This window comes from Myxococcus guangdongensis (genome assembly GCF_024198255.1).
GTDB classification, from domain to species: Bacteria; Myxococcota; Myxococcia; order Myxococcales; family Myxococcaceae; genus Myxococcus; species Myxococcus guangdongensis.
This window is the reverse complement of sequence record NZ_JAJVKW010000026.1, coordinates 1-56,274: the sequence shown is the minus strand read 5'-3', so window position 1 is coordinate 56,274 and position 56,274 is coordinate 1. Positions and strand designations below refer to the sequence as shown.

Annotated in this window: 46 protein-coding genes and 1 CRISPR repeat array (1 of these 47 only partly in view); of the genes, 20 read left to right on the top strand and 26 right to left on the bottom strand. The window is 70.0% G+C overall.

Going from position 1 to position 56,274, the window contains the following annotated elements:
• Together LXT21_RS43520 and LXT21_RS43515 are read right to left on the bottom strand one after the other, a co-directional pair.
• Positions 1 to 459, bottom strand: partial view of a hypothetical protein gene (locus tag LXT21_RS43520; protein WP_254044168.1) — the 5' portion only. The gene continues 237 nt to the left of window position 1, outside the view; only the first 459 of its 696 coding nucleotides appear in the window; the start codon lies at positions 457 to 459; its stop codon lies off the left edge, out of view.
• A 97-nt stretch (positions 460 to 556) separates the two neighbouring features.
• Complete coding sequence (locus tag LXT21_RS43515; RefSeq protein ID WP_254044167.1) at positions 557 to 1,483, bottom strand: NmrA/HSCARG family protein; 927 nt, start codon at positions 1,481 to 1,483, stop codon at positions 557 to 559.
• A 194-nt stretch (positions 1,484 to 1,677) separates the two neighbouring features.
• Between LXT21_RS43515 and LXT21_RS43510 the strand changes: the two genes are divergently transcribed.
• Complete coding sequence (locus tag LXT21_RS43510; protein WP_254044166.1) at positions 1,678 to 2,280, top strand: hypothetical protein; 603 nt, start codon at positions 1,678 to 1,680, stop codon at positions 2,278 to 2,280.
• Between the two features lie 7 nt (positions 2,281 to 2,287).
• Here the strand turns inward: LXT21_RS43510 and LXT21_RS43505 are convergent, their stop codons facing one another.
• From LXT21_RS43505 to LXT21_RS43460, 10 genes are all read right to left on the bottom strand, one after another.
• The gene (locus tag LXT21_RS43505; protein WP_254044165.1) at positions 2,288 to 2,689 is read right to left on the bottom strand and encodes a DUF2203 domain-containing protein; all 402 of its coding nucleotides are present in this window, start codon (positions 2,687 to 2,689) and stop codon (positions 2,288 to 2,290) included.
• Positions 2,690 to 2,771: 82 nt separating this feature from the next.
• Positions 2,772 to 3,620, bottom strand: a complete 849-nt coding sequence (locus LXT21_RS43500) for a hypothetical protein (protein WP_254044164.1) — start codon at positions 3,618 to 3,620, stop codon at positions 2,772 to 2,774.
• A 75-nt stretch (positions 3,621 to 3,695) separates the two neighbouring features.
• Entirely contained in the window at positions 3,696 to 4,898 is a 1,203-nt protein-coding gene (locus tag LXT21_RS43495) for an alkaline phosphatase PhoX (RefSeq protein WP_323395755.1), read from the bottom strand.
• An 82-nt stretch (positions 4,899 to 4,980) separates the two neighbouring features.
• Entirely contained in the window at positions 4,981 to 6,858 is a 1,878-nt protein-coding gene (locus LXT21_RS43490) for a beta-propeller domain-containing protein (protein WP_254044163.1), read from the bottom strand.
• A gap of 153 nt (positions 6,859 to 7,011) precedes the next feature.
• A complete protein-coding gene (locus tag LXT21_RS43485) occupies positions 7,012 to 7,512 on the bottom strand; it encodes an endonuclease V (protein WP_323395753.1) in 501 nt (166 codons plus the stop codon).
• Positions 7,513 to 7,578: 66 nt separating this feature from the next.
• Positions 7,579 to 8,865, bottom strand: a complete 1,287-nt coding sequence (locus LXT21_RS43480; protein ID WP_254044161.1) for a DUF1444 family protein — start codon at positions 8,863 to 8,865, stop codon at positions 7,579 to 7,581.
• A gap of 12 nt (positions 8,866 to 8,877) precedes the next feature.
• A complete protein-coding gene (locus LXT21_RS43475; RefSeq protein WP_254044160.1) occupies positions 8,878 to 9,603 on the bottom strand; it encodes a c-type cytochrome in 726 nt (241 codons plus the stop codon).
• The gene (locus tag LXT21_RS43470; protein WP_254044159.1) at positions 9,600 to 10,853 is read right to left on the bottom strand and encodes a YncE family protein; all 1,254 of its coding nucleotides are present in this window, start codon (positions 10,851 to 10,853) and stop codon (positions 9,600 to 9,602) included. The genes LXT21_RS43475 and LXT21_RS43470 overlap by 4 nt, the downstream gene beginning before the upstream one ends.
• Complete coding sequence (locus LXT21_RS43465) at positions 10,850 to 11,476, bottom strand: hypothetical protein (RefSeq protein WP_254044158.1); 627 nt, start codon at positions 11,474 to 11,476, stop codon at positions 10,850 to 10,852. The genes LXT21_RS43470 and LXT21_RS43465 overlap by 4 nt, the downstream gene beginning before the upstream one ends.
• Positions 11,473 to 12,837, bottom strand: a complete 1,365-nt coding sequence (locus LXT21_RS43460) for a WD40/YVTN/BNR-like repeat-containing protein (protein WP_254044157.1) — start codon at positions 12,835 to 12,837, stop codon at positions 11,473 to 11,475. The genes LXT21_RS43465 and LXT21_RS43460 overlap by 4 nt, the downstream gene beginning before the upstream one ends.
• A 241-nt stretch (positions 12,838 to 13,078) precedes the next feature.
• On the opposite strand from LXT21_RS43460, the gene LXT21_RS43455 reads away from it, so the two are divergent.
• Both LXT21_RS43455 and LXT21_RS43450 read left to right on the top strand, forming a co-directional pair.
• Positions 13,079 to 14,296, top strand: coding sequence for a cyclic nucleotide-binding domain-containing protein (locus tag LXT21_RS43455; protein WP_407667108.1), 1,218 nt, complete (start codon positions 13,079 to 13,081; stop codon positions 14,294 to 14,296).
• A 27-nt stretch (positions 14,297 to 14,323) separates the two neighbouring features.
• Positions 14,324 to 15,502, top strand: a complete 1,179-nt coding sequence (locus LXT21_RS43450) for a cyclic nucleotide-binding domain-containing protein (RefSeq protein WP_254044155.1) — start codon at positions 14,324 to 14,326, stop codon at positions 15,500 to 15,502.
• Positions 15,503 to 15,607: 105 nt separating this feature from the next.
• On the opposite strand, the gene LXT21_RS43445 is transcribed toward LXT21_RS43450, so the two are convergent.
• Together LXT21_RS43445 and LXT21_RS43440 are read right to left on the bottom strand one after the other, a co-directional pair.
• The gene (locus LXT21_RS43445; RefSeq protein ID WP_254044154.1) at positions 15,608 to 16,801 is read right to left on the bottom strand and encodes an OmpP1/FadL family transporter; all 1,194 of its coding nucleotides are present in this window, start codon (positions 16,799 to 16,801) and stop codon (positions 15,608 to 15,610) included.
• 33 nt (positions 16,802 to 16,834) lie between these two features.
• On the bottom strand, positions 16,835 to 19,723 hold the full coding sequence (locus tag LXT21_RS43440) for a hypothetical protein (RefSeq protein WP_254044153.1): 2,889 nt from the start codon (positions 19,721 to 19,723) through the stop codon (positions 16,835 to 16,837).
• A gap of 192 nt (positions 19,724 to 19,915) precedes the next feature.
• Here LXT21_RS43440 and LXT21_RS43435 point away from each other — a divergent pair, with 192 nt between their 5' ends.
• On the top strand, positions 19,916 to 20,440 hold the full coding sequence (locus tag LXT21_RS43435) for a hypothetical protein (RefSeq protein WP_223751166.1): 525 nt from the start codon (positions 19,916 to 19,918) through the stop codon (positions 20,438 to 20,440).
• Positions 20,441 to 20,508: 68 nt separating this feature from the next.
• On the opposite strand, the gene LXT21_RS43430 is transcribed toward LXT21_RS43435, so the two are convergent.
• Positions 20,509 to 21,324, bottom strand: coding sequence for an OmpA/MotB family protein (locus tag LXT21_RS43430; protein ID WP_254044152.1), 816 nt, complete (start codon positions 21,322 to 21,324; stop codon positions 20,509 to 20,511).
• Between the two features lie 131 nt (positions 21,325 to 21,455).
• A complete protein-coding gene (locus LXT21_RS43425) occupies positions 21,456 to 23,450 on the bottom strand; it encodes a patatin-like phospholipase family protein (RefSeq protein WP_254044151.1) in 1,995 nt (664 codons plus the stop codon).
• A gap of 171 nt (positions 23,451 to 23,621) precedes the next feature.
• On the opposite strand from LXT21_RS43425, the gene LXT21_RS43420 reads away from it, so the two are divergent.
• A complete protein-coding gene (locus LXT21_RS43420) occupies positions 23,622 to 23,939 on the top strand; it encodes a CBS domain-containing protein (RefSeq protein WP_254044150.1) in 318 nt (105 codons plus the stop codon).
• Positions 23,940 to 24,196: 257 nt separating this feature from the next.
• A complete protein-coding gene (locus LXT21_RS43415; protein ID WP_254044149.1) occupies positions 24,197 to 24,895 on the top strand; it encodes a nucleotidyltransferase family protein in 699 nt (232 codons plus the stop codon).
• A 96-nt stretch (positions 24,896 to 24,991) separates the two neighbouring features.
• Here the strand turns inward: LXT21_RS43415 and LXT21_RS43410 are convergent, their stop codons facing one another.
• Complete coding sequence (locus LXT21_RS43410; RefSeq protein ID WP_254044148.1) at positions 24,992 to 25,888, bottom strand: hypothetical protein; 897 nt, start codon at positions 25,886 to 25,888, stop codon at positions 24,992 to 24,994.
• A 337-nt stretch (positions 25,889 to 26,225) separates the two neighbouring features.
• On the opposite strand from LXT21_RS43410, the gene LXT21_RS43405 reads away from it, so the two are divergent.
• A complete protein-coding gene (locus LXT21_RS43405) occupies positions 26,226 to 26,636 on the top strand; it encodes a response regulator transcription factor (RefSeq protein ID WP_254044147.1) in 411 nt (136 codons plus the stop codon).
• Here LXT21_RS43405 and LXT21_RS43400 read toward each other — a convergent pair.
• From LXT21_RS43400 to LXT21_RS43390, 3 genes are all read right to left on the bottom strand, one after another.
• Positions 26,626 to 27,501, bottom strand: a complete 876-nt coding sequence (locus tag LXT21_RS43400) for a hypothetical protein (RefSeq protein ID WP_254044146.1) — start codon at positions 27,499 to 27,501, stop codon at positions 26,626 to 26,628. The two genes, LXT21_RS43405 and LXT21_RS43400, sit on opposite strands and share 11 nt — an antisense overlap.
• Positions 27,502 to 27,660: 159 nt before the next feature.
• Positions 27,661 to 29,157, bottom strand: coding sequence for a hypothetical protein (locus LXT21_RS43395; RefSeq protein WP_254044145.1), 1,497 nt, complete (start codon positions 29,155 to 29,157; stop codon positions 27,661 to 27,663).
• A gap of 173 nt (positions 29,158 to 29,330) precedes the next feature.
• On the bottom strand, positions 29,331 to 29,705 hold the full coding sequence (locus LXT21_RS43390; protein WP_254044144.1) for a hypothetical protein: 375 nt from the start codon (positions 29,703 to 29,705) through the stop codon (positions 29,331 to 29,333).
• A 176-nt stretch (positions 29,706 to 29,881) separates the two neighbouring features.
• Here LXT21_RS43390 and LXT21_RS43385 point away from each other — a divergent pair, with 176 nt between their 5' ends.
• Both LXT21_RS43385 and LXT21_RS43380 read left to right on the top strand, forming a co-directional pair.
• Positions 29,882 to 30,730 carry an HAD family hydrolase gene (locus LXT21_RS43385; RefSeq protein WP_254044143.1) on the top strand — a complete coding sequence of 283 codons (849 nt, stop codon included), beginning with the start codon at positions 29,882 to 29,884 and terminating at the stop codon, positions 30,728 to 30,730.
• A 95-nt stretch (positions 30,731 to 30,825) separates the two neighbouring features.
• Positions 30,826 to 31,350 (top strand): hypothetical protein, encoded by a 525-nt coding sequence (locus LXT21_RS43380; protein WP_254044142.1) that lies wholly within the window; start codon positions 30,826 to 30,828, stop codon positions 31,348 to 31,350.
• Between the two features lie 101 nt (positions 31,351 to 31,451).
• On the opposite strand, the gene atpA is transcribed toward LXT21_RS43380, so the two are convergent.
• The 3 genes from atpA to atpH form a co-directional block, all read right to left on the bottom strand.
• Positions 31,452 to 32,999: a F0F1 ATP synthase subunit alpha gene (gene atpA, locus LXT21_RS43375; protein WP_254044141.1), complete on the bottom strand. Its 1,548-nt coding sequence runs from the start codon at positions 32,997 to 32,999 to the stop codon at positions 31,452 to 31,454.
• Between the two features lie 200 nt (positions 33,000 to 33,199).
• Positions 33,200 to 34,675: a sensor histidine kinase gene (locus tag LXT21_RS43370; protein WP_254044140.1), complete on the bottom strand. Its 1,476-nt coding sequence runs from the start codon at positions 34,673 to 34,675 to the stop codon at positions 33,200 to 33,202.
• Between the two features lie 160 nt (positions 34,676 to 34,835).
• Positions 34,836 to 35,375 (bottom strand): ATP synthase F1 subunit delta, encoded by a 540-nt coding sequence (atpH, locus tag LXT21_RS43365; RefSeq protein ID WP_254044139.1) that lies wholly within the window; start codon positions 35,373 to 35,375, stop codon positions 34,836 to 34,838.
• Between the two features lie 158 nt (positions 35,376 to 35,533).
• Here atpH and LXT21_RS43360 point away from each other — a divergent pair, with 158 nt between their 5' ends.
• From LXT21_RS43360 to LXT21_RS43345, 4 genes are all read left to right on the top strand, one after another.
• On the top strand, positions 35,534 to 37,363 hold the full coding sequence (locus tag LXT21_RS43360; RefSeq protein WP_254044138.1) for an Hsp70 family protein: 1,830 nt from the start codon (positions 35,534 to 35,536) through the stop codon (positions 37,361 to 37,363).
• Positions 37,363 to 38,532, top strand: a complete 1,170-nt coding sequence (locus tag LXT21_RS43355) for a TIGR02266 family protein (RefSeq protein WP_254044137.1) — start codon at positions 37,363 to 37,365, stop codon at positions 38,530 to 38,532. The genes LXT21_RS43360 and LXT21_RS43355 overlap by 1 nt, the downstream gene beginning before the upstream one ends.
• Positions 38,533 to 38,704: 172 nt before the next feature.
• Complete coding sequence (locus LXT21_RS43350; protein ID WP_254044136.1) at positions 38,705 to 40,831, top strand: beta-propeller domain-containing protein; 2,127 nt, start codon at positions 38,705 to 38,707, stop codon at positions 40,829 to 40,831.
• A 164-nt stretch (positions 40,832 to 40,995) separates the two neighbouring features.
• Positions 40,996 to 42,414 (top strand): MATE family efflux transporter, encoded by a 1,419-nt coding sequence (locus LXT21_RS43345; RefSeq protein WP_254044135.1) that lies wholly within the window; start codon positions 40,996 to 40,998, stop codon positions 42,412 to 42,414.
• A gap of 21 nt (positions 42,415 to 42,435) precedes the next feature.
• Here LXT21_RS43345 and LXT21_RS43340 read toward each other — a convergent pair whose 3' ends face one another.
• The 3 genes from LXT21_RS43340 to LXT21_RS43330 all read right to left on the bottom strand — a co-directional run bounded on the left by LXT21_RS43340 (position 42,436) and on the right by LXT21_RS43330 (position 46,440).
• Positions 42,436 to 43,149 carry an esterase family protein gene (locus tag LXT21_RS43340; RefSeq protein ID WP_254044134.1) on the bottom strand — a complete coding sequence of 238 codons (714 nt, stop codon included), beginning with the start codon at positions 43,147 to 43,149 and terminating at the stop codon, positions 42,436 to 42,438.
• A gap of 118 nt (positions 43,150 to 43,267) precedes the next feature.
• Entirely contained in the window at positions 43,268 to 44,776 is a 1,509-nt protein-coding gene (locus tag LXT21_RS43335) for an aldehyde dehydrogenase family protein (protein WP_254044133.1), read from the bottom strand.
• 167 nt (positions 44,777 to 44,943) lie between these two features.
• Complete coding sequence (locus tag LXT21_RS43330; protein WP_254044132.1) at positions 44,944 to 46,440, bottom strand: ArnT family glycosyltransferase; 1,497 nt, start codon at positions 46,438 to 46,440, stop codon at positions 44,944 to 44,946.
• 285 nt (positions 46,441 to 46,725) lie between these two features.
• On the opposite strand from LXT21_RS43330, the gene LXT21_RS43325 reads away from it, so the two are divergent.
• Genes LXT21_RS43325 through cas2 form a run of 7 tightly spaced genes read left to right on the top strand, consistent with a single transcriptional unit; the run spans position 46,726 to position 54,301 of the window.
• Entirely contained in the window at positions 46,726 to 48,933 is a 2,208-nt protein-coding gene (locus LXT21_RS43325; RefSeq protein WP_254044131.1) for a CRISPR-associated endonuclease Cas3'', read from the top strand.
• 21 nt (positions 48,934 to 48,954) lie between these two features.
• The gene (gene cas5c / locus LXT21_RS43320; protein WP_254044130.1) at positions 48,955 to 49,605 is read left to right on the top strand and encodes a type I-C CRISPR-associated protein Cas5c; all 651 of its coding nucleotides are present in this window, start codon (positions 48,955 to 48,957) and stop codon (positions 49,603 to 49,605) included.
• Positions 49,602 to 51,365, top strand: a complete 1,764-nt coding sequence (gene cas8c / locus LXT21_RS43315) for a type I-C CRISPR-associated protein Cas8c/Csd1 (RefSeq protein ID WP_254044129.1) — start codon at positions 49,602 to 49,604, stop codon at positions 51,363 to 51,365. Before cas5c ends, cas8c begins: the two co-directional genes overlap by 4 nt.
• A gap of 41 nt (positions 51,366 to 51,406) precedes the next feature.
• Positions 51,407 to 52,321: a type I-C CRISPR-associated protein Cas7/Csd2 gene (gene cas7c / locus LXT21_RS43310; protein WP_254044128.1), complete on the top strand. Its 915-nt coding sequence runs from the start codon at positions 51,407 to 51,409 to the stop codon at positions 52,319 to 52,321.
• Complete coding sequence (gene cas4 / locus LXT21_RS43305; RefSeq protein WP_254044127.1) at positions 52,318 to 52,977, top strand: CRISPR-associated protein Cas4; 660 nt, start codon at positions 52,318 to 52,320, stop codon at positions 52,975 to 52,977. Before cas7c ends, cas4 begins: the two co-directional genes overlap by 4 nt.
• The gene (gene cas1c / locus LXT21_RS43300) at positions 52,974 to 54,002 is read left to right on the top strand and encodes a type I-C CRISPR-associated endonuclease Cas1c (protein WP_254044126.1); all 1,029 of its coding nucleotides are present in this window, start codon (positions 52,974 to 52,976) and stop codon (positions 54,000 to 54,002) included. Before cas4 ends, cas1c begins: the two co-directional genes overlap by 4 nt.
• Complete coding sequence (gene cas2, locus LXT21_RS43295) at positions 54,002 to 54,301, top strand: CRISPR-associated endonuclease Cas2 (protein ID WP_046716802.1); 300 nt, start codon at positions 54,002 to 54,004, stop codon at positions 54,299 to 54,301. The genes cas1c and cas2 overlap by 1 nt, the downstream gene beginning before the upstream one ends.
• 203 nt (positions 54,302 to 54,504) lie before the next feature.
• Positions 54,505 to 56,230: a CRISPR direct-repeat array (repeat unit 37 nt; unit sequence GTCGCTCCTCGTGACCGCGAGGAGCGTGGGTTGAAAC).
• Positions 56,231 to 56,274 lie beyond the last annotated feature (44 nt).

The window sequence follows — 56,274 nt, the reverse complement described above, 5'->3', positions numbered from 1 at the left end:
CGGCCCATAGAACGGGTAGTACGGGCTGCCCCAGCGTGGGCCGAAGCGCGAGCTCCAACGGGGCCCCCCGCCCATGTACACCCACGCGCGCCCCGAGCCGCCCGTCCCGTCGTCCCTCGAGGAGATGGCGGACTGCCGGAGCGAGAAGGGCGCCAGCGCGGAGTAGCGGAAGCGCGACTCGGTGCCGACGAGCGAGAAGTCCTCGTAGCGGATGCGCAGCGTCCTGCCGCTCTGGTTCTCCAGCCGGACGTAGACGGGCGTGAGGGTGCGCTCCAGGTTCGCCGGTGAGCCCTTCCACGCGGAGGCATCCGCCACCAACCTCACCCCCGCGCCCTCCGCGACGGCCGTGTTCTGGTCCGCGGGGAGCACCTGGGCCTGCATCGTGGGTTTCAACGTGTTGGTGTTCGAGGCACAGCTCGCCACCACCAACAGGGCGACGAGCGGCACGAGCGCGCGCATGAGGTGTCTCTCCTTTGGTGGAAAGGTAACCCTCGCGTGCTGGATGCCGCCCCACGGCGCGGCGCCACCCCGGAACGCCGCCGAGCGGAGAGGGGCCTCACTGACTGGCGGGCGGCGTGGGCTCCGCGGCCGCGTGGGGCCACGCGGGAGACGTCAGGGTGCTCCAGTCCTGCTGCCGCGCCCAGTCCTCGAACGTGTGCCAGCGCACGTCCGGATAGTCGTGCCGCAGCGTGAGGATGTCCGCGTGGTAGCCCACCCGGTCCAACCACTCGTACATCGCCGCCAGGTCCTCGCTGCGCTCGCGGAGGTAGTCCAGCGAGAGCTGCTCGAAGTGGATGCGGTGTCCGCTCACCATGGAGAGCAGCCCGGACGCCTGCTGTCCCGTCACCTCGTCCGAGGCGACGTCGATGCGCTGCTCCAGGTGGCGCTCGGCGTTCTCCAGCACCTTCACGGCGAAGGCGGCCAGGTCCTCGGTCGTCACCATCTGCAGGCCGCGCGTGGGGGGCAGGCCGAAGGCGAGCATGCCGGCGCGCAGGCCCTCCTCGAACATGGGGCTGGTGAAGTTCTCCATGAAGAACGTGGGCCCGAGGATGGTGAAGGGCAGGCCGCTTCGGCGCAGGTGCAGCTCCACGCGGTGCTTGCTGTCGAAGTGGGGGATGCCCGTGAGCCGGTCGGCCCCGGCGACGGAGGTGTAGACGAAGTGCTTCACCTCGGCGAGCCGCGCGGCGTCCACCAGGTTCATGCCGTGGCGTCTCTCCGTCTCCACGCCGGCCTCGAACGGCGTGGCCATGGCGTAGAAGGAGTCCACGCCCTCGGCGACGCGGGCGAGCGTGTCCACGTCGTCGAAGGTGCCCACGGCCAGCTCGGCGCCCAGCGTCTCCAGCGCGCGCGCGCCGGGAGCCTCGGGGTTCCTGACATAGGCGACGACGCGGTGGCCGCGGTGGAGCAGGTGGCGCGCCACGGCGCCGCCCTGCCGGCCAGTGGCGCCGGTGACGAGCACGGAGAAGGAGTGGGCCCTGGTCATGTGTGAACCTCGCGACAGACAGGACTGCGGGATGTCGGGAAGGTGGGGACGATGAGGGCCTGTGGCGAGCGTGGAGGAGGTGGCGCTTGTGCCCTCGCCCGAGCCCGCCGGGCAGCAAGGCGTGCAGGCCCATGCGTTTTGCCTCCCAAGTCGTCCACCGGGCGGGCCGCGTGCGTGCCATGGTGCCGCCGCTCATGAGCAAGCGAGACAAACCGCAGGAATCCACGCTGGTCACGGCCGCCCGCTCCCTCGACGAGGGACTGGAGCGCTTCGAGGCCCTGGCCCAGCAGCTCCAGGACGCGCCCCTCCAGGCGGAGAAGCACCTGGAGAAGGCCTCCGCCACCCTCAAGGCGCTGGCCGACATGGACGAGGAGCTGCGTGGCCGCGTCGCCGGACTGGTGGGCGCCATCTCCCAGGTGCGTGACAGGCAGCAGACCCAGGCGGAGGCCGTGCAGGCGCGCGCGCTGGAGCTGCAGCAGCGCACCGAAATCTTCAAGGACCTGCTCGTGCGCTACGGCTCGCTGGGGCAGAGCGCCGGCGAGCTCAACGTGCGGATGCAGGAGTTCGCGGCCCAGCGTCAGCAGGCGAAGACGCCCGAGGAGAACGCGGCGTTGGCCACGTCGTTCCAGTCGCTCCAGGACCGCATGGGTGAGGTGGCGGACGAGGCGCAGTCGCTGAGCCAGGCCGCGGCGGAGCGCGACTTCAACGACATCTCGAGGCAGGCGGAGTCGCTGCGTCAGCAGCTGTTGTCCGCGCGCAACAAGCTGGCGCTCTTGCAGAAGAGCTTCGGCGGGTGAGGGGCGCTCAGCTCAAGTAGGTGGGGGCGAACTCGTCCGGGCTGTCGATGGGGCGACGTCCGGAGAAGCCGTCGTACATGCCGTGCCAGTGCGAGACGGCGGGCTCTCCGATGCGCCAGCACAGGTAGACGGGCTCTTCACCGCGGTGGGCTCGGAAGTCGACGAGCCCCTGCGCGCCTTTGATTTCCAGGCCCATCTCGTGGAACTGGCGCAGCTCGACGCGGACCTTCTCGAGCAGCGCGTCGCGCTCCTCGCGCAGGGCCTCGTGGTTCGCCAGCGCCTTGCCCTCGGGCGTGCCGAGCGTCTCCACGAGCTGTTGCACCCGCTCCACCCAGGGGCGGATGTGCTCGAAGGTGCGGCTCAAGAGCGGCACCAGTCGATTGGCCTCGTCGACGCTGAAGTAGCGCATGGGCGGGGAGCATGCAGGGCGCTCGGGCGCATGGCCATCCGGGGGGTGGCCGGAGCGCGCGCGTTTGCGCACGGCCTGACGCTCAGCCGCGCAGCAGGGAGGTGTGGTTGTCCTGAAGCCAGCGTTGCGCGGCGTCCTTCAGGGGGAAGGTGTCCTCCCGTCGAAGGAACGCGGGCGAGTGTCCCGGCGAGCAGCGGCCCTGCGCGTCCAGGCCGTCGCCGTCCTCCTCGTGGAGGTCGGCGTGGAGCATGGAGTGGAAGACGAGGTAGTCCACGACGTATGCGGGGATATGGGGCCGGTCCAGCGCGGGGTGGATGCGGATTTCCCTGAGGCGCGCGTCGTAGCCGCCCAGGTGGATGGAGCGCCTGCGGCCCTTCGAGGGGCGGCGCGCCCAGCCGATGTCCACCTGGACCCTGTCGTCGAACCAGTCCGTGTTGAGGCGTGATTGGACGGCGCGCAGGTCGAAGCAGCGGCCGCGTGAGCGCAGCGCCTTGCCGGGGCGGCGCTCGCGGCGCACGAGGTCCTGGTGCTCGCGTGCGTAGGCTTCGAGGAGCGCGCCCGCGCTGGCGTCGGAGCGCGCGGCGTAGAGCGCGATGGCGCGCACCACGTCGTCGGGTGCTTCGAGGAAGAGGTGGTGCACGCGCAGCCGCAGGCCCTGGGCGACGCGGCGGAAGCTCACCAGCGTGGCGCGGTTGTCGGTGAGGCGCAGGTGCACGGGCGCGCCGAGGCGCTGCGACAGCCGCCGCGCGAGGCTCGCGGCCTGGAGGAGCGCGTCCTCGCGTTCCGGGAGGCGGCGCCCGTCATGCGGCTGCGTATGGGGAGGCGACGCCGGCTCGCGGACGGGGCGGGAGCTGGCGCGCGGGATGGACTCCTCGCGCGCGGACCCCGCCGAGTCGAACAGCCCGAGCTGTGAGGGGGGCGGGGCTCCCATCGCCCCGAAAAGGTATGCCCGAGAGGGGGGAGGTTTCCAGCGGGATGCTCGTCCGGCGGGTCGCCAGGCGACAGGCTATGCCGGACGCGTCCTGAACGGGCCCGACACCTCGTACGTCAACCCGCGCCCATCCGGGCCGCGCTGCGAGCTGAGGTACATCCGTCTGCCATCGGGGCTGAACGCCGCGCCCGCCAGCTCCGAGCCCGGCTGTCCCATCACCTGGAGGAACGGCGTCACCTTCCGGTCCGGCGTGAGCAGGCACAGCTGCATGTCATCGCCGTCCTCGCAGACGAACACCTCGCGGGCCTTGGACAGGGTGAGGTTGTCCACGCCTCGCAGCGGCGCGTCCGGGTACGTCGCCGCGTCGTAGAGCACCTCGAGCCGGCTGGTCAGCGGCGTGTACGCCCAGACGCGGTTGTCGTGCTTCGTCGTGAAGTACACGATGCCGCTCTCGCTCCAGCAGCCCTCGCCGCCGGCGAACACGGTCGTCTCCTTCGCGTTGGCCTGCATCGCGGCGGACGTCAGCGGCGAGACCGGCACCCAGCGCACCCGCGCGCCCGAGCGCGCGTCGCTGATGACCTGCGCGGCCTCCAGCGTGCCTTCCTCGAGCGACGGCCACTTCGCCGACGTGAAGCGATAGAAGCGCCCCGTGGGCGTGTCCTCCGTGAGGTACAGGCGCCGGCCCAGCTCATCCACCGCCGCGGCCTCGTGGACGAAGGCACCCAGCATGGGCCGCGCCACACCCTGTCCCGGCTTCGTCGGGTCACACTCCCAGACGAGCCCCTGGCGGTGCTCCTCGCACGACAGCCACGTCCCCCAGGGCGTGGGACCTCCCGCGCAGTTGACGTGGGTGCCGGAGAGGATGCGCCACGCCCCCGTGACCTGTCCCTTCGCGTCGAAGCGCACCGAGGACACGCCGCCGTCGGGGGAGACCTCGCTGTTGCTCGTGTAGATCCACCCGCCATCCGGCTGGGCGAAGCAGGCCCCGCCGTCCGGCGCCATGTGCCACACGTGGTTCGTTCCCGGCACCACGTCGCCGCTGCGGGCGATGACGCGCGAGGTGAAGCCACGCGGCAGTCGAAGCCCGTTCGCGTCCGCGACGTCCGCCATGGCGCCATACGGGCCGATGCCCGGCGTGGGCGGCGCGGCGTACACGTTGCGCCAGAAGCCCAGGCTGCCGAGGGCCAACGAGCCGCCCCCCAGGGCGCTGAATCGCAGGAAGTGACGACGGTGCATGCCCCCGTTGTCGCCCATGTCCTCCGCGAGGGGAAGCGCCACGCAGTGGCGGACGTCGGTGAAGCGACCGTGACGCTCCCGCCATACAGGCGAGCCAGGGGGCTTCCCTGCTCGCCGGGCGACCTCAACGCACCGGCTGCAAGTAGCTCACGCGAGCCGCCTCCTCCACGGCGCTCTGGGTGACGCGGGCCTCGACGAACTCATAGCCCATCAACGCGAAGACGCGGTCCCGGTAGAAGATGGGGCGCGCGTTGCCGTACCAGTCCGTGCACGACTTGCTGCACCGGTCATCGCGAGCCTCCGTGGACGCCACGAGCGTACCCAGGCTCGACAGTCGCAAGTCCGCATCCACCCGCAGGAAGGACACCTCCGCGGAGCCGTATCTCAAGTGACTCCATGAGCCCCCCTGCATCCGCACGGGCAGGCCCATGACCCCGCCCCCGGTCCCATCCGGCTTGAAGAAGAACCCGTGACTGCGCGTCTCGCCCTGACTTGCCCCGGGGCGCGAGAGTGAGTCACTGCGCACGGGCCCACCTTCCGTGAGCGACAGCGTGCTCAACCTCAACCCCAACAGGTCCTGCCCCGCCACGAGCGCGCCCGTGCTCCCCAGGGGCTCCAGCCGCGTCACGGAGTGCTCCAGCGCCAACCGATGCACGTCCGAGGGCACACGCACGTCCGTCACCCACACCGCGCGCTCGCCCCGACTCGAGTCCTGGGTCGTCGCATCACCCGAACCCCACAGCACGTGGTTCCCCACGAAGCGGTTGTGCAGCGAGCCCGTCACGGGCCCCGGCAGCACCGTGAAGTGCTCCGCGCGCAAGCCGCGCAGCTCCGTATCGAACGCCGCCACCGGCGCACGCAGGAGCGCGAAGCGCCCATCGCCGCGTGTCAGCTCCGGCCCCCACATCGAATCACCCTGGCCCGTCGCCACGAGCAACGCATCCAGGTGTCCGTCCTCGTTCTGCCGGAACGAGAAAGGGTCGATGGGCGCGCCGCGCGCACGAAGCGCCCCGGGCTCGCCCCCCTCCAACGGCAACCGATACACCACCGAGTCACGAGGCGTGCGCCGCGTCTCCCCCTCCACCGTCCACCACTCGAAGCCCGGAGACACCCACAGGTACACGGCGTCCCGCGACACGTAGAAGGTCCGCGAGGCGGGCGCCATCAACGCGCGGGCCGTGCACGTGAACTCCGCCGCGTCCAAATCGCAGCGCACCACCGTGTGCAGCATGGGCGTCAGCGTGGTCTGCACCGGCTTGAACACCTCCAGCCGCGAGAGGATGGGGCGCCACGCCGTCGTCTCGTTGCCACGCACCCACGCGCGCGTGGACGGCAGCGAAACCATGCCTGTCGTGAGCGGATAGGGCAGGTAGAACACCAACGTGCCGCCCACCAGTCGGCTCGCGTAGTTGCGGCTGGAGTAGTAGTCGCTCGAGCTGATGAAGTGCGTGGCCTCGTGCGTCAGCCCGCCCGCGTCGTCCAGGCGGAACAGGCCCAGCTCGGTCGCGCCCACCAGGTCGCTGTAGCCCACGACGACGATGCGCCGTCCGTACACCAGCATCTCGTCGTACCAGGAGCCGCGGGTGAAGCCCGGTGCGTGCGCGTCCACCTGCGCCACCGGCTCCAGCGCGCCCGCTCCCTGGCGCACCGTGAAGAGCCGCCCCCGGCGCAGCACCACGAACCAGTCCCCCACCGCCTTGACGATGTCGCCCTCGTCGACGCCGGCCTCCTGGTTGTGGGTGATGGAGGGCTCCGACTCTCCCGGGGTCTGCGGTGACGGCTCTCCGTTCGCGGGCTCACCCCCGCAGCCGATGACGGGGCCGCCGCCCGTGGCCAGGCTCGAGCGAATCGCCTCCACCTGAGCCAGGTGCGCGTCGAGCTCCGCCTCCGAGCCGAAGCGCTCCAGCCGCGTGAAGGTGATGGACTCCACCTCCGCGCGCGTGAGGGCGCGACGCTCCTGGGGACACGCCGAGATGACGAGGACGAGGAGCAACCCCGTCACCAGATGCTGACTCCGAGGACGACGCGATGGGCGCATGGGGCCGCCCATTCAGCAAGGGCCATACCAGGGGTGTACGGCCCCGGCCCCAGAGCGCCCCTCACCCGCGGGAGACACGACGCGGACGCACGAGCGCGACGCGCGTGTCAGGGGCGCTCACGACTCGCGGCACAGCCGGTCCACGCGGCCCAGCAGGGTGGGCAGGCGCGAGGGGCCGTGCATGCGCTGGATGGACTCGGCGGTGGCGGTGGTGCTCAGGCCCACCGCGCTGACGAACAGCGGGCGCTGGCTCTGGCCCCGCAGCACCGGCAGGGCGACGTCGCTGGAGTGGAAGGACGTCTTGGCCACGCCGATGACGGGGACGGCGCGCCCCAGCGCCTCGTACAGGTGGGCTCCCAGGCCCGGCTTGTCCTGGCCGAGCCAGACGTAGCCGTCGACGACGATGGCCTCCAGCGGCTCCGTCACCAGGGCGAGCACGCGCAAGAGGTGGGGCAGCTCACGGCGGTAGAACTGGCCGGGCTCGTACTCCGCCGCGCGAGGTCCCCGGTCCACGTGGTGCCCGGCCTCCACGCCGTCCACCCAATCGCGAAACAGGACGCACGCGGCCACGGTGAGCGCTTCGCGGTAGTCCACATCCACGCAGGCGAGCATCGTCATCTCCTCGGGTCGGCGACGGCCCGGCGCTGACGCACGGGCCGTCGGTCGGCTGACCTCACTGTCTCGTCAAGGCCCGGCGTAGTCGTCGGGCTCCACCCGGGCGGCGCGCAGCTTCTCGAGCACGGCGTCGTCCGGCCAGGACAGCGTCCGGTGTCGCGGAGGCCACGCCCCGGGCACCGGCGTCAGGCAGTGGCCCGCCACCCGGAGCACCTCGGCGAAGGGCACCATGCACAGCTCGTCGTCCGTGCCCTCCTCGGCGACCTGGACGACGACCAGGTCCGTCTCCGGCAGCATCGAGTCCACCTCGCGGCCCCAACTGCACCAGGAGATGGGCCGGTCGTCCCGCTCGCGCACGATGGCGCTGAAGCCGGCGACGAACACATCCAGGCCGCTCTCCTCATGCTGGGCCTCGAACAGCGCCTTCTGCTCGTTGTACTCCAGCATGGCGAAGCGCAGGTGGTTGCCACGGATGCGCTGCGCGAGCGCGTCGTCGCCCGCGCGCCGGTACGGCACCACGCGGCCCTGGTCATCCACCGTGTAGAGCGCGAAGGAGATGCCGCGCGAGCTCGCCGCGTGCTCCCGCTCGGCCACGTCGCACAGCCGCTCCAGCATGACCGGGTCCTGGTCCCCGGTGATGAGCATCATGGAGCGCGTGGGGATGGCCGCCACGGGACGCCCCTTCACCTTGCCCGCGAAGGACGCGAGGAAGCCGGGCAAGAGCAGCCGCGACGCCTCGTAGGTGTCGTTCGAGTCCACCGACCACAGCGCGCTGGGGCGCTCCTCCTGCAGCTCCACGCCCACGTCGCGCAGGGTGTCCAGGTGGGCGTACGCGGCCTGGAAGGCCTCGTCCACGCTGACGCCCCACTGCTCGAGCAGGTCGGGCTGCACGTACATGCTCGTCTCCGGCAGGTCGACCACCAGGAGCTCGCGCAGGAAGGGGAGGGTGCGCTTCTCCACCATGAAGCTGGAGGCGTGCGCGCCCGTCGGCATCTGTCCGCCGAACGAGGCCGCGCGCGGCACGGGCAACAGCCGCTCGCGCGCCTCCTCCCACGTGAGCGAGCTGCCGCCCGGGTTGGAGATGGCGCCGATGAAGCGCTCGATGATGCGCGTGCGCTCCTCGGGAGAGACCTCACGCGTCTCCGCGAAGAGGTTCTCCAGATACGTGCGCATCTCCTTGCCGTGGTACAGGAAGCTCAACCCGTACTCGTCCGGCAGTCGCGTCACCTGCGACACGGCGGGGTCGGCGTTCAACACCGACTCCGTCTCGCGCAGCAGGTACTCCCGAGGGTCCACCGACGCCTGCGTGTCCTCGTCCTTCTTCCCGAGCCCGAACAGCTTCTTGAAGAAACCCATGCGGGTTTCCTACTACAGCCCCAGGTACGTCAGCAGCGCTCCCATGTCCGCATCGGAGAGTGACTCCAGGCTGTAGGCGGGCATGTTGCCGCCGATGTGGAAGAACTGGCCGTGTCTCACTTTCTCGATGACGACGAGCGAGTGGGGGATTCCCGGGAAGAGTTCGTCATAATCCTGTGTCACCTCCGGGAGGATGGAGGCCAGCTCCGTCAGGCGTCCCGCGCCTGTATGGAGTTCCCCGTGGCATTCCTGGCAGGCCGCGCGATACACGGTTTGCCCGCGCTCCAGGCTGCCGCGAGGAACTTCCTGGATGTCCTTCACCACGGTGTAGGGCAGGGCGGGCGCCTGGGCATCCGGGCTGATGCTCACCAGGTACTCGTACAGCGCGCGGCTCTGGGGCGAGTCCACCGGCAGCGGCTGCACGCCGCGCATGAAGCTGACGTAGCAGAAGTTCACCGCGTCCAGCAGGTTCGTCTCGTAGCCGCCCCACCAATCGGGACGCGACACGACGTTGTGCAGCGTGTAGCCGGAGTCCATCCGACCGTCGAGCGGCGTGGGGGTCGTCGCGTGGCAGGTGGCGCAGGAGAAGGCGTTGAACTGGCTCTCCGACAGGCGCGCGTCGCGGAACAACAGCTCGCCGTACTCCGCTGCGGTGGGGGGCTCGGCGTCATCACCACACGCGGAGGCGACGAGCGCGAGCACCACGCAGGGCCCCAGCTTCCAGGTCGCGCCGCTCATCGTCGCCCTCCGAGGATGCTCACCGAGTCCGGGAAGATGCCCACGCGCACGGTATTCACCACCGCGCCGTCGGCCAGGTTCACCGCGTGCAGCGTGCCGGGGCCCACGTGGTCGCCTTCGCAGACGACGAGCGCGTGGCTGCCATCCGGCGTCAGCGTCGCTTGATGCGCGTTGAGACAGCCCTCGGGCGCCAGGTCGATTTCACGTTGGGTGGTGCCCGTCGCCGCGTCGATGACGAGCAGCGCCTCCACGCCCTGGTACGGCACGTAGAGCGTCTTCCCGTCCTTGCTGAAGTCCCCGAACATGGGCGCGCCGTCGAGGCGTTTAGTGCGCGCGGCGTTCATCGTGTTGGTCGCGGACTCCAACACATGCAGCTCGCGGCTCGCCATGGAGCTGACCCAGACATCCCCCGTGGTGGGCGACATCGTCAGCGCGTAGGGCTGGTGTCGAGGAGAGATGGCGGTGCCCGAGCCGGGGGCCACCTTCACGCGCCGGGGCTGCTCGGTGAGCGCGGTGAGGTCGACGATGGCCACCTCGTCGGACCAGCAGGCGATGTACGCGGTGCGCTCGTCCGGAGACAGGCGGATGGCGTGCGGCGCCGGGCACACGGAGACCATGGCCTTCCGGGTCATCGTCTCGGCGTCGATGATGGCCAGCCGCGCGTGCATCTCGTCCTCGGTGCCGCCGCGCTGCGCCACCTCGAGAATCTTCAGCGTGTCGAAGTGCGACTGGTACAGCGTCTTGCCGTCCTTGCTGACGATGACGTCGCCGGGGTTGGGGTCCACGCGCACCGCGCCCACCCGCCGGTTGTCGCGCGCGTCCATCTTCAAGCAGTAGCCGTCATCCGAGCCCGTGCCGTGCGCGCCGTGAGGTCCCGAGCCGCCGCCCGGCACGTAGTTGGAGATGCCCACGTAATAGAAGGCGCCATCCGGTGACACCGCCGTGTGGTGGGGGCCCTCCAGCTCCACCGGGTTGAGCCCCACCGGCACGCGCGCCAGCTCGCGCCAGCCGGGTGTGGTAGCGCCATCCAGCTCCAACAGACTCACGGTGTCATCCAGGCTGTTGGTCACCAGGACACGCCCGCCCGGGCCCGGAGGGGGCACGGTGCTGCCCTCGGTCCATGGCGTGTCGTGCTCGTACTGCAATCCGTCCGGCGGCTTCACGCCATCGAAGGGGCTCTTGTCCTCGGAGCAGGCGCCGAGCAGCAGTCCCAGCGCGGGCCCCCACGCGCGCGCGAGTCGCCCGGTCATGGCGTCTCCGGCTCGATGCGGAAGGTGACGGGCTGGGCCAGGAGGTACGGCCCCTCCTGGATGCGGTTCTGCAGGAGGTACGCGCTCAGCACCTGCACGGACAGGTCCTTCCCCGCGTTCGCCTTGAGCGTGTCCCACGTCGCGGCGTCGAGCTGCCACGACAGGTTCGAGGTGAGCATCTCCACCGGGCACTCGCGTCCGGGCACCGTCACCTGCACCCAGTAGATGTCCCCGGTGAAGGGCGGCAGGTGCGCGTGCGCGGTGGGCAGCAGCCACTCGCCCACCGTTGCCAGCATCGTGCGCGCGGTGTCGAGGGGGCTCGAGGGCGTGGAGCGGGGCATCGCCTGGGCGAGCGACGAGTCCCACGTCCACGTCGGCGCCGCCGCGCCGAAGGCATAGCGCGCGTTGCTCTGGGGCGAGGACAGCTCCGTGGCCTGCGCGTCCGCCTTCGCCAGGTCCCGTGCGTCCACCAGCGCCCGCCAGGCCTCGTCGGTGGCGTCTCCTCCGTAGAGCGGCTCTCCGCACCTGGAGCCCGTGGGCTCGTCGTCACCGCAGGCGGAGGTCAGGGCCAGCAGGGCGGCCGCGGAGGTGGTCCAGAGGAGGCTTCGCGAGAGGGGCTTCATGGGAGGGGACCTGTCGTGGAATGCACACGCCGCCGACCACGGCGCAGCAGGGTGAAGAGGGACAGCAACAACAACAGCGGCGCCATGTTCCCACCCATCGCCCCGCAACCTCCCGACCCCTTGGGACCAGTCGGGGGTTCAGGAGTGGAGCCTGCATCGGTGGTTCCCGCGTCGGGAAGGCCCGCGTCCGGCGTGCCCGCGTCCTCGGGTGTCGGCTCCTCGACGCCGCCATCCGGATACAGCGGCGCGCCGAGCTGCTCGGCCAGCTGGGGCCATCGGCTGGGGCACAAGTCCCGCACCGGCGTGCCGCGCGGACACTGGTGCGTGCCCTGGATTTCGTAGAGGCCGAACAGGTGCTCCCACGTGCTGCCCTGGTCCGTGCTGCGCGCGAGCGCCCAGTCGTGCAGCCACGTGGAGCCGCAGCCGTAGAGCGTGTCGCCCTGGCGCAGCACGCACGCGTTGCCCGTGGGCAGGGTCAACATGTCCAAAGGGCCCGTGGAGGGGCCGCGGAAGAAGTGGTTGAGCGTGCCCACCCACGTCATCTTCCCGTCGGCGGACAGCTCCATGTTGATGAAGACGTCCTGGATTTCGGAGACGATGGTGAACGTCTCGCCGCCGTCATCGCTGCGCAGCATGAAGGTGGAGCCCTGCGACGACACGCGCGCCCACACGATGTCCACCGACACCGGGTCCGCCGCCTCCACCATCAAGTCGTACGGCAACAGCAGTTGCGTCAGCGGGTGCACCACCTCGCGCCACGTCTCCCCCGCGTCGTCGCTGCGCAGGAGGAGCATCCGGCCCTCCTCCTTGCCCGTCGCGTACAGGCGCTGGGGGTTCGCCGGGGACACGCGCACCGCGTTGAGCACCAGGCCCTGACGAAGCAGGGGGGAGGGTGCCCATGTCTCGCCGCCGTCCTGCGAGCGGTACACGCCGTTGGGCCTGCCGTGCCGCGAGGTGACCACGTACAGCACTCGGTCATCGGTGGGGTGCGCCGCGAGGCCGGAGACCCAGGTGTCCTTGAAGTAGGGGTGCGTGTTCCACGAGCAGCCGCCGTCGGGTGAGCGCAGGAGCGCGCTGCCCGTGGCCGCCATGAGGTCGCCGGCCTCACGCCACAGGTAGGCCGTGGGGTTCCAGCCGCCGTAGCCCATCGCGTCCGGGCATATCCACCGGAACGTCTTGCCGGCGTCGCGCGAAATCACCGCGCCGAACGTCGCGCCCAGGAAGAAGTCCTCCGGGTGGCCTCGGCGGAGGGTGACGTTGGACGTCTCGGGCAGGCCCGCGTGGGCGCTCGCCGTCGTTGCGGCGCACACCGCCAGCAGGCAGAGGGCCTGGCTCCAGCGATGAGGGGGGTGACGCGACATGACGGGAGCTCCCGGGGTGGTGACGGCCCATCCCGGACCTTAACGATTGGGCCTCCCACGTATAGCGGAGGGATTCGTGCGGACGGGTGCGGCGCTTTGCCACCCCACCCCACGTGGCGGTGGTGGGGGCGGAAGGTTTTGCAGCCACCACTTCGCCGGTGCGGGTGACCCGTGGGGGACTCGCCTCGGGGCGGCCGGTCTGCTACGCACGAAGCAGACTTGTGGCAGGGGGGAGCACGACATGGCGGGGGCCGCGGAGAGGTCCGACCTCATTCCGGAGGAGGGCGCCCGGGGGCGACGTCTGCCCATGGGTGGCCCTGCACGTTCGGTGTGGGAGGCGGTGATGCAGGGAGCGGTGGACGTGGCGGTGCGGGCCTACGAGGACTTGTCCCCGGGGCAGCGTGAGCGCGTGCTGGTGGACTCCGCGAACGTGCCCGCACAGGCGCGCACGGCGCTGGTGGACGTGCTGCGGCGGGCCCGGGACTTCGCGGGCGCGGCGCGGCTCCTGGAGGCCCAGGGCGCGGATGCCGAGGCCGCGGCGCTGCACGAGCAGGCGGGCTCGCTGCTGATGGCGGCGGAGGCGTGGATGCGCTCCGGAGAGCCCGAGCGCGCGGCGGCGGCCTTCGAGCGCGGCGGCGCGCTGGAGCGGGCGCTGGAGCTGTACCGCTCGCTGGAGGCGCGCGAGTCCATGGCGCACTGCCTGACGCGGCTGCAGCGTCCCCTGGAGGCCGCGGAGGAGTACCACGCGCTGGGCTACGCGCACGCGGAGCTGGAGGCGCTGCGCGGCGTGCCGTCCGAGCACCCCCGCCGACGCGAGGCGGTGCTGCGCATGTGCGCGCTGCTCGACGAGCAGGGTGAGTCCATGCGCGCGCTGGTGCTGCTGGCGGATGCGCGGCAGGAGTCCGCGGCCGCGCGCGAGGACGAGGTGCTCAAGGCCGAGCACCTTCGCCTGCTCCGGCACCTGGGCCTGAGTGATGGCTCGCCCGAGTCCGGTGAGGCCTCCTCGCCGGTGGCCGAGCGGCCGGGCGCGACGCCCGACGGGTACGAGTACCTCAAGGCGATTCCCATCTTCGGGGAGCTGGCGCTGGAGGACCTCAAGGACCTCTACCGCGTGGCGCGGCAGGTGGTCATCCCCGAGGACACCACGGTGCTGGAGAAGGGCGCGCGGGGCACGGGGCTGCTGGTGCTGCTGGACGGCACGGTGGAGGTGTCCAGTGGCCCGGGGCCGGACGCCCGGCGGCTCAACACGCTGGGGCCCGGCGCGTGGCTGGGGGAAATCAGCCTCATCCTGGACGGGCCCACGTCCGCGCACGTGCGCTCCAGCGCCACGGTGAGGGCCCTGCGCGTGACGCGCGCGGACTTCCAGCACTACCTGGCCACCCATGAGGCGGCGGCCCTGCGCATCTACCGGCTGTTCACCCACAACCTGGCGGAGCGGGTGCGGGTGCTCAGCACGTAGGACGCGCGGGGACGGTAGGATGGCGGGATGGCGGACACGCGTGTCGAGGGGAGGGAGCGGGCCGTCCAGCTCGCCCGGCAGGGCCAGCTGGAGGCGGCGCTCGCCGAGTACCAGGCGCTCTTGAAGCACGCCCCCGACGACGCGGAGGTGCGCCAGCAGGTGGCGGAGCTGCTCGAGTGGCTGGGCCGCACGAGCGACGCCGCGACGGCGCACGAGGCCTCCGCGCTGGCCTGGGCGAAGGCATTGCAGCCCCTGCGCGCGGTGGCCGCGTGCGTGGCCCTGGGGCGCCTGGGGGCTCCGGGCTCCGTGCGGGCGCGCACCTCGGCGACGCTGGCCGAGCGCTTCGCGCTGTGCTCGGACGCGTGTGAGGACGGCGTGTCGGGGCTCTTCTCCCGGCTGGGCCGCGAGGACTTCGTCGCGCTGGTGGACGTGCTCCAGGCGCGCGCCTTCTTCCCCGCACAGCCGGTGGTGCGGGAGGGCGAGGCGGGCGCGTCCATGTTCGTGCTGGTGGAGGGCCGCGCGGAGGTGACGCGCGCGCTGGAGAACGGCGAGCACGCGGTGGTGGGCTCGGTGGCGCCCGGGGATGTGTTCGGCGAGCTGGCGCTGGTGTCCGAGGGTCCCCGGCTCGCGAGCGTCGTCGTCACCGAGCGCGCGGTGCTGCTGGAGCTGACGCGTGAGGCGCTCGCGTCCGTGTCCGCGCGCCAGCCGCGCGTGGCGCAAGTGGTGGAGGACTTCTACCGGCGCAGGCTGGTGGACAACCTGCTGCGCAGCAACCCGCTGCTCAGCCGGCTGACGCCCGCGCAGAAGGCCGCGCTCAGCCTGGACTTCAGCCTGCGCCCCATCTCCGAGGGCGAGGTGCTGCTGACCCAAGGGCAACCGGGTGACGCCTTCTACGTGCTCCTGCGCGGCCGGTGCACGCCGTGGCTGGTGCACCCGGATGGCCGGCGCGTGGCGCTGACGGAGCTGCACGAGGGGGACGTGTTCGGCGAAATCTCCCTGCTGCTCGACAAGCCCGTGTCCGCGACGGTGCGCGCGGAGGGCGTGGGCGTGGTGCTGCGGCTGCCTCGCGCCGCGTTCGAGAGGCACCTGCTCAGCCAGCCGGGCCTGAAGGGACAGCTGATGCGCATGGGCACCGAGCGACTGCAGCGCTCCGCGCGCGTGCTGGCGTCGGGCCGCGTGCTGCACGACGGGGATTTGCGCGTCTGAAAGCGCGGGGCCTGAAACGACGACGCCCGGGCTCCCCATGAGGGAGACCCGGGCGTGTCACGCTGCGGCCGGCCCGACGAAGCGGACCGGCGCGGCGTCAGCCGACTACATGGAGTAGCCGAGCGTCAGGCCGAACACGTGCGCGGAGCCGTTGTAGACGCCGGGGATGCCGGGGGCCGAGCTCTCCTTGTCGGAGAGGCTGACGAACTGGTACGCGAAGTCCGCGCGCAGCCCGTTCCAGTTGTAGCCGAGGCCACCGGACACACCGAAGCGGTTCGCGTCCGGCAGGTCCGGCGTCAGCGTGCTGCCCGGGCTGGGGGCCGGGTCGTAGATGAGGCCGGCGCGGACCTGGAAGGCCTGCGTCACGCCGTACTCGGCGCCCAGGTGGTAGTTCCACTTCGCGCGCCACTTCTTCGGCAGCGGGTTGTTGATGGCCGGGTTGTCCGGGAACTCGATGGCGAGCTCCTGGAACGAGGACCAGTCCACCCAGTTGGCGTCGAAGGCGATCTTGAGGTTCTCCAGCGGCGTGACGGCGATGCCCGCGGCGATGGTGGCCGGCAGCGTGACGTCACCCTGCACGCGCGTGTCCGGCAGGCGCGTCTGGAACTCCACCGGCACGTTCTGGAAGTCCGCCTGGCCCTTGAACGACAGGTCCGCGGCGCTGCGGTAGTGCAGGCCGAACGTCACCAGCTTGGGCCACAGCACGGCCTGGACGCCGATGTTGTAGCCCACGCCCCAGTCGCTGCCGCCCAGGTGCACCTGGCCCTCGGACTCGACGAAGCCCAGGGCGCGCTTGAGCTCCAGGGTGGAGCGGTAGATGTTGATGCCGCCGCCCACGCGGAAGCGCTCGTGGAGCTGGTACGCCGCCGTCGGGTTGATGTTGTAGACGGACAGCGCGGACTCCTGGGCGCGGAAGCGGCCCACGAATCCATCCTCCCAGCGGCTGCGCGCGCCGAAGGGCGTGTAGATGCCCAGACCCACCGCGGCCCGGTCGAACGGCTTGTAGACCAGGAACAGGTGCGGCGGAGGCGACAGGGTCGTCTTCTGACCCTGCTCGGTGCCGTTGTCCGGGGTGAACTTGATGGCGGGCAGGATGCCGGTGTCGCCAATCTGCACGTCCAGCTTGTTCACACCGAGGATGTTCGCGGCGTTCGAATAGATGGCGGACGAGTCGTCCAGCCACGCGGCCGCCGCGTTACCCATGCCCGAGGAGCGGGCGCTCTGGGTGTTGATCTGGAAGCCGGCTGCCTGGGAGCTACCCGCGGCCAGGAGCGCGACGAGGGACAGTGTCTTCTTCATGTGAGTCATTCCCCTATTTCCTGTCCGTCAGGACTACTCGTTCGCCGTGCCCGTGTTGAGGAACTCGATGACCTGCTTCTGAGCCCTGTCACGCACGCCGCGGAGCACCGCATTGCCCGGGTCCTGCGCGTTGATGATGAGCAGGAACGCATGGCGCGCGGACGTGGGCAGGAAGTCGACCTGCGCCATGTACGTCTGCACCGTGCGGGGCGCGTTCTCGCGGTTGGCGGACGCGATGAGGCCGTGCGTCACCGGGTTCGGAATCACCTCGTCACCCTGGATGTACTGGATGAACGCCTCGCGGCCCGCGGGGGCCTTGTCGAAGTTCTCCAGCTGCCAGCCGTAGTTGCGCGGCGCGGCCGGGTCCAGGATGGTGCGCGCCAGGACGATGAACTCGTCGAAGCCGGGGGTGCCGGAGACGCGGCCCACGGACTCGAGGAAGGACAGGAAGCCCTCGCGGCGCGCGGCGAACGTCGGGTTGGTGGACGTCAGGAGCGTGTCGACCAGGTCGCCGCCCGGGACGTTGAGGGCGACGCGGCGCATGCGCTCGTTGACGGACGCGGACAGGGTGCCCTGGAAGCCGCCCAGGCTCTGGCCCACGTAGTCCACCGTGGTGGCGTTGAGGTAGTTGCCCTGGGACATCTGGTCGAGCGCGCCCTTCATGCCGTCGCTCGCCAGCACGCGCGTGAACTGGGAGATGTCCAGCACGTGGTGACGGAAGTTGTCGCGCGTGGCGAACAGGTTGGTGAGGTTGAGGAAGTTCCAGCTGGAGACGACCGGGGGGCCGCCCGCGGAGGCGCGGCGGAAGTCGCCACCCTCGCACTTGCCGGTGTTGAGGCACACGCCCTGGCCGGCCGCGGCGCACGTGGCGTCGCCGCCACCCACCGGGTTGCAGGCGATGGCCGTGTCCGGCGCCACGCAGCGACCGAAGGTGGCGCTGCCCGCCGTCACGTCGCAGGTGCCGGTGCCGCAGGCCATGTCGGGCGTGGTGATGGGCCCCGTGCCGGAGGCGGCGGTGATGCCCGCGCAGCTGGTGCGCTCACCGTGGAACACGGTGTCGATGGCGGCCACCGCGTAGCCGGCCTCGTTGAGCTTGTTGGTGATGACCAGCGCGTCGGTGCGGTTGCCACCCAGACCGTGGCCGAAGACCACCGTCTTGTAGCCGCCCGCGGGCGCGGGCGTGGCCGGCAGGATGAGCAGGAACGGGATGTGGTCCAGGTGCGTCGTGCGCGCGGGGTTGAGCGCGCCGTTCACGTCATCCAGGAGGAAGGGCGACAGGAACGTGCCCGCGAGCGCGCGGCCCACGTGCTGGTGCTCCAGGCTGAGCGCCTCCATGGCGCCGATGATGTTGGCCGTCTGGTCCATCAGCGACACCGGGGAGTCCGGCAGCGGCGAGGCGGGCACCTTGTGCAGCGAGTCCAGCACGGTGTGCGTGCTCTGGGTGGTGAAGGCCCACGCCAGCAGGATGTCCTTGCGCGCGACGCCGTTGGCGGCCAGCGCGTCGAACAGGGGCTTCATCGCGGCGCGAGCGGGCTCCACGGCGGCGGCGGTGGCGTCCGGCACGGCGGAGATCTGGCTCTTGCCGTCCACGAACAGCGGCGCGGAGAGCTTCATCAGGGCCTGGGCCGCGGGGACCGCGACCGAGCGGGCCTTGGCGCCCTGGGCGGCCTGCTCCTTCACGCCGCGCAGCACCACCACGGCGTACTGGCTGGCGGGGTCGAGCGGAATCTCGGGGATGATCTGCAGCTGCTGGGGCGCGGGGTCCGCGGCCGAGCCGTCCCGCTTGGAGCTGGACGCGCAGTTGAGGCAGACCTTGACCTTGGGCTGGTTGCCGCCCGGGGTCAGCTTGACGAACAGCACCTGACGGCCCAGCGCGACGGTGGCCGGGTCGACCTTCAGGTCACCCTCGATGATGCCGCGGGTGGGGCCGTTCTCGGAGATGATGGGGGCGGTGGTGGACCAGCCATCCAGGGTGTTCAGGCCCTTGATGAGGTCCTGCACCGTGCCCGCGGTGTCGGGGAGCGGCAGGTTCAGACGCGCGGGGGTGGTGGCCGTGCGCGGCACGCGCAGCAGGTCGTTGGGGAAGGGGATGATGCTGTTCGTGGGGTCGAACGTCATCTCCGGCTGGCTCATGATGCTGAACGTCCAGGCCAGCACCAGGTCGTTGCGGTCCAGGCCGTTCTGCGTGGCCACCAGGTCCAGCAGGGGCGCGTAGCCCAGGCGCATCTGCTCCAGGCGCTTGGCGCTGTTGAGCTGGTCCGCCAGACGCTCGGCCGGGTCACGCTTGCTGGAGGGGATGAGCTCCGTGGCGAGCGTGCAGTTGTCGGAGGCCAGGTTGCCTTCGGGACAGTTGACCAGCGGCAGCGTGGAGCTGGCGAGCGACCAGGTCGCGGTGCCGATGATGGACTTGCCGTCCTTGGTCTTCACGCCCTTCTCGCCGCCCACGATGACGACGGCGTACTTGCCGCCCTTGGGCCAGCCCTGGGGCTGCGGCGGGATGACGGTGATCTGGCTCGTCGCCTCGCGGTAGCCGATGGTCGGCGTCACCGGGCCGGTGACGGCCCCGGACAGGTTGATGAACTTGACCGTCGACGTGTTCACCGTGTTCGCGTCGAGGTTCTTCACCACCGTGCTGGCGATGGCCGTCGTCGGGAAGCCGTTGAGCGTGTTGAGGTAGTCCCGCGTGAACTCCTGCTCCGCGGCGGGCGTGTTCGGGTTGACCGGAGCGTTGACGATGGGGTCGCCATTGTCATCCTTCCCCATGGCCAGGTCATTCGGAGAGGGGACGACGGCAGGCGACGCGGAGGGGTCGAACTCCGCGACCTGGACGTCGGCCGGGTTGACCGCCGGGTCCTGCGCGATCTCTGGATCACACGCTACCGTGCCCAGGGCCAGAGCCCCGAGGAACAACGCCTTTTTCATGGATACAACCCCCTCCGAGTCCAAGTTTGGACTGCAGGACTAGGTGACAGTCGGGTGGCGTACCACGTAAGCGGGTTGGCTGAAAGTGATGGGACTTGACGCGTCGTGTCAGTCATGCACGGCGGTATGCCCGAGTGGCACCGTCTGTCTTTGACACACTGCGCCGGGGGCAATCACCGCTACGCTGGGCGGATGAACCGACTGCTGAGTGTGCTGGTGACGTGCGTGGCGATGGTGGCGTCGGCCCAGGAGGCCGGGGGGCTGACGTGGACGGCGCCGAAGGAGTGGGAGGCGCAGGGGGAGCGGCCGATGCGCGCGGCGACGTACAAGCTGCCGGCGGCGAAGGGCGACGCGGAGGGGGGCGAGCTGGCGGTGTTCTACTTCGGGCAGGGCCAGGGCGGCGCGGTGGACGCCAACGTGAAGCGGTGGCTGGGCCAGTTCCAGACGGCGGATGGCAAGCCGGTGGACAAGGTGGCCAAGACGAAGACGGAGAAGCTCAACGGCATGCCGGTGACGACGGTGGACGTGAAGGGCACGTACGCGGGCGGAGGCCCGATGATGGGCCCGTCCACGCCCAAGCCCGGCTACCGGCTGCTCGGCGCCATCGTCGAGGGCCCCGAGGGCGCGCTGTTCTTCAAGCTCACCGGGCCGGAGAAGAGCGTGGCGGCGTCGGAGAAGGCCTTCCGCAAGCTGCTCGAGTCCGTGAAGAAGAAGTAGCCGTCTTGCTCGCGTGAGACATGTGACACGCCCTTGGACGTGAAACATGTCTCACGCGGGCAGGGGCTTCAGCGCGTGTCGCGCGCCGTCCTCACGCCGGCCTTCTTCGCCGCGAGGTCGGGGATGAGGAGGACCTCGATGCGGCGGTTGCGCGCGCGGCCCTGCGGGGTGGCGTTGGCGGAGATGGGGCGCATCTCGCCATAGCCCGCGGCGAGCATCCGGCGCGCGGGCACGTTGCCGTGCTCCTGGAGGAAGCGCACCACGTTGACGGCGCGCGCGACGGACAGCTCCCAGTTGGTGGGGAAGGTCGTCTGCAGCTTCTGCGACGGCGGCGAGTCGTCCGTGTGGCCCGACACCTGGATGGCCTTGTCGTCCACCTTGGCCAAGACGCCGCCCAGCCGCTTGAGGACCTCCTGGCCGCGCTTGCTGATGCTCGCGTCGCCGGAGTCGAAGAGCACCTTGTCCACCAGGTCCACCTGGATGCGGCCCTGGGCCTGCGACAGCTTGATGGCGCCCTCGGCGATTTCGGCCTTCATCTTGTCCTGCAGGTCATCGTAGGTGGCCTTGAGCTTGGCGAGCTCCGCCTCCTGCTCCTGCACCGTCTGGCTGAGCTGCTCCTTCTCCGTGTGGAGCTGCTCCTTCTCCGTCGTCAGCTTCGTGTGCTCGGTCTGCAGCGCCGTGAGCTTCTCCTCGGCCTGTTGACGGGCGGCGTCCGCGTCACGGGCGCGCGCGGTGGCCTCGTCCGCCGCCTTGCGCGCCTCCTCCGCCTGCGCCTGGGCCTGCACCGAGCCGCGGTGCGCCAGGTACAGCACGCCGCCCGCGAGCAGCACCACCAGCACCGTCACCAGCCAGGGCACCCAGGCCCGCCCTCGCTCCGCTTGCATTCAGGACCTCCAAGGGGATGTTCCTGAAACACCGTAATGACGACACCCGGGTGCGCAGCAAGGCGCCCCGGGTGGGTTCAGGTATCCAGAGGTTCAAGGTTGCAGCGGGAGCGCAAACCCCGCACCGCGCGTCAGAACGGGAACCAGGAAGGCCGCACGCTGCGCACGTCGCTGAGGACGTGAGACAGCTGCGCGTCGAAGTCCTTGAACGTCTGTCCATCCAACCAGAGGGCTTCAATCTGTTTCTGACCGAGCCGCACCTCGTGACGTTTGCCATTGGCGGCGGTGGCGACGACGGTGTCCCCGCCGGTGTACGTCACCTGGAACTTCTCGCCCCAGATCTGGACGTCCTCGCTGAACCTCAAGTCCTTGGGGACCTGGGTGACCAGGTTGGTGCCGCGCGAGCCGGGGACCTTCATGTCGTCCATGAACTCGCGCAGGAAGTCGCGCGTCACCTGGCGCGTCTGCTGGTCCAGCTGGGGGTCCACCTTGGCGTCGTAGCCGAAGCCCAGGATGGTGTTGCCCTGCTTGGGGTCATCCAGGTTCCACGTGGGCACGGCGAGCATGAACTGGTTGGCGCCGGGCTTCGCCTTGTCGCGCCAGTCCTGGGCCTCGGTGGCGTTGTCCTTGAGGAGCGCCAGGCCGTTGAAGCCGTTCCAGATGGCGTCATCGGTGTCGAGCTGGCCGGTGGGCAGCGGCTTGGGCTGCGCGGTGCCGTTGGACGGGTGCGTGCCGCCGCGCGGCTGCAGCGACGCGCCAATCTGCGGCAGGTCATTCTTCGCGTAGCCCATGGGCAGGTTGTCCAGCGTGCCGCCGTCCACCAGGTGCATCTGCCGGCCGGTGACGGGGTCCACCACCTGCACCGGGTCGAACACGCCGGGGATGGCCATGGAGGCGCGCATGGCGAGCGCCACGGGCGTGTCCGGCGTGGTCTCCTGGCTGAAGACGAAGATGCGGTCCTGCGCGCTCTTGAAGCCGCCGTCCGGCACCGCGCTGTCGTAGGCCTTGGCGGCGATGAGCTGCAGGGGAATCTTCAGGTCCGCGAAGGTGACGGGCCGGTCCGTGATTCCGGTGAGCTCGCGCAGCTTCTGGTCGAACATGTCGAACGCGGCCTGGCCATCCAGCAGGCCACCGTCGTTCAGGTCCAGGTCGAAGTCGTACAGCTGGCCCAGGCGCGGGTCCTTGGCCACGTCTTCAATCTGCTGCGGCGTGGCGCCCGTGGCGGCGAACGCGGCGGCGATGGAGCCCGCGGACGTGCCCGTCAGGCTCACCGGCACCACGCCCATGTCGCGCATCTCCGCGAACATGGCCGCGTAGCGCTTGCCCTTGCCACCACCCCCCTCCAGGCTCAGGTGCACGCCCATGGGCTCGCCGCCCTGCACCGGCATCCCCGCCTCGGCGCGGTTCTGCGCGACGGAGGCGGTGTACTCGGCGGCCTTCTTCGCGTCGCCACCGGCCACGATGTCCAGCGCGGAGGGCGGCTTCGTCACCGGCGTGCCCGTGGGGAAGCGGCTCGCGTGGACCTGGCCGCCCGGCAGCTCCTTCGCCAGGAACTGCGGATCCAACCACAGCGAGCCCGGGCGCGGCGCGGTGGCGCGCGTGTAGCCCGTCGTCTTCGTCAGCTCCGCCTCCGCCTTCTCCAGCGCGGCCTTCACTTGCGGATAGCGCGGGTGCGTGGAGGGCAGCATGTCCAGGTGCGCCGCCAGCGAGCGCACCTGGCCCAGCGTGTCGCGGAAGTCCTTCGTCTGCGCGACGAGCTCCTTGCCCTGCTTGTCGTCGATCTTGGGCGGGAGGATGCGCTCGAGCACCTTGCGCAAATCGCCCAGGTCGACCTGCAGCAGCTTGTCGAGCGGAATCTGGAGCGGCTTGCCCGTGAGGGTGATGCCCGCCCACGGCGTGTTCCCCGCGCCCGTCGGCTTCGGCAGGCCCAGGCGCGACAGGTCCGGCAGCTTCGCCTCAAAGCCGTCCACCAGTCGGTTGGCTTCGCGCGCGACGTTCTGCAGCCCCTGGCCCATCCGCTCGAGCAGGTTGGGCTTCGGGGTCTCCGCCGGGCGCGCGGCCGCGGGCTCGGGGGCACGACGCGCCGCGGCAGACGACGTGGAGGAGGGCAGGGGCTTGATGCTCATCGTGGTGACTCCACGGGACGCGTCGAGGGGGTGGCGGCGCTGCAGGGGGATTATCGCGCATCCGGCGTCGCGGGTTGTGTGTCGACTGGCGAACCGTCATCTCGGCCCGGCAAGGCACTTGCTACGGGAGTGGATCAGAGGCGCCTGACGCCTGCTTTCTGGAGGCCTTCCGTGACGACGTGCCGCAGCCCTGAGTTCGAGATGCTCGTTTCCCGTGCCGTGACGCTCTTCCCGGAGGACACCGTCCTCTCGGCGCTCCAGGTGATGCACCACCACGCGATGCACGCGCTGCCCGTGGTGGATGGCCGTGACGGAGCGTGGCTGGGGGAGGTGTCCGAGGATGAGCTGCACCGGCTGTCCGCCTTCGCGCCGCTGGCGCGGCTGGCTGAAATTCTGACCGCCAAGGCGCTCGCGGGGACGGAAGAAAAGACGGTGGCCCCCACGACGACGCTGCTGCTCCACGCGCCATCACCCCGGTGGCTGCATTGACGCGCGCCAGGCCCTCCGGACCCGGCGTGGAGGAAGCAAGCGTCCGGGGTGGTGCGGACGAGCAGGCGGGCCGTGCGTCGGTGAAGGGCGCACGCTCCACCGCGCGCTCCTCGGACGCGGCGCGGGAAGTGACTGGGGGCCGGCTGACGGCTCGCACCGAGGGGTGGGCTCAAAATCATCCCGAGAGGTCACAGCCTGTTCCCGGTGGCCCCGGGCCAAGAGGGACTCGATTCCCCGGGGGACGGAGGAGGCTTGGTATGAAGGCAGTGGCGATCATCCTCGCAGCGGGCGAGGCCCGGCGGATGGCCCACCCCAAGGCGCTCATCCTGCACGAAGGCGACAAGAGCTTCCTTCAGTCGCTGGCGTCGACCTTCGTCAAGGCGGGCTGTCAGGTGCTGGGTGTGGTGGGGAAGGATTCGGAGGCCATTCGCAAGCAGCACCCGGGAATGGACCTCCGGGAGTCGGAGCAGTGGCGAGACAGTCAGATGGCCTCGGTGAAGACGGGGCTGGACGCGGCGCTGGCGGAGGGGGCGGACGTGGTGGTGCTGCATCCGGTGGACATGCCGGCGCTCAGGACCAACACGGTCAAGTCCATGCTCAAGTTGATGGGGGACTCCGAGGAGATGTTGCGTCCGGAGTTCGAGGGCGCGCCGGGTTGGCCGGTGATGATGTCGCGCGGGATGGCGGAGCAGCTCCGCGCGGCGGACGGCGAGCAGCTGGAGGCGGTGCTCAAGAGCATGCGCGTGCGCCGGGTGCCCATGAAGGACCCGGGGGTGCTGGTGAACATCAACGCGCCGGAGACGTACGAGCGGCTGTTCGGCTCGGCGCCGCAGCTCGCCCCACCGCCCTCGCCGCCCAAGCGCAAGGGCAGCGGCAAGCGCGGCTCGGGGCTCACCACGGTGTCGGATGTCGGCGAGGGCTCGTCGGCGCCCATGGCCGCGGCGTCGGAAGAGTAGTCGGGGAGAGGTCGGAGCCTTCCTCGTGGAAGGTGGCTCCGGCCTGTCGTCGCGCGCGAGCGGCGAGCGCTCGCCCATCGCGCGCGGGGCGGGAGGTCAGAAGGTGAGGCCCAGGCCGAAGTAGGGCCCGCCGAAGCCTTCCTCGTGTTCGACGCCGTCCACGTGTCCGGCGTCGTTGAGGTACAGCGCGCGCCAGCCGCCGCGCACGTTGAAGCCGCCCAGGTGCGCCGCGAGGCCCGCCTGGATGTCCACCTGTCGATGCGGGAAGGGCGTGGCGTTGAGCCGTGCCTCCACGTCCAGGGGCGACGCGCCGATGCACGCCTCCACGGACGCGCCGAAGCTGGGGCCCACGAAGATGATGCTGGGGGCGTGGGCGCTCGACAGGCCCGCCTCCACGCGCATCCGTCCTCGCGCGCTGGCCCACAGCGCCGCCGTCAGCCGCGCGCTCAGCAGGGTGATGCGGTCCTGGGTGTCGGAGCCGTCGTCGGCCTTCAGCGACAGGCCGGTGATGCGCGTGTCCACGCCCAGCCGCCGTCCCTCCATGGCCATGAACACGCCCATGCCGCTGCCGTCCTTCAGCCACTCCGCCTGCGCGCCCATGCGCACCAGCAGGGGCACGGGCTCGTCGCGCCGGCGCGTGGTGCTCGCGCTCGAGCGCAGCGAGGACGCGCCGGTGGAGGCGGCGCCCACGCCCACGAGCGCGCCCGTCACGGGGGCCCTCACGCGCCTGCGCCTCCTGCGGGGCGCGTCATCATTGTCGGCGCGCGGAGGCTTCTCGCCGATGGCCGTCGCGGGGTGGGGCGAGGGGGCGTCGTCGCGTGTCCCGCCCACGGGGGAGGCCGGGTGCTCACGGCGCGGCGACTCGCGCCGGGGACTGGAGGCGGCGGGGGACGACGAGGAGGAGCGCTTGCCGAAGCGGGCCTCGGCGAGGGCCGGCTCCAGCAGGACGGTGGCGGCGAGCACGAAGCCCAGCACGGCCTTGGATGAGGGCAAGGTGCACTCCTCGGGGACGGGGACGACGGGGAGCGACATTCAAGGGCGCCGGGCCCTTCCCGGCCATGGCCCCCGAGGGTGGACGGCCGTTGCCCATCCGCTGCTGTACGGCCGTGGGCAGCGCACACGGCGCCGAGTGCGCACGACGTGACAGCCGGGCCACGCGAGGCTCACGCACACGACGCTCGCGCATGCGGAGCGCCCGCGCGCGGTGCATCTCCTCTTCTCACGGGCACCGGGCGTATCCGCCTGCTCGCACCCTGCGGATGCTCACGGTCCGACAGTGAGGCGCGGTGGGGTGGAACGGCCCGTGTCAGCCCGGGATGGAGGCACTAGGGTGGCAATCGTGACCCACGTGGTGATGCAGCCGACGGTGCTCCTGGTGGAGGACGACCCGGACCTCCGGGGCGTGATGGCGGAGGCGCTCCAGGCCGAAGGCTACGACGTGAACATGGCCATCAACGCCCGCGAGGCCGTGCGGGTGTTGGCGGCCTCGGAGGTGCCTTGTCTGGTGTTGGTGGACCTGGAGGCGCCGTGTGTCCAGGGGGCGTCGCTCCTGGAGACGTTGAAGCAGGACGCGCGCTTCACGGGCTCGCGGGTGGTGGGGATGCGCGCGGAGTCCGGCCCGTGCCCTCAAGGGGCGGTGGCGCTCCTGCGCAAGCCCGTGCGGCTCAAGGACCTGATGGCCGTGGTCCAGGCGCACTGCCCGGACCCCCGGTCGGACACCGCGCAGCGCGTCAGTAGGTGAGGCCCAGGCCGAAGAAGGGGCCGTGGAAGCTGTCGCGGTGCACCACGCCGTCCACCTCGCCCGCGTCGTCGAGCACCATCCCCCGGTAGCCGCCGCGCAGCACGAGCGCGCCCAGGTGCAGCGCCAGCGCGGCGCTCGCGTCCACCTGCCGGTACGGGAAGGGCGTCACCTGGGCGCGGGCCTCGAAGTCCAGCGGGCCCGCCAGGCACGCCTCCAGGGACAGGCCCATGCTGGGGCCCACGAAGGCGATGTCCGGCGCGGTGGCGGTGCTCACGCCCGCCTCCACGCGCAGCCGCGCGCGCTCCAGGGAGACGAGCGCCCACGTCAGGTGCGCCTCCACCAGGGTGAGGCGGTCGGTGTCGTCGGTGCCGTCGTCGGCGTCCACGGCGATGCCGGTGACGCGCGCGTCGAAGCCGAAGCGCCGGCCCTCCAGGCCGATGAAGAAGTCCCCCGCGCCGCCGCTGTTGATGGGGCCGCCCTGCAGGCCCAGGCGGAAGGAGAGGGGCGCGGCGTGGCGCTCCTGGCGCAGCTCCCCGCGCTGCCGGGGCTCGTCCGCGACCCTCAGCCGGTGGTTGCCGCTCGAGAGCACGAAGGCGAGGAAGCCCAGGCCCTCCACCACGTCGGCAGCGCCGGACGAGACGTGGCGGCGGTTGTTGCTCCGGCGGCGACGGGGCCGGTCGTCGTCGTCGTCATCCCGCGAGCCCACCGGCGAGGCCTCGTGGGTGTCGTCCTTCTTGTCGTCGTCCTTCTTCGAGTCGCTCTGCGAAGGCCGCGAGCGCTTGCCGAAGCGCGCCTCCGCCGACGTCGTGCCCAGCATCAGGCCCAGCGCGAGGAAGGCACTCAAGGCGGAACGAAGAGAGAACACGGCGGGGCTCCTGGGGCGGTGGCCGTCGGGCGGCGACACGGGTCAGGACGACTGTCCGCCTGCTTTATTCATCCACCTGGAGTGTACGGGCCGTCGCCCCCACCCCCGGCGAGACAGGGGCCCGGGAGGTGGGTGACGACCCTCCCGGGCTCCCGGGGGCTACTTCTTGCCGCAGAGCTTGGGGTTCTTCACGCAGGCAATCGCGAGGCACTGGGAGGCGGAGCGCTGCTCGCAGCCCTTCTTGCAGCGGGGCGGGGAGAAGCTGAAGTCGCACTGCGCGGGGTCGCACGTGACGCGGTCGCTAGGAGGCAGGGCGTCACAGGGGCTGTTGAGGACGGTGGTGATGGACTCGAAGTAGTAGTTGCCGTCCGTGTCGGAGCAGGACTCGAAGTCGCCATCGCTGGTGACGACGGGGCCGTCGTTCACGTCGCAGCGGGCCGCCTTGCCGTTGAGGGCGCCGGGCTCGCAGGGGCCCACGGTGCGGGCCAGACAGCCGTACGCGTTGCGACCGCCGACGACGGCGTTGGCGCAGACGCGCGAGGCCAGGTGCACGTCGCCCGCCACCCAGTCCCGCGAGTAGCAGGCGTGGGCGTTCTGGTACGGGTATCCCGTGAAGTCGGGCTTGGAGATGAAGGGCGCGTAGGTGTCCATGTTGATGTGCACCTCCACGTTGAGTCCCTTCGGGTCCAGGATGTTTCCGAAGAAGGCGCCCTCGCGGAAGGTGAACGCGCCGAAGGACTCGGTGGGGTAGCGGCCGTGGGTGACGGCGGGGCGCACCCAGGAGCCGGGAGGCGAGGAGCGGTCGTACGGCGCGGACATGAGGCTGTACCTGCCGCCGCGGGGACAGGTGAAGGTCGCGCTGGGCTGCGCGCCCCCGCAGTCGTTGCCCTCGCCGGACGCCAGGGCGTTGGCGGCCTCGCAGCCCCGGGGCTGGGCGCACACGCGCAGCACGCGGTCGCCGTCGCCCGAGCCGAGCGTCGTCGTGCACGCCGTGTCCAGCCGGGGGGCGCCCGCGGCGATGGTGACCTGCTCGCCCGGGGTGCACGTGCCCACGCCCTCGCCCACCCAGCCGCACTCCTCCCACGCGCCGCGGCCGCCCTGCTCACAGGGCAGGAACATGGGGTGCCACTGCTGGGTGACGCCCGTGGGGTTGAAGCGCCGGTCGTCGCGCGGGTGCTCGCCGCGCATCGAAATCTCCACCGTGTGGCCGTAGGCGTTGTTGCGCGACAGCAGGCACGCGCTCACGTAGCCCAGGCACTGGGCGCTCGGCGCGCGGAACTCCCACTCCGGGCACAGGCCCACGCCGCCCTCGAAGGTGTGGAGCTCCTTCTTGCGGTCCATCCACTCCACCTTGGACTTGGCGGGCAGGGCGCACTCGACCAGGTAGTGCATGACGTTGCGCGCGGCCGGGTCCTCCAGCTGGTAGCGCAGGCGCGAGTCCGTCTCGAAGGCGTACGTGGTCAGCGGCTGCGTGTTGAGGGCCTCGAGCGCGCGGTAGTTGGTGGTGAGGGCGTTGAAGGCCAGGTCCGCGGTGGACAGCGAGTTGAGGATGCGGATTCCCGGCTCGGCGCTGGCGGGCGAGAGCGGCAGGAGCGCGGTGAGGCACAGCGCGGTCAACAGGAGCCTGGAGGGAGCTCGGAACTTGAAGGACGACATGTGATGAGGACCTCGCGCGGAAGATGACGCGAGGACCCAGGTAGCACGTCGCGGGCCGTGCACCGCGTCACAGTCCTTCCAGGGGGTTACGCGCGGGGTGGCGGCGGGGGCTGTTGCCCCCAGGTCCACACGGCCCGGCGGGTGTGGACCTGGAGTCCACGCCCCCGGGGCCTTCAGCGGCGGTGGGCCTTCTTGCCCTTGGCGGGCCGACGGGGCTCGGCGCGGCCCTGGGCGGGGGGAGGCTCGGCGGTGGGCGCGGCGCAGGCGGCGGCCGCGCTGAGGGCCTCCTCGCGGGCCGTCTGGTGCTGCTGCTCCAGCACGCGCAGGCGCCGGGCCATGGCCTCGCGCAGGGCCTGGAGCTCCGCCACGCGGGCCTCCGACTCGGCCGCCTCGCGCTCCAGCTGGACGCGGCGCTCGTGCAGCGCCGACACGGAGCGCGAGCCCGCCCAGGCGCCCGTCGCGCCCAGCACGCACGCTCCGACCAGCAGGCCCCAGGGCAACCACGCCCGGCGCCACCGCGCCGCCTCGTTTCGCCGTGTCGCTTCCATGCCCCCCGAAGGCTAGCGAGTCCCCCGCTGTAGGCCTCAAGGTGGCGGCCCTGCCACCTGATTTACAGGGGGACCTCAAGTTTACAGGGCGGAAATGGGGCGCCCGGGCTTGATTCGCGGGCCGTGGCGGGGCGTCATCCGGCCCCTTTCCTCCAACTTCAGGAGCCGGTGGGCTGATGGCGATTGCTTGTGTGGTGCTGGACTTCGACGGGACCTTCACGGACGTGGCGACGGAGAGCGCGCCGTTCCTGACACACTTTCGTGACGGACTGGCCCACGCGTTGGGGCAGGGCGTGGAGCAGGCGTGGGAGGAAGAAGTCGCGGCGCTGCGCGCGGGTGCGGACATCCTCGGCTGGAACCTGGGCGGCAAGGTGGTGGCGCCCGCCACGGCGGACCCGTACCTGACGGCGACCACGGCCGCGCACCGCATCTTCCAGCGGCTGTCGGTGGGCACGGACGAGGCCACGCGCTCGGAGGCGGTGCAGAAGCTGTATCGCGACTCGTACGTGCACTCGGCCACGGCCTTCAAGCCGGAGGCGAAGGAGGTGCTGGAGGCGCTGCTGGCCACGGGGCTGCCCGTCACGGTGGTGACGAACGCGCACACAGAGCTGGTGGTGAAGAAGCTCGACACGCTGGCGCCCAAGGGCCGTGAGCGGCTCCAGGTCTCCGGTGACGCGCGGAAGTTCCTGTTGGACGCGCCGGACGTGACGGACGCGCGCTTCGACGCGCTGCCGGAGACGCAGACGCTGGAGGGGGTGCTGCGCCGGCCGGTGTACCTGCGCCGGGGCCGCTACTTCGAGGCGCTCAAGCGCATCTGGGACACCACCGGCACGCGGCCCGACCAGACGCTGGTGGCGGGCGACATCTACGAGCTGGACCTGGCGCTGCCGGCCGCCCTGGGCGCGCACGTGCAGCTGGTCGCGCGCGAGAACGTGCTGCCGTACGAGCTGAAGGCCATCGAGCAGCTCGGCGCCCGCGGCGGCGTGGACAAGAGCCTGCACGCGCTGCTGCCCCGGCTGCGCTGAGCCGGCGCGATATGGTGGACCCCGGTGCCGCGTTGAGTCAGGAGCCGGGGCCTCCGCGTGCCCCGCGTCCTCACGCTTCGGAAACAGGGGTGTCCATGGGCTCGCGTCGTCCGCTGTCGCTGTGCCTCTTCGCCGCGGTGCTCGGGTCCGCGTGCGTGTCCTCGCCGCGCGCGACGACGGGCACGCGGCAGGTCACGCTCACGCGCCCCGCCAGGGCACCGGGCTGCGCGTTCGAGGTGTTCGAGCAGGGCGAGCCGCCGAGGCCCTACGCCGAGGTGGGCACGTTGGCGATGACGACGAACGAGTACCTGGGCGAGGAGGGCCGCAAGGCGCTGCTCCAGGAGACCGTGTGTCTGATGGGCGCGGACGCGGTGCTGCTGCCCCGCCCCGCGGAGCGCAAGCTGGCGGGGGGCCAGCGCGTGCGCGAGTTCGAGGCGCGCTTCATCGCCTGGACGGACGTGCCCGCGCCGGGGGTGGGGGAGCCGCCGCCGCTCGATGCCCGCCCCGCGCCCAAGGCCGAGGACGGCTACCTCATCATCCCCGTGGACCCCGAGTGGACGGGCGAGTCCATCGGCACGGCGGTGCGCGAGGCGCCGGCCCGCGCGGAGGGGGCGAAGTAGCAGACCCCAGTCGCACCCAGCCTCGGTAGGAAACACGAAGCCCCGCCTCCCGATGAAGGGAGCGCGGGGCTCGGTGCGTCAGGCCTTGGCGGCCGGAACTCCTAGACCTTCGCGCCCGGGGTGGGCTGGAAGACGTCGTTGAACTCGGTGATGGCCTTGTTCAGCGCCGCCTTGATGTCGTTGGTCAGCTCGCGCTTGGCGGAGATGTCCTTCGCGACGTTCGGGTGCTTGCCGTCCGCGAACTCCAGGAACTCACGCATCCAGCGCACCACGTCGGAGACGGGGACGTCGCGCACCCAGCCGCGCTTCTTGGGGTCGTCGCGGTTGGTGGCGGCGTAGATCTGCATGACCTGACGCTCGACGGAGAGCGGCTCGTACTGGCCCTGCTTGAGCAGCTCCACCATGCGGGCGCCACGGGCCAGGGTCTCCTGGGTGGCCTTGTCGAGGTCCGAGCCGAACTGGGCGAAGGCGGCGAGCTCGCGGTACTGCGCGAGGTCCAGCTTCATGGTGCCGGCGACCTGCTTCATCGCCTTGATCTGCGCGGCGGAGCCGACGCGGGACACCGACAGACCGACGTTGATGGCCGGGCGGACGCCGGCGAAGAACAGGTCCGTCTCGAGGAAGATCTGCCCGTCGGTGATGGAGATGACGTTCGTCGGGATGTAGGCGGACACGTCGCCGGCCTGCGTCTCGATGATGGGCAGCGCGGTGAGAGAGCCCGCGCCCTCCTCGTCCGACAGCTTGGCGGCGCGCTCCAGCAGGCGGCTGTGCACGTAGAACACGTCGCCCGGGTACGCCTCGCGGCCCGGCGGGCGGCGCAGGAGCAGCGACAGCTGGCGGTACGCCACGGCCTGCTTGGACAGGTCGTCGTAGATGATGAGGGCGTGCATCTTGTTGTCGCGGAAGTACTCGCCCATGGCCACGCCGGCGTACGGCGCGAAGAACTGCATCGGGGCCGGGTCGGAGGCGTTCGCCGCCACCACCGTGGTGAACTCCATGGCGCCGAAGCGGTTGAGCTTCTCCACGACCTGCGCGACGGTCGACTGCTTCTGACCGATGGCCACGTAGATGCAGTAAACGTTCAGGCCCTTCTGGTTGATGATGGTGTCGATGGCGACGGCCGTCTTGCCCGTCTGGCGGTCACCGATGATGAGCTCGCGCTGACCACGACCCACCGGCACCAGCGCGTCCAGCGCCTTGATGCCCGTCTGCAGGGGCTCGTGCACGCTCTTGCGCTTCACGATGCCGGGCGCCTTCACCTCCAGGCGGCGCGTCTCGGTCCCCTCGATGGGGCCCTTGCCGTCCAGGGGCAGACCGAGCGGGTCCACCACGCGGCCGAGCAGGCCCTTGCCCACCGGCACGGAGGCGATCTGCTGGGTGCGCTTGACGGTGTCGCCCTCGCGGATGTTCTGGAAGTCGCCCATGATGGCGACGCCGACGTTGTCCTCCTCGAGGTTGAGGACCAGGCCCTTCACGCCGTTGGTGAACTCCACCAGCTCACCGGCGAGCACACCCTCCAGGCCGTAGATGCGCGCGATACCGTCGCCGACGGACAGCACGGTGCCCGTCTCCGCGACGGTGACCTTCTTGCCGTAGTCCTTGATCTGCTCCCGGATGATTCTGCTGATCTCGTCGGCGCGGATTTCCATGGGCGTTTTGCGTCCTCGAACAGGGGGCGGGCCGGGTCGGTTCGGGTCCGCCAAAGCTTAAGAAGTCGGGGCCCCTTACCACGCACCCCCGGCCCCTGCAATGCGCACGACATTCGGGGCTCTCGGGGCATTATCAACCCCTTAAGTCGCGGCGCTCCCACCCCCGCCGAGCGGGGGCAAGAGCGCGCCCGGGCGGCCCTCTAGCGGGTGGAGGACTCGCGGGGCAGCCAGACGACGAAGCGCGTCCCGCCCTGGGAGGACTCCACGGTGAGCCGGCCCCCATGGGCCACGGCCACCTGCCGGGCGATGAACAGGCCCAGGCCCAGGCCCTCGGCGCTGGCGGGGCGGCCCCGGCGGAAGGGCTCGAAGAGGGTGGCGTGCTCCTCCTGCGGCACCGTCAGCGAGTCGTTGCGGATGGACAGCGTCACGCCCCCCACGGCGCCCACCAGCTTGAGCCACACCGGGGTGGGCTCGGGGCTGTGCTGGAGCACGCTGCCCAGCAGCGTGTCCGCCAGCTGGGAGATGCGCCCCGCGTCCCAGTGGCCCCGCAGGTCGCCCTGCGTCTCCATCAGCATCGTGCGGCCCGGGTGGACCTGCCGCCGCTCCTCCAGGACCTGCTCCACCAGCCGGTCCAGCACCAGCGGCTCCGGGCGCACCGGCAGCCCTCCGGACAGCCGGGCCCGGGTGAAGTCGAGCAGCTCGTGGATCATCCGCTCCATGCGCCGCGCGGCCTGGGCCACATGTCCCACCAGCCGCTGCTGGGGCTCTTCCAGGTTCTCCAGCCGCTGCAGCGCGCTGGCGCCGGACTGGATGCTCTCCAGCGGGGAGCGCAAGTCATGGCCCACCACGCCCAGCAGCTGCTCCCGGAAGTGCTCGGTGCGCTCGGCGCGCTCCTCCGCCGCCTTGCGCCCGCTGATGTCCCAGATGGCGGCCAGCCGCACCTGTCGGCCCTCCCACGTCACGAACTTCCCCAGGACTTCCAAGGGGATGCGCTGGCCGTCGCGCCGCACGCACATGACCTCGTAGGGCGTCTCCACCCCCCGGGCCACCGCGGACATGACGGCGGGCCGGTACTCCGGCGCCACCCACTCGACCAGGTGGTGGCCGATCAACTCCCGGGGCGAGTCGTGGCCCAAGAGGTGCGCCAGCGCGCGGTTCGCGTCCAGCACCACGCCGTTCTCGTGCAGGAAGTGCCCGTCACAGGCCACGTCGGCCAGGCTGCGCATGTGCGCCTCGCGCTCGCGAAGCCGCGCCTCCTCGCGCACGCGCTCCGTCTCGTCGCGCACCCACAGCACCACGCCCGCCAGCACCCCGGCCTGGTGCGCCGGGGACAGCCCCACGCGCAGGTGCTTCTCGCCCGAGCCCGCGGCCAGCACCCCCGTCAGCGGCGCCTCCACCACGCTCTCCCCCGACAGGGCGCGCGCCAGCAGCGGGGCCAGCGAGAAGGCGACCTTCGGCCAGACGTCCACCAGGGGACGCCCCAGATAGGCCCGGGGCTCCAGGCCCGACAGCGCCGTCAGCGCCCCATTCACCCACACGGGCCTGAGCTCCCTGTCCAGCAGGGCGATGCCACAACCCGTCGCGTTCAACAGCGCGCCGAGGAAGGGCCAGGCCTCCTCGGGGGCCACGGCGAACATCGGGCCACCGGGAAGGGGGTGAAACAGGGACTGCGGCATGTTGAGGTCGTCCAGAAAACCCGGGGTTGCCCCGTGTTCCCCCGAGTATACCTCTGTCCCAGGGCTACTGGAAATGCCGGTTTGCCCCGGACTACCGGGTGCGTGGGCGACCTGGGGCGTTGGCCGCGAGGATGCGGCCGTACGCCCCCGTACGGCGGTGCTACTTCAGCTCGCGGCGCATCTGGTCCAGCTGGGTGCGCAGGCTGCCGTCGTAGAGGATGCTGCCCACCTGGGCGGACACGCCACCGAGCAGGCTGGGGTCCACGCGCGTCTCCAGGATGACATCGCGCTGGGTGAGCTGCTGCAGCGTCTGGCGCAGCTGGGCCAGGGTGTCGGCCGGGAGGGCGGCGGCGCTGGTGACGTTGCCACGGACGCGGCCGGCGCGGGCATCCGCCATGTCGCGGAAGACGCGGGCGATGTCCGGCACGTAGACCAGGCGGTTGCGGTCCACCAGCAGGCGCAGGGTGTTGGCCAGCACCGGCTCCAGACCGGGGATGAGCTTCATCACCCCCTCCACGACCTGGCCGCGCTGGGAGCGCGAGTAGGCCGGGTTGTTGAGCACGTCCGTGAGCTCGGGGTTCTTCGCGAGGATGTCCGCGAAGGCGGTGAGCTGCTCGGCGACGGCGTCGATGCGACCCACCTCCGACGAGACGTCGAGGAGGGCACGGGCGTAGCGGCGGGCGATGGAGACGTTCACCATGACGGGTCGCGCCCTTAGCATGGTGCCCCATGGCCGTCCACCCCCGTGGCCGTCGTGCCCGGGCGGACAGGGAAGCGACAGGCGGAGGGCAGGTCCGACGCGAGGGGGCTTGGCGAGGAGGCGGGAAGACCCGTACCGTGGGGTCCCGACCGCCCCCCATGCACGACCCCGTCATCGGCATCGACCTGGGTACCACCAATAGCGCCGTGGCCACCGTGGAAGATGGCCGGCCGCGCCTCATCCCCTCGCGCGCGGGGGGCCGCCTGACGCCCTCCGTGCTCGGCGTCACCAAGGGCGGCGAGCGCGTCGTGGGCCAGGCGGCCCAGGTGCTGGCGGAGGAGCATCCGGACGCGGTGGTCTGGGCCACCAAGCGCTTCCTCGGGCGACGCTACACGCCGGAGCTGGTGCAGCAGGCGAAGGCGCTGGTGCCCTATCCGCTCGTCGCGGGCCCCGCGGGTGACGTGCGCGTGAAGCTGGCCGGGCGGGTGCTGCCCTGCACGCAGGTCTCCGCGATGATTCTGGGCGAGCTGGCGCTGGATGCGCAGGCGCACTTCGGCCGCCCCGTCAGCAAGTGTGTCATCACCGTCCCCGCCAACTTCGACGACAACCAGCGACAGGCCACGCGCGAGGCGGCCTCCATCGCGGGCCTGGAGGTCGTGCGGTTGGTGAACGAGCCCACCGCGGCGGCGCTCGCGTACGGGCTGTCGCGCGGCTTCGAGGGCAACGCGCTGGTGTTCGACCTGGGCGGTGGCACCTTCGATGTGTCCATCCTCGACGTGAAGTCCGGCGTCTTCGAGGTGCGCGCCACCGGCGGAGATCCAAGGCTGGGCGGCGAGGACTTCGACCAGCGAATCGTCCAGTGGCTGCTGGCCCAGGTGGACGATGAGCTGCGCCACGTGGTGTCGCAGGACGCGCAGAGCCTCCGGCGCCTGAAGGTCGCCGCCGAGGCCGCCAAGCGCGAGCTCACCGAGCACGAGGAGTCCACCATCTCCGTCACGGGGCTGGGCGACCACTCGGGCAAGGGCGGGCGCACGACGGAGCTGGAGACGGTGCTCACGCGCTCGTTCTTCGAGACGCTGTCGGAGCCCTTGTCGCGCCGCTGCCTGGAGGTGTGCGAGGGCGTGATGCGCGAGGCGAAGATGGACCCGCGCTCGGTGGACGTGGTGCTGCTGGTGGGCGGCATGACGCGCGTGCCGCTGGTGCGCCGGCTCGTCGCCGACTTCTTCGGCCGTCAGCCGTCCACGGACGTGCACCCGGACGAGGCCGTGGCGCTGGGCGCCGCGGTGCAGGCGGACGAGCTCCTGCGGCAGTCGGGTCAGGCGCTGCTGCTCGACGTGGCCAGCCAGAGCCTGGGCGTGGGCGTGCTGGGCGGGCGCGTGAAGCGGCTCATCGCGAAGAACACGGGCGTGCCCGTCGTCGCGCGCGACATCTTCTTCCCCGGCACCTCCGGCCAGCACGAGGCGCGCATCCCCGTGTACCAGGGCGAGAGCGAGTTCCAGGACGAGAACCACAAGCTGGGCGAGGTGGTGCTCAAGAACCTGCACGTGGCCGCGCGCGGAGACGTGCCGCTGGAGGTCGTCTTCGAGCTGTCGGGTGAGGCGATTCTGTCCGTGAAGGCCACGGATTTGACGACCGGCAACATGGAGACGGTGCGCCTGGAGGCGCGCGCGGGCCTGCCGCACGGCGAGGCGGAGAAGCTGGGCGCGGAGCAGGCGAGCTACGCGAAGTCGCAGGGCGTGGTGGACGCGAAGCGCGCCGAGGAGCTGTTCCGCAAGCTGCTGGAGCGCGGCGAGAAGCTGGCGCGGATGCTCCAGAAGAGCGCGCAGGAGAACCCCAGCCCGGAGGCCGAGGCCGCGGTGGGCACGGTGCAGAAGCTGCTCGACGGCGGGCGCAGCGCGCTGGACAGCAAGGACGCGGCGAAGTGCGCCGCCATCGCCCGACAGCTCACGCAGCTGCTGTCCGGCGGCAAGCAGGAGCCGCGGGCCTGATGAACGCGCCCGGCGCCACCACGCGGGAAGCCGTGTTCGTGGTGGACGACTCGCGCACCGCGCGCGAGGTGGTGCGGCTGCACCTGGCCCGGCTGGGCTGCGAGCCGGTGACGCTGGAGGGCGGCGAGGCGTGTCTGGCGGAGCTGGCCCGCCGCGCGCCCATGCTCATCCTGATGGACCTGCGCATGGAGCGCATGCAGGGCGACGAGGTGTGCCGCGCGGTGAAGTCACACCCCGCGGGCCGCAACGTGCCCGTCATCATGTTCACCTCCGCCGGCGAGCCGCACGAGGTGATGCACTGCTGGCGCGCGGGCGCGGATGACTTCCTGCCCAAGCCCGTCGCGCTCGAGGCGCTGCAGGCCAAGCTGGTGGCGGTGCGCAACGCCCGCGAGCGCGCGAAGGAGGGGCCTCCCAAGGGGCGCCGCGTGCTGCTCGTCGAGGGCGGCCGCTTCCTGCACACGTTCCTGGGCGGCTCGCTGGAGCAGGAGGGGCTGCACGTCCTCTACGCTCGCGACGCGCAGGACGCGGAGGCGCTCGCGGCCGAGCACGGCGCGCAGCTCGACGGCTTCCTCGTCGATGTATCGCGCGCCCCGCGTGAGACCTTGGCCCTGGCCGCGCGGCTTCGCGACGCGAACCCGAGGAAGCCGCTGGTGCTCTTGTCGCGCGCGGAGGAGTCCGGCGAGGTGCTCGCGCGGGCGCAGGCCTTGTCGGGCGCGCCGCTGCTCGAGAAGCGTCACCTGGGCGCCGATGAGCTGCTGGGGCGCGTGCTGTCGCGGCTGACGCCCGACCGCGTCCCCCTGCGGGCCGCCGAGCGCGTGCCCTTCTTCACCGTGGTGGAGTTCTCCCCGCTGGCGGGCGGCGCCGCGCTGACGGGCTTCAGCCACGACGCCAGCCCCGAGGCCCTCTTCGTGCGCACGCTCACCCCGGCGCGCGAGGGCACCCGGTTGTCGTTGAAGGTGTCGCTGGCCGGACAGCGCGCGCCGTGCTCGGCCGAGGCCACCGTCATCTGGGCCAACCCGCCGCGCACCCCCGGCGCCTTCCGTGCACCGGCGGGCATGGGCCTGCGCCTGGAGCGCATGGACCCGGCGCTGACGCAGCAGTTCGTCCGCTTCGTGCCGCGGACTCACGGATTTCCCCCCACGGGGAATCCACGCGCCTCAGGTTTCTGAGAGGCCCTGGCGCCCGCAAGCCCCTGGAAATCCCGGTGTCCCGAGTCAGCGTGGTTGCTGGCATGGGGGTGGCAAGAGCGCGCCCGGGCCGTGCCGTCATCCGAGCATGGCGGGCTGGGATTCCAGCTCGCGCCGCGGATGGGGCCAACAGACACGAACCGGGAGGAATCTCATGCGGCGATGGAAGCGCTACGGGTGGGTGGGGCTGGTCGCGGTGGCTGCGGTGGGTTGTGACGACGAGAAGACGCATCCACCGGTGGAGAACGAGCCGGTGGCGCAGGAGGCGCGGCTGGATGCCTTCGAGGGCTGCGAGGCGCTCGAGCAGCACATCGAGGACACGGCGACGAAGCGGATGCGCGCGTCGGTGGAGTCGATGCGGCCCCGCGGCCTGCAGTGGTGGTTCGGCGACGGCGCGGCGCCTCCCACGGGCATGCCCTCTCCGTCCGAGGGCGATGGCAGCGGTGGCGCGCCGCGCGGCCCCGACGACTACACGGGCACCAACAACCAGGTGGCCGGCGTGCACGAGGCGGACTTCGTGCAGAACGACGGCAACCACATCTTCGTGCTGTCCGGACCCAAGCTGTATGTGAATCGCTCCTGGCCCGCGGACCAGCTCACGCGCGTGGCGTCGCTGGAGATTCAGGGCCAGCCCCGCGAGATGCTCTACGACAAGGACCGCAAGCGGCTGGTCATCGCGTCGCAGGTCTACGAGGAGCGTCCCGGCCGTCCCACGGTGTGGGGGGATTCTCCGATGATGGGCGCGCCCATGCCCGACTGCGCGGGCTTCCGCTGCGGCTACATGCAGGGCGGCACGCTGAAGGTGACGGTGGTGGACGTGTCGGACCTGGCGTCGCCCCAGGTGAAGCAGCAGGTGTACCTGCCGGGCGGCTACCTCACCGCGCGCCGCGTGGACAGCGCCGTGCGGCTGGTGATGACGGACGAGTTCCGCTGGCCCTCGGACGTGCGCTTCTACCCCGAGTACTCCCGCGAGCTGGAGAACCGCGACAAGATGAACGCGGCGCTCGACGCGCTCATCGTCAAGAACGAGAAGCTCATCCGCGACCAGACGCTGGCGGACTGGGTGGAGCCCGGTCGCCGGGTGGCGGCGGATGGCACCAGCACCGCGCTGCCGTTCTCCTGCTCGGACTTCTTCCACGCCAACGCGCCCACGGGCCTGGGCTTCGTGACGGTGCTGTCGTTGGACTTGGACACGGTGGAGGGCGCCGCGCCCCTGGGCCGCACCAGCGTGGTGTCCGCGCCGGGCGTGGTCTACGCGTCCCCGGAGTCGCTGTACCTGTCCGCCAGCCACTGGTGGTGGCAGCAGGTGGCGGAGCAGTCCGACCACTCGTACATCCACAAGTTCGACATCCGTGAGCCCTCGCGCGCCACGTACGTGGGCAGCGGCTCCGTCGCTGGCACCCTGGTCAACCAGTTCGCCATGGACGAGCACGAGGGCGTGCTGCGCGTGGCCACCACGGTGACGACCTGGCGCAGCACGTCGGGGAACGGCGATGAGCCGTCCACGCCCACCACCGGCGGCCCGAACACCGTCAGCCGGCTGGTGACGTTCGGCGCGAAGAACGGGCACCTGGAGGAGCTGGGGCGCAGCGAGGACCTGGCGCCGACCGAGCGCATCTTCAGCGCGCGCTTCGTGGGCAAGAAGGGCTACATCGTGACCTTCCGCCAGACGGACCCGCTCTTCACCTTCGACCTGAGCGACCCCGCCCATCCGCGCAAGGTGGGCGAGCTGAAGATTCCGGGCTTCTCCACGTACATCCACCCGCTGGGTGACACGCACCTGCTCACCTTCGGCGAGGACCGCGACGAGGACGGCGGCTGGCGCAACCGCGCGCTGAAGCTGTCGCTGTTCGACGTGAGTGACCTGGCCCACCCCCGCGAGGCCTTCACCCACCGGATGGGGACGAACGGCTCCAGCAGCGAGGCCCTGCACGACCACAAGGCGTTCAACTACTTCGCGGCCAAGGGCCTGGTGGCGGTGCCCTTCGTGGACTGGGACTACAGCCGCTCCGACTACTGGTCCGGCTTCACCAGCGAGCTGCGCGTGTTCCGCGTGGACACGGCCACGGGCTTCACGCCGGTGGGCGCGGTGTCGACGCGGGACATGTTCCAGCGCTTCGAGTACCCGCATTGGAGCTGGTACTGGGCGCCGGAGGTGCGCCGCAGTGTGATGGCGGATGACTTCGTGTACGCCGTCACCGACGCGGGCATCCGCGTGGCCAACGTGGGCGCGCTCCAGACGCCGCTGGCCACCACGTACTTCGACGCGCCGGTGCGCTGAGGCACGAAGGACACGTCGGTGTGACAGCACGGGGCCTCGGGACGATGTGGGTCCCGGGGCCCCTTCGTTTCATGGACACCCCCAGGGGTCAGGGAAGAGAGCGCGGGGGCGTCGCTCGCGGTTGGCGCATTCCGCGACGGAAGGCGTTATAGGCCGAGGTCGCCATGTCCACCGCTGTCGCACCCCCTTCGTCGTCGCCTCGGCCCGACTCCCGCCGTGCCGCCATCCTCGCGGAGCTCCGCTCGCTCTCGCGCCTGGCCATCCCCATCGCGATTGCCCAGGGCGGCCAGTCGCTCATGGGGTTGGTGGACACGCTGGTGGTGGGGCGCGCGGGCACGTCGGCGCTGGCCTCGGTGGGGCTGGGCAACGGCCTGTTCTTCGCCGTCAGCGGCTTCGGCATGGGGCTGATGATGGGGTTCGACCCGCTCCTGTCCCAGGCGGTGGGCGGGCGCGCCATGGCGAGGGCGCGGGGCCTGCTGTGGCAAGGCGGCTGGATGTCGCTGTTCGCCGGGCTCCTGCTGTTCGGCCTGCTGATGTTGTCGCCCCTGCTCCTGCCGCTCGCGGGCATCGGCGAGGCGGAAATCGCGGGGGCCTGGGACTACCTGCTGTGGCGCGGGCCGAGCATGCCGTTGATGCTGGCCTTCCTGACGATGCGCTCCTACCTCCAGTCCACCGCGTACACGAGGCCGCTGGTGGTGGCGACGGTGCTGGCGAACGTGCTGAACCTGGGCGCGGACATCCTGCTGGTGTTCGGTGGCGCGAACCTGCCCGAGTACTTCGGGCCCCTGCGGGCCGTCCCCGCCATGGGCGTGGCCGGGTCGGCGCTGGCGACGTCGCTGTGCACGATGCTGCAGGTGGGCGTGGTGCTGATGGCCATCGCGAAGCTGCCCGCGCCGGAGGGCGAGCGGCCCGTGCGTCGACCGGTGTGGACCGACCTGGCCCAGGCGGCCCGGGTGGGCGTCCCCATCGGCCTGCACATCGCCGCGGAGATTGGCGTCTTCGCGCTGGCGGGCGTGCTGTCGGCGGGGCTGGGGCCCGCGAGCGTGGGGGCGCATCAAATCGCCATCGCCTACTCGAGCGTCACCTTCACGGTGGCCATGGGCATCGGCAACGCGGGCAGCGTGAGGGTGGGCTGGGCCGTGGGCGCTCACGACACGCCTCGGGCGCGGCTCAGCGGCTTCATCGCCTTCGCGGGCGGCGCGGGCTTCATGGCGTTGGGGGCGCTGGCGTTCGCGCTCTTCCCCACGGCCCTGGCCGAACTGGCCGGCGCTCCCGAGGATGTGCTCCCGTTGGTGGTGCCCCTGCTGATGGTGAGCGCCATCTTCCAGGTGTTCGACGGGGTGCAGGGCGTGGGCGCCGGCGTGCTGCGCGGCGCGGGGGACACGCGCTTCACCTTCCTGGCCAACATGGTGGGGCACTACGCCATCGGCCTGCCGCTGACGCTGCTCCTGGGCTTCAAGCTGGGGCTGGGCGTGGTGGGCATCTGGTGGGGCCTGTGCGCGGGGCTCATCGCGGTGGCGCTGTCGCTGCTCTGGCGCTTCAACCGCATCAGCGCCGGCACGCTGCGCCCCATCGAAGCGTAAGGGGCGCGGCTGTCGGGGCGGCTACCAGGGCAGGTACTGCTGAATCATCTGCCGCCAGACGGGCCAGTCGTGGTTGCCGCCCTGCCAGATGGCGAGCTGGTTGCCGATGTCCTTCTTCCACAACAGGCTGGAGAGGTGCTCGTTGGAGGGGCGGCAGAAGTCGTGCTCGCCCACCGCCAGCACCATCTCCACGCGCTGGAGCGCGGCGAGCTGGCTGTTGTCGTGGACGTTGGGCAGCCACTGCGTGGCGGAGTGGAAGTAGACGTCGTTGTCCTGGTGGCCGTCGAGGAACTCGTCCGTCTCGAACTTGCCGCCCATGGAGATGAGCCGGCGGAAGACGTGCGGGTGGCGCAGGCCCACGTTGTACGTGTGGAAGCCGCCGAAGCTGCACCCGGCCAGGGTGAGGCGCCCGCCGGTGCTGCGGCTCATGAGCAGCGGCACCACCTCGTTGAGCAGGTATTGCTCCCACTCCTGGTGCCGGGCGATGCGGTCGTGCGGGTGCACGGACTTGTTGAACCAGGACTCGTCGTCCACCGAGTCCGGGCACACGATGACGTAGCGGCCGGACTGGACGCGGTCGGCGATGGCGCCGATGAGGCCGAAGTCCTCGGCCTGGAAGAAGCGGCCGCGACTGGTGGGCAGCAGCAGCACGGGCTCTCCGGAGTGGCCGTAGAGCAAGAGCTCCATGTCCCGATGCAGGCGCGCGCTATGCCAGCGGTGGTATTCGCGGTTCATGGAGCGCGAGCTTAACCGCGCCGCGTCAAGGACGGGCAACGTCAGGTGCATGCGGTCCTGACGGACCTCGCTTTGCCGTCCGGTGATGTCGGGTGCTGGAAGGAAGCACCCGGGGATTTCAGTCCGGCCAGTTCCCCTCGAGGGCATGGGGGCCGTCGGTGAAGGCGCGCACCAGGTGGGTGCCTCCGACGAAGGCGCCGGCCCAGGAGCCGCCCTTGCCGCCGAAGGACTCCTCGCGGTCTCCGCGTGAGCGCAGCTTGTTGATGCCGACCTTGAAGGCCTGCAGCCGGGAGGCGAGGCGCTCGGCGAGCTGGGGGTCATCCGTGGCCACGGAGGCGACGAGCGCGCCGTGGGAGACATTGGCCTCCTGGATGAGCTCCTCCTCGGAGTCCACGGACATGAGGATGTCGACGGGGCCGAAGGGCTCGCGCAGGTAGAGCTCGCTGTCGCGAGGCACGCCGAAGAGCAGGGTGGGCGCGATGTAGCTCCCGCGCGACTGGCTCGCGGAGAAGGCGTCGTCGGCGAGCGTGCCCTCGTACAGCACCGCGGTGCCGCGCTCCCGGGCGTCGTCGATGAGCGCGCGCAGCTCCGTCACCTTGCTGGCGGAGATGAGCGGGCCGAAGTCCACGTGGCTGCTGAGCAGGGGGTGTCCCACGCGCAGCGAGGACGCCGCGTCCACGTAGGCGCGCACGAACCTGGGGACCAGGGACTTCTCCACGACCCAGCGGGTATAGGCGGTGCAGCGCTGCTTGCCGAAGTCGAAGCCCGCGCGAATCTGGCGGGTGAGGCCGTCCCAGTCGGTGAACTGGGTGATGGCGTAGGCGTTCACGCCTTCCATCTCCAGGGCGTAGCGCTTGTTCGTGTCGCGCAGGCGGCGGTGGACCTCGGCGCCGTTGGCGCGGCCGCCGATGAAGGCGACGCCGGCGATGCGCGGGTGGCCCACGAGGGCCTCGGAGAGGTCCTTGCCGCGTCCACCCGCGAGCGACACGGGCAGGCCCGCGCGGCGCAGCAGGGCGAAGGCGAGGGTGAGCGAGACGCCGCCCCCTTGCGTGGGAATCTTCGCGATGACCGAGTTGCCCGCGAGCGCCTGCACGAGCACGTTGAGCATCAGGACGGAGAAGGGATAGTTCCAGGAGGCGATGTTCGACACGAGGCCGAGCGGCGCGCGTGACTCGAGCATCGGGCCGATGTTCTCCAGGTACCACTCGATGCCCGCCAGGCAGCGGTCCACGTCGTTGTAGGCCGTGGGCAGCGTCTTGCCGATGTCCCAGGCGAGGACGCGGACGAGCAAATCCCTGTGTTCCTTGAGCAGGTCCACGGCCTCGAGGACGGCGCGGGAGCGTTTGTCGAGCGAGCGGGCGGACCAGGGGAGGAACTCGGCGGCGGCCTTCTCCACGGCCTGGAGGGCCTGGGCTTCGGTGAGGAGTGGCAGTGACGCGAGCACCTTACCGTCGATGGGTGAGCGTGCGTCGAGCCAGGCGGGTGGGTGGACCCAGGTGCCCGCGATGGGGGAGAGCAGGCGTCCCTGCGCGTCGAAGGCCTCGGGGACGACTCGCCGGGCTTCGGCCAACAGGCGGGAACTTTCGAGGTGCAGCAGGGGCTCACCAACGAGTTCGGTCTGCAGCATGGGTCCACCTCCTCGCGCGTCGGATTCGGTCCGAAGAATTGAGGCCGCGTTCATGACGAGCTGCGGCATGGGCCAATATCGTCACGCACGCGCAGGATGTCTGGGCAAGCGGGCGAGGGCCTGGGTGGACGGCTCCGCTCCTTGGGCAGGCAGGCGGCCGGGAGACGTCAGGGATTGCGACGCCAGAGCGGCTCGTCGCGGGTGAAGTGCTCGCGGACCCATTGCTCGCTGGCGTCGGAGAGCTGCCACTCGCCGCGGCCGAGCAGGAGCAGGACGTCGCAGCGTGGGAGCAATTGGAGCGCGGTCCGTTGCGAGTGTGTGTCCTGGAAGGCGGCCTCCGCGTTGGGGAAGCGCGTGGACGCGGAGAGCGCGTCGTTCAGCATGAGGCCGTACGGGTCGACGAACGCGGGGGTACCGCGGGGCAGGCCGGGGAGCCTGTCGGCCGCGATGGCCCACGCGGGCTCGAAGGCGCAGAGCGTGGAGGCCGTGGGGACGGAGGACCTGAGCGTGTCACCGAGCGGGAGGAGGAAGCGGTCCTTTTGTTTCGCGGCGTGGAGGACGCCGGGCAGGGCGGTGAGGACGAGGAGGGCGGTGACGGCGACGGTGATTCGTTGGGTGCGTGGGCTGTGGAACTTGCGCGCGAGGAAGTCCGCGCCGAGTCCTGTGAGCACGGCGGTGGTGGGGGCGAGGTGCGCGTTGTACTGGGACCAGTAGCTCTTGGAGGCGAGGAAGGTGGCGACGGTGAGGAGCCAGGCGGCGCAGAAGAGGCGCTCGGTGACGGCGTCCTGTTGACGCGTGCGTGCGAGGGCGACGGTGACGCCGATCGCGGTGAGGAGGGTGAGGCCCAGGCGTCCGTCGACGAGGAGAGAGAGGAGGCGACTGGTGAGGCTCGAGTCTCCATCGGGAGGGCGCAGGAGTTGGAAGCGCAGCAGGCCCTGGAGCATCGCGTCCGGGGCGAGCAGGAAGAAGGGGCCGAGCCACAACAGGCCCACGCCCGCGGCGACGAGGATGACTCGGGCGACGCGCGAGCCTTCGTGTGACATCCCGCGAGCCCAGGCGACGGCGAGGACCCAGGCGCCCGCGGTCAGCTTGATGGCGCAGGCGGTGCCGAGCAGGGCTCCGGCGAGGAGGTCTCGGCGGAGTGTCTGTCTTTGCGTGGTGGTGGGGCGGAGCCAGACCCACGCGAGGGTGAGACAGGTGAGGTTGAGCAGGGGTTCGAGGAACGGGCCACGTTCGGTGGTCACGGCCTCGGGATAGACGGCGTAGGCGAGCGCGGCGATGAGGCCCGCGCGAGTGCCCCAGCGCTCCTGGGCGATGCGGCCGCTCAGCAGTGTGCTCAGCGCGCCCGCGAGCGGCATGAGCCAGCGGACGACGCAGAAGGCGAGGGCGGGGCCGAGGCCGTGTGAGAGCGCGGCCACGGGGGAGAGCAGCACGGCGATGCCGGGCGGGTGGACGAAGAAGTAGTCGCGATAGGGCAGCAGGCCCTGGGAGAGGAGCGCGGCGGCGCTGAAGTAGACGCCCTCGTCGTAGTCCACGGGGTATCCGAGCGCGCCGCCCCGGTGGAAGAAGCCCGCGATGCGCAGGAGCCACGCGCCGGCCGCGATGAGCAGCAGGGGCCACCAGGGCTGACGATGCGCGGGCTCGCGGTGAGGACCGGGGTGCACTGGTGTGCGCGTACCAGATGCCCCTGGGTGTGTCGAGGTGAACCCTGGCTCCCGGGCGCCGTTGACTTGGGGGCGGGATGTCTGGGGATGGTGACTGCCTTTATCGGGGGACGGTCCATACCCCCAAGGGGGTAGGGACGATCCTTCATGAAGCTGTCATAGCTCCTGGCACGCGATGGAAGTGCGCACCGGATCGGGTCATGGCGATGGACTGCGACAAGGGATTGAAGCCACGTAGTGCCTGCGATGGCAGGTGGTGGGGGAATGATGTCTGGAAGTGAGCCCTTGTCCGGGTTGACCGAGGAGCCGCTCGCTCACGTCACACGCGACCGGCGTGTACATCTCCTTTACGACCACCTGACGGAAGTCGGGCGACTGGCGGCGCTGTTCGCGGCCCGCGAGGACATGCGCTTGTTCTGCGAGCTGGCGGGACGCTGGCATGACCTGGGCAAACTCCGTCGGATCTTCCAGCGCTTCATTCGGAAGGAGAATGGCTTCGAATTCCATCTGGAGGTCGAGGGCTGCTCTTCGGAGCGGGACCACTCGACGGCAGGTGCTCTGTGGGCGTTGCGCATGGACCCACGGCTGTGGCCGGTCGCCATGGCCATCGTCGGACATCATGGGGGGCTCCGTAACGCGGAGGATTTCAGCGACCGGGTCGAGCGGAAAGAGAAGCAGAAGCTCCTGGATGAGGCTCTCTCCGCAGGGGTTTTCGAAGACCTGCGCGAGTTGCCTCCATCCTTGGACCTCGGTGTTGCTGAAAAGCTCTCCCTGCACAGGCGCGAATTCTGGATCCGGATGCTCTTCTCCGCGCTGTGCGATGCGGACTTTCTGGACACCGAGCTCTTCTTCAATATCGCTCGTGCGGCGGATCGTCGCACCCGCGTGAATCTGGAGCAGCTCTCTGCCGCGTTGAGAGTTTTCTTGGACAGCAAGCAGCGCGGTGCGCCGGATACGGAGGTGAATCGTGTCCGGCGAGAAGTGCTCTCGGCGGTCCTGGCGGCTGCGCCAGGATCTCCGGGTGTCTTCAGCCTTACCGTCCCCACGGGAGGAGGAAAGACGCTCACCTCCATGGCGTTCGGGCTGGAGCACGCTCTTGCGCGCGGACTTCGACGGGTCATCGTCGCCATCCCGTATACGTCCATCATCGAGCAGAGCGCCGCCGTGTATCGACAAGCCTTCGGCGAGTCGGGAAGCGCGGTCATCGAGCACCACTCGTCCGTGGACCCTGAAAAGGAGACGGCGCTCAACCGCGTCGCCAGTGAGAACTGGGATGCACCGGTCATCGTCACCACCACGGTGCAGCTTCTGGAGAGCCTGTTCGCCTGTCGAACCTCGACCTGCCGCAAGCTGCACAACATCGCCGGGAGCGTCATCGTGCTGGATGAGGCGCAGACGCTGCCTCCCGCGCTGCTGACGACCATCCTGGATGGACTGAGGACGCTGGTGGAGGACTATGGCTGCTCGGTGGTCATCTGCACTGCGACTCAGCCCGCTTTGGGGCAGCGCGATGGATTCCCCGAGGGATTTCCCTCGATTCGGGAACTCGTCCCGACGGAGCTGTGTGCCTTCGAACGACTGCGCCGCGTGAGGGTGCGCTGGCCCAAGAGCCGGAAGCCCATGCCTTATGAAGAGCTCGCCGACGAGGTGGCGCGAGAGCGTGATGTGCTCGCGGTGGTCCACAGTCGGGATGACGCGCGCAAGCTGTGCGCGCTGGTGGACGCTCGCGTTGGTCGCGGAACGACGCTGCACCTGTCCGCGTTGATGTGCCCGGAACATCGCTCTCGCATCCTCGCGGAGATCCAGGCGCGGAAGCGACGCGGAGAGTCAGTGCGGCTGGTTGCCACCCAACTGGTCGAAGCCGGAGTGGACGTGGATTTCGCAGTCGTCTACCGGAGCATGGCGGGTCTGGACTCACTGGCACAGGCAGGGGGGCGCTGTAATCGAGAGGGGCTCTTGGAGGGGCTCGGAGAGCTCCGGGTGTACGAGGCTCCGACGCCGCCTCCACGCGGAGTGCCCCAGATGGCCTTGTCCGTGACTCGGACACTCCTTGCGCAGGACCCTGCCCTGGACCTGTCGCCCGATAACTTCCGCCGGTTCTTCGAGCGGCTCTACGCGAACGCGAGCCGGGACGGGAAAGGCATTCAGGACCTTCGTGCAGCGCTCAGGTTCAAGGAGGTCGCCAAGAAGTTCCAGCTCGTGGAGGACGAGTGGAGCGCGCCCGTGGTGGTGCCCTACGAGGGATGCGAGCCTTTGCTCGAGGAGCTGCGACGGCTGGGACCTACACGAGAGCGCCTGCGAGCCCTACAGCGGTTCACTGTGACCGTGCCTCGCAAGCTACGGGATGCCTGGGTGGCGCGAGAGATGGCGCTGCTCGCGGCTGACACTGTGGTGTACCTGCGGCCCGAGTGCGGGTCCGCTTACGACAAGACCTACGGTCTGGTGCCCGCTCAAGTGGGCATCGACGACCCGACTTTACTCATCCGCGGCTGAAGCACTTCCAAGGAGGTGTCGATGAAGACGAGCAAGCGGTTTCGCGTGCGGGCCGGAGGTCCCCTGGCCTGCTTCACACGTCCGGAGATGAAGGCCGAGCGGATGAGCTACGAAGTGATGACGCCTTCGGCGGCTCGAGGCGTGCTGGAGGCCATCTTGTGGAAGCCGGCCATCCGCTGGCAGGTCCACGAGATTGCTGTCCTTGCTCCCGTGCGGTGGACGAGCTTCCGTCGCAACGAGGTGAACAGTCGCGCGGTGGTGGGGAAACTCGACTATGTGGCGGATGAGGACCGCGCGCAGCGCAACACAGTGGCGCTGCGTGACGTGGACTATGCCATCACCGCGTCGTTCTCGCTCGTGCCGGGCAAGGCGGGCCCCGAGGACAACGTCCGCAAGTTCGAGGAGATGTTCGAGCGGCGACTGGAGAAGGGACAGTTCTTCCATGCGCCGTACCTTGGCTGCCGCGAGTTCGCCGCGCGTGTGGAGCCGATGGGGGAGGACATCCGGCCCGTGGACCTGGAGGTCGAGCGCAGACCGTTGGGGCTCGTGTTCTACGACTTCGAGTTCGGTGAATCGACGCGCCCGCTGTTCTTCGAGGCGTACCTGGACCGGGGCGTGCTCCACGTGCCGGGCTGGGACGAAGTGCTCAAGCAGAACGGAGGCCGGCCATGATGCTCACAGCACTCAACGATTTCGCGCGGGCGCGAGGATTGATTGACGATCCGCTCTACGAGTCGAAGCCCGTGGATTTCCTCATCCGCCTGGATGTGAAGGGGAAGTTCAAAGGGTTGGAGTACACGCAGGACGAGAATGGACGGGGCATCTCTCGACGAATTCCTAGGCTCCCCGCGCGCTCGGTGAATGTCTCCGCCGGGTTCCTGGCGGACAACACCAAGTACGTGCTGGGGCATGACCCGGAGGCTCGCGAGGGGAAGGCGAACAAGGGTGTCGCGCGACTCGCGGCGTTCGTGAAGTTGGTGAAAGAAGCGGTGGCGGAGACGGAGGTGCCTGAGCTTCGGGCCGTGGCGAAATTCCTCGACAGCGAAGCTGCGCGCGCAGAGGCGCTTGCGGATCGAAACCCGGGGGAGGATTGGACCGGCTCGGAGATGCTCGCATTCGTCGTGGGGGACTCAACGCGCCCTGTACATGAGTTGCCCGGAGTCGAGGCGTGGTGGGCACAGCGGAATGCGCAGGCTGTAGCGATTGGGCGAAGGGGGCTGTGCCTGGTGACCGGGAAGATTGGGGTGCTGGCAGAGACCCATCCCAAGCTGAAGAACGTCCCTGCCGCACAGAGCTCTGGAGCGGCGTTGGTGTCATTCAACGCGAAGGCCTTCGAGTCACATGGATTGGTGCAGGGCGACAATGCTCCCGTCTCGCAGCATGCCGCGCTCGGGTATGTGCTCGCGCTCAACGACCTGCTGCGCAGGTCGGACGAACGCCGCTTCCGGCAGGGGGTTGAGCTCGGAGAGGACTCGGTGATGCTGTTCTGGTCGAACAGCACGGCGGCGCAGGAGCGGGAGTTACAGGATGTGGTGGACCCGACCGAAGAGCGTTTGCGCAAGCTTGTTGAGTCTCCACTCAAAGGATTGGAGCGCGGGGAGTTCGACACGAAGCGCTTCTATGCCGTCACACTCGCCGGTAACGCGGGGCGTGTCGCCGTGCGTGATTGGTTCCAGGCGAGCATCGGCGACGTGAAGCAGAACCTTCGTCGCTACTTCGCGGACCTGAGTCTGGGCGAGGATACGGGGCTCAAGCCCACTCCCATCTGGCGGCTCCTCAAGTCCGTGGAGACGCCTTCTGGTCGGGGGCTGCCTTCGAACGTCGCGGCGCGGATGATGAGCGCCGCCATTCGAGGGCATGCATTCCCACGACTGCTCCTCTCTGCGGCGCTGGACCGGTTGAGGTTGCCGCCCGCAGACGACAAGTTCGAGCGCGAGCAGCTCCGCCTCCGTGTCGCGCTCATCAAGGCCACCCTCATCCGACATTCCCGCAGTGGACCTGCACCCCTGGAGGTCTCCGTGTCATTGGAACCCACCAATCGAGCTGTACCCTATGTCCTGGGCCGTCTCTTTGCCGTGCTGGAGCGTATGCAGAGTGTTGCGTTGAAAGACCTCAACGCCACCATTCGAGACCGCTACTTCGGTGCTGCTTCGCGAAACCCTGCCACCGTCTTCCCTCGGCTCATGCAGCTGTCGATGAACCACCTCCATAAGGCTGAGAGGGACAGGAGGGGCTCCGCCAACTGGCTGGAGAAGACGAAGACCGAGGTGATGGGACTGCTCGACGGGAAGCACTACCCCCGACTGCTTTCTCTCGAAGATCAGGGACTCTTCGCGGTGGGCTACTACCACCAGCGAGAAGCGCTCTTCGCGAAGCGCAAGGGCGACGGGGGCGGCACTCCGGATGCCGGCTCTGACGAGTCCGACGACTGACGCCACCATTCCCACGTTTTCCACACGAGAAAGAGAACGCCATGTCCGAGCTGAAGAATCGCCACGACTTCGTCTTGCTGTTCGACGTCCAGGATGGGAACCCCAATGGAGATCCCGATGCGGGCAACCTGCCGCGAATCGACCCGGAGACGGGCGAGGGTTTGGTCACTGACGTGAGTCTCAAGCGCAAGGTACGTAACTTCATCTTGTTTACCCAGGACAAGAAGCCCGGGTTCGACATCTTCGTGAAGGAGAAGGCCATCCTGAATGTGTCCATCGGCGATGCTTACAAGGGGCTGGGCATCGACCTGAACGAGAAGCCGAAGAGCGAGAAGGACGGTAAGAAGCGCAAGGAGCCAGGAGAGGCTCAGGGCTCGGAGGTCGAGGAGGGCCGCAAGTGGATGTGCAGTACGTTCTTCGATGTGCGCGCCTTTGGTGCCGTGATGTCCACAGGCGCGAACGCGGGGCAGGTGCGTGGACCCGTGCAGCTCACGTTCGCCCGTTCGGTGTCTCCCATCGTCTCACTGGAGCACTCGATCACCCGCATGGCTGTGACCAAGGAGTCCGATGCGGAGAAGCAGGGCGGTGACAACCGCACGATGGGGCGGAAGAACACGGTGCCGTATGGGCTCTACCGCGCGCATGGCTTCGTCTCGCCGTATCTGGCGAAGCAGACGGGCTTCAGCTCGGGTGACCTGGACCTGTTGTTCAAGGCCTTCATGAACATGTTCGAGCTGGACCGCAGTGCGGCGCGTGGATTGATGTCCATGCGCAAGGTGGTCGTCTTCAAGCACGGGTCCGAGCTGGGCAATGCGCCCGCGCACGTGCTGTTCGACCGGGTGCATGTGGACCGCGTACAGACGGAGAAACCGGTGCGCTCCTTCAAGGACTACACGGTGAAGGTGGACACGGTGGGGATGCCCAAGGGGGTCGAGGTGATGGAACTGGCGGGATGACCTCCGCTAGCGAGACGTGGGTGGCGCTGTCCGCCTTGCAGCACCTGTTGTTCTGCGAGCGGCAGGCGGCGCTCATCCACGTGGAGCAGCTCTGGCGGGAGGATGTCCGCACGGCCACGGGGCGGCTGCTCCATGAGCGGGTGGACCTCCCGGGGCATGATGCTCGGCCTGGGCGCCGTGTAGAGCGCGCGGTGCGGTTGGGTTGTGAGCGGCTGCGATTGGTGGGGCGCGCGGACCTGGTGGAGTACCACCCGGATGCCACGAGCCCCACCGGGTGGCGGCCGTATCCCGTGGAGGTGAAGCGGGCGAAGCGCAAGTCACTCGAGGCGGACTCCGTGCAGCTCTGTGCCCAGGCGCTGTGCCTGGAGGAGATGCACGGGGTCGCCGTTCCCGAGGGCGCGCTGTTCCATGTCGCGCAGCATCGGCGGCAGGTGGTGATGTTGGACGCGCGGCTGCGGGCCCGGACGGAAGAGGCGGTGGCTCGGATGCATGAGCTGCTGGCCCGGGGGCACGTGCCGGTGGTGGCGAGGGCTCCGAAGTGTGAGTCGTGTTCGCTGGAGCCGCTGTGCATGCCGCACGTCACGGCGGGACAGCGGCGTGCCTCCGACCATCTGCGGCGGATGGTGGAACTCGTGGACCCGGAGACCGTGTCGTGACCACCGCGCTCAATACGCTGTTCATCACCGTGGAGGGCACCCGCCTGAACAAGGAGGGGGAGCGGGTGGTGGTGACAGTCAAGGACGAGAAGAAGGCGGAGGTGCCGCTGCGGCATCTGCGCTCGGTGGTGTGTCTGACGCGGGCCTGGATGACACCGGAGCTCCTGGAGAGCTGTGTCGAGGCGGGCATCCACGTGTCCTTCTTCGGGGTGACGGGGCGATTCCTTGCGCGCGTCGAGGGGCTGCCCGGGGGCAATGTGCTGCTGCGCCGCGAGCAGTACCGCGCGGCGGATGATGGGGGGAGGACGCTGGCCATCGCTCGGGCGATGGTGGTGGGGAAGGTGAGCAACGCGCGGCAGTTCGTCCTGCATGCGAAGCGGGACGCGGCGGCGGAGCAGGTGCCGTCGTTGGAGGATGCGGCGAGGAGGCTCGCCGAGCACCTGCGCGCGGTGGGGCGGGCGGAGGAGCTGGAGCAGGTGCGTGGGCTGGAGGGCATCGCGGCCCGGGACTACTTCGAGGCGTTCCCGGGCTTGCTGAAGGGAGGGGCACGGCGGTTCGGGTTCGATGGGCGCAATCGCCGGCCTCCGAGGGACCCGCTGAACGCGCTGTTGTCGTTTGGTTATGCGTTGTTGGCGCAGGACTGCGCGGGGGCGTTGGCGGGAGTGGGGCTGGACCCTGCGGTGGGGTTCCTGCACGAGGACCGACCGGGGCGGCTGTCACTGGCGTTGGACTTGATGGAGGAACTCCGTGCGCCTGTGGTGGACCGGCTGGTGTTCTCGCTGGTGAATCGCGGGCAGCTCAAGCCAGAGGATTTCAAGGAGGAGGCCGCGGGAGCGGTCATGCTGCGGGATGAGGCGCGCAAGGCGTTCCTCGTGGCGTATCAGGCGGCGAAGCAGGTGGAGGTGCAGCACGTCTTCCTGGGGCAGCAGACGAGCTGGGGGCTGGTGCCGCACCTGCAGGCGTTGTTGCTGGCGAGGACCCTTCGAGGGGAACTGGACGGGTATCCTCCGTTCGCGGTGCGCTGATGCGGAAAGTCACCGTGCTCGTCTGCTACGACGTCCAGGTGAGTGACCCGACGGGACCCAAGCGGCTCCGACGGATTGCGCGGATGTGCAAGGACCATGGGGTCCGCGTCCAGTACTCGGTGTTCGAGTGTGTGCTGGAGCCGAAGGACTGGGTCGTGCTGCGTGCACGGTTGCTCTCGGAGCTGGATGCGGAGAGCGACAGTCTGCGGTTCTACTTCTTGAGCGAGGACGTCGCTCGGAAGACGGAGCACCATGGCACGCGGGTTCCATTGGATGTCGAGGGACCGCTCATCCTGTGAGCGGCTTGCCTGCTCTGACTGGGGCGCGCGAACCTGTCCCAGTGCGCGCGCCGTCGGAGGTTCGCGCTCTTTGAAATCTCCAATAGCCGTAGGGAGTTACGCGAGGGCGACCGGGGACCCGGACTGGATGGACAGGCCTGTGGACCCAGGTTCGCGCGAGCCGGCCGGATTCCCCAGCAATCATGGTAGCTTGGCAGGGCAGAGTCGCTCCTCGTGACCGCGAGGAGCGTGGGTTGAAACACGTCCTCATCATTGAAATCCAGATTCAATGTGGTCGCTCCTCGTGACCGCGAGGAGCGTGGGTTGAAACTTCATCAGCGGCTGTCTCCACCTTGGGGTGTGGTCGCTCCTCGTGACCGCGAGGAGCGTGGGTTGAAACACATACAACCTCGGCGCGCCCGTGCGCGAGGCGGTCGCTCCTCGTGACCGCGAGGAGCGTGGGTTGAAACACCAGTACGCCGACGAGGCGCTCGAGCAGGGGGGGCGCTCCTCGTGACCGCGAGGAGCGTGGGTTGAAACACGGGTGTGACGGCACGGGGTTGAACCTGTCGAGTCGCTCCTCGTGACCGCGAGGAGCGTGGGTTGAAACCGTGCCACTGCCAGGGGCCGTGTGTCGCCGCAGCGTCGCTCCTCGTGACCGCGAGGAACGTGGGTTGAAACAGGCCCGGTACATCATGGCGTTGCGGAACCCGCGTCGCTCCTCGTGACCGCGAGGAGCGTGGGTTGAAACTTTGCCTTGGCCCTTCGCTCTTTCTGCTCGCCCTCGTCGCTCCTCGTGACCGCGAGGAGCGTGGGTTGAAACAGGACAACACATGACCCCGCGCATCGGATTGGTCGCTCCTCGTGACCGCGAGGAGCGTGGGTTGAAACATGGTGAGGACTCCGGTAGCTACAAGGGAATTTCTGTCGCTCCTCGTGACCGCGAGGAGCGTGGGTTGAAACTTCGGGCCCGTGCGTGCGCAGCGCCTCGGCCAGTCGCTCCTCGTGACCGCGAGGAGCGTGGGTTGAAACACCTTCTTCGCCGGATCATGGCCAACCAGTCGAGGTCGCTCCTCGTGACCGCGAGGAGCGTGGGTTGAAACAAGGCGGGTGGCCCGCTCGTCGGCCTGTGGAGTGTCGCTCCTCGTGACCGCGAGGAGCGTGGGTTGAAACTGGGCCTGCCACGCACCGAGGGCATTCTGTCCCTGGTCGCTCCTCGTGACCGCGAGGAGCGTGGGTTGAAACCTCATATCCTGTCGCCTCCACCGCGAGAGGGCGTCGCTCCTCGTGACCGCGAGGAGCGTGGGTTGAAACCCGCCCAGCTCCACGGGATGGAGTGGGTGGTGGTCGCTCCTCGTGACCGCGAGGAGCGTGGGTTGAAACGCCACCTCGGCGCGAATCATCCGCGCCACCTGCTCGTCGCTCCTCGTGACCGCGAGGAGCGTGGGTTGAAACTCGTGCTCCAAGACGCTGCCAGCGAGGATGGCCTGTCGCTCCTCGTGACCGCGAGGAGCGTGGGTTGAAACTTCAACGCACAATCAAAACAAGCATATGAGCGTTGTCGCTCCTCGTGACTGCGAGGAGCGTGGGTTGAAACGTTTGAGCTGGCAGTCCTGGGAGCTTTCGTTTAGTCGCTCCTCGTGACCGCGAGGAGCGTGGGTTGAAACGAGACCACGTCGAACCCGGACGGGTCGGTGACCGGTCGCTCCTCGTGACCGCGAGGAGCGTGGGTTGAAACATGCGCGCCGACACCGCACCGGCGAAATGCCGCGGTCGCTCCTCGTGACCGCGAGGAGCGTGGGTTGAAACGCCGCGGCTCCCGCAGCTGGCGCCGCCAACCGTCGTCGCTCCTCGTGACCGCGAGGAGCGTGGGTTGAAACTTCGCCCAGGGCGCCTCCGCTCCAGGCGCCCCCGTCGCTCCTCGTGACCGCGAGGAGCGTGGGTTGAAACGCTTCGGAGAGTCGGACACCTGTCGCCTTCCCTGTCGCTCCTCG

Bases quoted from the DNA above. Each gene is read 5' to 3' on its own strand.
- LXT21_RS43515 (WP_254044167.1), bottom strand. From the start codon at position 1,483: ATGACCAGGGCCCACTCCTTCTCCGTGCTCGTCACCGGCGCCACTGGC.
- LXT21_RS43510 (WP_254044166.1), top strand. From the start codon at position 1,678: ATGAGCAAGCGAGACAAACCGCAGGAATCCACGCTGGTCACGGCCGCC.
- LXT21_RS43505 (WP_254044165.1), bottom strand. From the start codon at position 2,689: ATGCGCTACTTCAGCGTCGACGAGGCCAATCGACTGGTGCCGCTCTTG.
- LXT21_RS43500 (WP_254044164.1), bottom strand. From the start codon at position 3,620: ATGGGAGCCCCGCCCCCCTCACAGCTCGGGCTGTTCGACTCGGCGGGG.
- LXT21_RS43485 (WP_323395753.1), bottom strand. From the start codon at position 7,512: ATGACGATGCTCGCCTGCGTGGATGTGGACTACCGCGAAGCGCTCACC.
- LXT21_RS43480 (WP_254044161.1), bottom strand. From the start codon at position 8,865: ATGGGTTTCTTCAAGAAGCTGTTCGGGCTCGGGAAGAAGGACGAGGAC.
- LXT21_RS43475 (WP_254044160.1), bottom strand. From the start codon at position 9,603: ATGAGCGGCGCGACCTGGAAGCTGGGGCCCTGCGTGGTGCTCGCGCTC.
- LXT21_RS43470 (WP_254044159.1), bottom strand. From the start codon at position 10,853: ATGACCGGGCGACTCGCGCGCGCGTGGGGGCCCGCGCTGGGACTGCTG.
- LXT21_RS43465 (WP_254044158.1), bottom strand. From the start codon at position 11,476: ATGAAGCCCCTCTCGCGAAGCCTCCTCTGGACCACCTCCGCGGCCGCC.
- LXT21_RS43460 (WP_254044157.1), bottom strand. From the start codon at position 12,837: ATGTCGCGTCACCCCCCTCATCGCTGGAGCCAGGCCCTCTGCCTGCTG.
- LXT21_RS43455 (WP_407667108.1), top strand. From the start codon at position 13,079: ATGGCGGGGGCCGCGGAGAGGTCCGACCTCATTCCGGAGGAGGGCGCC.
- LXT21_RS43450 (WP_254044155.1), top strand. From the start codon at position 14,324: ATGGCGGACACGCGTGTCGAGGGGAGGGAGCGGGCCGTCCAGCTCGCC.
- LXT21_RS43445 (WP_254044154.1), bottom strand. From the start codon at position 16,801: ATGAAGAAGACACTGTCCCTCGTCGCGCTCCTGGCCGCGGGTAGCTCC.
- LXT21_RS43440 (WP_254044153.1), bottom strand. From the start codon at position 19,723: ATGAAAAAGGCGTTGTTCCTCGGGGCTCTGGCCCTGGGCACGGTAGCG.
- LXT21_RS43435 (WP_223751166.1), top strand. From the start codon at position 19,916: ATGAACCGACTGCTGAGTGTGCTGGTGACGTGCGTGGCGATGGTGGCG.
- LXT21_RS43430 (WP_254044152.1), bottom strand. From the start codon at position 21,324: ATGCAAGCGGAGCGAGGGCGGGCCTGGGTGCCCTGGCTGGTGACGGTG.
- LXT21_RS43425 (WP_254044151.1), bottom strand. From the start codon at position 23,450: ATGAGCATCAAGCCCCTGCCCTCCTCCACGTCGTCTGCCGCGGCGCGT.
- LXT21_RS43415 (WP_254044149.1), top strand. From the start codon at position 24,197: ATGAAGGCAGTGGCGATCATCCTCGCAGCGGGCGAGGCCCGGCGGATG.
- LXT21_RS43395 (WP_254044145.1), bottom strand. From the start codon at position 29,157: ATGTCGTCCTTCAAGTTCCGAGCTCCCTCCAGGCTCCTGTTGACCGCG.
- LXT21_RS43390 (WP_254044144.1), bottom strand. From the start codon at position 29,705: ATGGAAGCGACACGGCGAAACGAGGCGGCGCGGTGGCGCCGGGCGTGG.
- LXT21_RS43385 (WP_254044143.1), top strand. From the start codon at position 29,882: ATGGCGATTGCTTGTGTGGTGCTGGACTTCGACGGGACCTTCACGGAC.
- LXT21_RS43380 (WP_254044142.1), top strand. From the start codon at position 30,826: ATGGGCTCGCGTCGTCCGCTGTCGCTGTGCCTCTTCGCCGCGGTGCTC.
- atpA (WP_254044141.1), bottom strand. From the start codon at position 32,999: ATGGAAATCCGCGCCGACGAGATCAGCAGAATCATCCGGGAGCAGATC.
- LXT21_RS43370 (WP_254044140.1), bottom strand. From the start codon at position 34,675: ATGCCGCAGTCCCTGTTTCACCCCCTTCCCGGTGGCCCGATGTTCGCC.
- atpH (WP_254044139.1), bottom strand. From the start codon at position 35,375: ATGGTGAACGTCTCCATCGCCCGCCGCTACGCCCGTGCCCTCCTCGAC.
- LXT21_RS43360 (WP_254044138.1), top strand. From the start codon at position 35,534: ATGCACGACCCCGTCATCGGCATCGACCTGGGTACCACCAATAGCGCC.
- LXT21_RS43355 (WP_254044137.1), top strand. From the start codon at position 37,363: ATGAACGCGCCCGGCGCCACCACGCGGGAAGCCGTGTTCGTGGTGGAC.
- LXT21_RS43350 (WP_254044136.1), top strand. From the start codon at position 38,705: ATGCGGCGATGGAAGCGCTACGGGTGGGTGGGGCTGGTCGCGGTGGCT.
- LXT21_RS43345 (WP_254044135.1), top strand. From the start codon at position 40,996: ATGTCCACCGCTGTCGCACCCCCTTCGTCGTCGCCTCGGCCCGACTCC.
- LXT21_RS43340 (WP_254044134.1), bottom strand. From the start codon at position 43,149: ATGAACCGCGAATACCACCGCTGGCATAGCGCGCGCCTGCATCGGGAC.
- LXT21_RS43335 (WP_254044133.1), bottom strand. From the start codon at position 44,776: ATGCTGCAGACCGAACTCGTTGGTGAGCCCCTGCTGCACCTCGAAAGT.
- cas5c (WP_254044130.1), top strand. From the start codon at position 48,955: ATGAAGACGAGCAAGCGGTTTCGCGTGCGGGCCGGAGGTCCCCTGGCC.
- cas8c (WP_254044129.1), top strand. From the start codon at position 49,602: ATGATGCTCACAGCACTCAACGATTTCGCGCGGGCGCGAGGATTGATT.
- cas7c (WP_254044128.1), top strand. From the start codon at position 51,407: ATGTCCGAGCTGAAGAATCGCCACGACTTCGTCTTGCTGTTCGACGTC.
- cas4 (WP_254044127.1), top strand. From the start codon at position 52,318: ATGACCTCCGCTAGCGAGACGTGGGTGGCGCTGTCCGCCTTGCAGCAC.
- cas2 (WP_046716802.1), top strand. From the start codon at position 54,002: ATGCGGAAAGTCACCGTGCTCGTCTGCTACGACGTCCAGGTGAGTGAC.